37 protein-coding genes (1 of these 37 running past the window's edge) are annotated in these 57,671 nt (G+C 54.0%); 24 read left to right on the top strand and 13 right to left on the bottom strand.

What is annotated here, in order from left to right:
• On the top strand, nucleotides 1-406 hold the 3' end of the coding sequence (locus VV869_RS14990; protein ID WP_337735731.1) for a lytic polysaccharide monooxygenase. Its footprint begins 1,106 nt before the window's first position; the window shows 406 of its 1,512 coding nt (coding positions 1,107-1,512); its start codon lies beyond the left edge, outside the window; the stop codon is at nucleotides 404-406.
• A 105-nt stretch (nucleotides 407-511) separates the two neighbouring features.
• On the opposite strand, the gene VV869_RS14985 is transcribed toward VV869_RS14990, so the two are convergent.
• From VV869_RS14985 to VV869_RS14955, 7 genes are all read right to left on the bottom strand, one after another.
• A complete protein-coding gene (locus VV869_RS14985) occupies nucleotides 512-1,582 on the bottom strand; it encodes an HD-GYP domain-containing protein (RefSeq protein WP_337735730.1) in 1,071 nt (356 codons plus the stop codon).
• A 145-nt stretch (nucleotides 1,583-1,727) separates the two neighbouring features.
• On the bottom strand, nucleotides 1,728-2,222 hold the full coding sequence (locus VV869_RS14980) for a SixA phosphatase family protein (protein WP_337735729.1): 495 nt from the start codon (nucleotides 2,220-2,222) through the stop codon (nucleotides 1,728-1,730).
• 201 nt (nucleotides 2,223-2,423) lie between these two features.
• The gene (locus VV869_RS14975) at nucleotides 2,424-3,671 is read right to left on the bottom strand and encodes an ABC transporter substrate-binding protein (protein ID WP_337735728.1); all 1,248 of its coding nucleotides are present in this window, start codon (nucleotides 3,669-3,671) and stop codon (nucleotides 2,424-2,426) included.
• A gap of 25 nt (nucleotides 3,672-3,696) precedes the next feature.
• The gene (locus tag VV869_RS14970; RefSeq protein WP_337735727.1) at nucleotides 3,697-5,139 is read right to left on the bottom strand and encodes an ATP-binding protein; all 1,443 of its coding nucleotides are present in this window, start codon (nucleotides 5,137-5,139) and stop codon (nucleotides 3,697-3,699) included.
• Nucleotides 5,140-5,199: 60 nt separating this feature from the next.
• Nucleotides 5,200-5,931 (bottom strand): response regulator transcription factor, encoded by a 732-nt coding sequence (locus VV869_RS14965; protein WP_337735726.1) that lies wholly within the window; start codon nucleotides 5,929-5,931, stop codon nucleotides 5,200-5,202.
• Nucleotides 5,932-6,236: 305 nt separating this feature from the next.
• The gene (locus VV869_RS14960; protein WP_261603125.1) at nucleotides 6,237-6,443 is read right to left on the bottom strand and encodes a DUF3283 family protein; all 207 of its coding nucleotides are present in this window, start codon (nucleotides 6,441-6,443) and stop codon (nucleotides 6,237-6,239) included.
• Between the two features lie 104 nt (nucleotides 6,444-6,547).
• Nucleotides 6,548-7,066, bottom strand: a complete 519-nt coding sequence (locus VV869_RS14955) for a porin family protein (protein WP_337735725.1) — start codon at nucleotides 7,064-7,066, stop codon at nucleotides 6,548-6,550.
• A gap of 595 nt (nucleotides 7,067-7,661) precedes the next feature.
• Between VV869_RS14955 and VV869_RS14950 the strand changes: the two genes are divergently transcribed.
• The 4 genes from VV869_RS14950 to VV869_RS14935 all read left to right on the top strand — a co-directional run bounded on the left by VV869_RS14950 (nucleotide 7,662) and on the right by VV869_RS14935 (nucleotide 13,625).
• A complete protein-coding gene (locus tag VV869_RS14950) occupies nucleotides 7,662-7,832 on the top strand; it encodes a XapX domain-containing protein (RefSeq protein WP_261603127.1) in 171 nt (56 codons plus the stop codon).
• Between the two features lie 42 nt (nucleotides 7,833-7,874).
• Complete coding sequence (gene deoD / locus VV869_RS14945; protein WP_337735724.1) at nucleotides 7,875-8,585, top strand: purine-nucleoside phosphorylase; 711 nt, start codon at nucleotides 7,875-7,877, stop codon at nucleotides 8,583-8,585.
• Between the two features lie 357 nt (nucleotides 8,586-8,942).
• Nucleotides 8,943-10,433: a lactate dehydrogenase gene (locus VV869_RS14940; protein WP_337735723.1), complete on the top strand. Its 1,491-nt coding sequence runs from the start codon at nucleotides 8,943-8,945 to the stop codon at nucleotides 10,431-10,433.
• A 348-nt stretch (nucleotides 10,434-10,781) separates the two neighbouring features.
• Entirely contained in the window at nucleotides 10,782-13,625 is a 2,844-nt protein-coding gene (locus VV869_RS14935) for an ATP-binding protein (protein ID WP_337735722.1), read from the top strand.
• A 100-nt stretch (nucleotides 13,626-13,725) separates the two neighbouring features.
• Here VV869_RS14935 and norR read toward each other — a convergent pair whose 3' ends face one another.
• On the bottom strand, nucleotides 13,726-15,345 hold the full coding sequence (norR, locus tag VV869_RS14930; RefSeq protein WP_443147326.1) for a nitric oxide reductase transcriptional regulator NorR: 1,620 nt from the start codon (nucleotides 15,343-15,345) through the stop codon (nucleotides 13,726-13,728).
• A gap of 211 nt (nucleotides 15,346-15,556) precedes the next feature.
• On the opposite strand from norR, the gene VV869_RS14925 reads away from it, so the two are divergent.
• The 5 genes from VV869_RS14925 to tkt all read left to right on the top strand — a co-directional run bounded on the left by VV869_RS14925 (nucleotide 15,557) and on the right by tkt (nucleotide 21,843).
• The gene (locus VV869_RS14925; RefSeq protein WP_337735720.1) at nucleotides 15,557-17,830 is read left to right on the top strand and encodes a nitric-oxide reductase large subunit; all 2,274 of its coding nucleotides are present in this window, start codon (nucleotides 15,557-15,559) and stop codon (nucleotides 17,828-17,830) included.
• Nucleotides 17,827-17,970, top strand: a complete 144-nt coding sequence (locus tag VV869_RS14920) for a hypothetical protein (RefSeq protein ID WP_337735719.1) — start codon at nucleotides 17,827-17,829, stop codon at nucleotides 17,968-17,970. The genes VV869_RS14925 and VV869_RS14920 overlap by 4 nt, the downstream gene beginning before the upstream one ends.
• A 56-nt stretch (nucleotides 17,971-18,026) precedes the next feature.
• Complete coding sequence (locus tag VV869_RS14915; RefSeq protein ID WP_337735850.1) at nucleotides 18,027-18,401, top strand: SirB2 family protein; 375 nt, start codon at nucleotides 18,027-18,029, stop codon at nucleotides 18,399-18,401.
• Nucleotides 18,402-18,800: 399 nt separating this feature from the next.
• Entirely contained in the window at nucleotides 18,801-19,751 is a 951-nt protein-coding gene (gene tal, locus VV869_RS14910) for a transaldolase (protein WP_337735718.1), read from the top strand.
• Nucleotides 19,752-19,833: 82 nt separating this feature from the next.
• Entirely contained in the window at nucleotides 19,834-21,843 is a 2,010-nt protein-coding gene (tkt, locus tag VV869_RS14905; protein WP_337735717.1) for a transketolase, read from the top strand.
• Between the two features lie 93 nt (nucleotides 21,844-21,936).
• Here tkt and VV869_RS14900 read toward each other — a convergent pair whose 3' ends face one another.
• Complete coding sequence (locus tag VV869_RS14900) at nucleotides 21,937-22,173, bottom strand: DUF1127 domain-containing protein (protein ID WP_337735716.1); 237 nt, start codon at nucleotides 22,171-22,173, stop codon at nucleotides 21,937-21,939.
• A 97-nt stretch (nucleotides 22,174-22,270) separates the two neighbouring features.
• Here VV869_RS14900 and VV869_RS14895 point away from each other — a divergent pair, with 97 nt between their 5' ends.
• The 10 genes from VV869_RS14895 (at nucleotide 22,271) to VV869_RS14850 (ending at nucleotide 32,698) form a co-directional block, all read left to right on the top strand.
• On the top strand, nucleotides 22,271-23,218 hold the full coding sequence (locus VV869_RS14895; protein WP_337735715.1) for a LysR substrate-binding domain-containing protein: 948 nt from the start codon (nucleotides 22,271-22,273) through the stop codon (nucleotides 23,216-23,218).
• 286 nt (nucleotides 23,219-23,504) lie between these two features.
• Entirely contained in the window at nucleotides 23,505-23,906 is a 402-nt protein-coding gene (locus tag VV869_RS14890) for a DUF2170 family protein (RefSeq protein ID WP_255391962.1), read from the top strand.
• Nucleotides 23,903-24,598 (top strand): PspA/IM30 family protein, encoded by a 696-nt coding sequence (locus VV869_RS14885; protein ID WP_337735714.1) that lies wholly within the window; start codon nucleotides 23,903-23,905, stop codon nucleotides 24,596-24,598. The genes VV869_RS14890 and VV869_RS14885 overlap by 4 nt, the downstream gene beginning before the upstream one ends.
• 81 nt (nucleotides 24,599-24,679) lie before the next feature.
• A complete protein-coding gene (locus VV869_RS14880; RefSeq protein ID WP_337735713.1) occupies nucleotides 24,680-25,702 on the top strand; it encodes an ion channel in 1,023 nt (340 codons plus the stop codon).
• A 63-nt stretch (nucleotides 25,703-25,765) separates the two neighbouring features.
• Nucleotides 25,766-26,398 (top strand): YjfK family protein, encoded by a 633-nt coding sequence (locus tag VV869_RS14875; RefSeq protein WP_337735712.1) that lies wholly within the window; start codon nucleotides 25,766-25,768, stop codon nucleotides 26,396-26,398.
• A 30-nt stretch (nucleotides 26,399-26,428) separates the two neighbouring features.
• Nucleotides 26,429-26,845 (top strand): DUF350 domain-containing protein, encoded by a 417-nt coding sequence (locus VV869_RS14870; RefSeq protein WP_337735711.1) that lies wholly within the window; start codon nucleotides 26,429-26,431, stop codon nucleotides 26,843-26,845.
• A gap of 142 nt (nucleotides 26,846-26,987) precedes the next feature.
• Nucleotides 26,988-28,325, top strand: coding sequence for a site-specific integrase (locus tag VV869_RS14865; protein WP_337735710.1), 1,338 nt, complete (start codon nucleotides 26,988-26,990; stop codon nucleotides 28,323-28,325).
• Nucleotides 28,297-29,955, top strand: coding sequence for a hypothetical protein (locus VV869_RS14860; RefSeq protein ID WP_337735709.1), 1,659 nt, complete (start codon nucleotides 28,297-28,299; stop codon nucleotides 29,953-29,955). Before VV869_RS14865 ends, VV869_RS14860 begins: the two co-directional genes overlap by 29 nt.
• A complete protein-coding gene (locus tag VV869_RS14855) occupies nucleotides 29,952-32,264 on the top strand; it encodes a hypothetical protein (protein ID WP_337735708.1) in 2,313 nt (770 codons plus the stop codon). Before VV869_RS14860 ends, VV869_RS14855 begins: the two co-directional genes overlap by 4 nt.
• 2 nt (nucleotides 32,265-32,266) lie before the next feature.
• Nucleotides 32,267-32,698, top strand: coding sequence for a hypothetical protein (locus VV869_RS14850; RefSeq protein ID WP_337735707.1), 432 nt, complete (start codon nucleotides 32,267-32,269; stop codon nucleotides 32,696-32,698).
• A 338-nt stretch (nucleotides 32,699-33,036) separates the two neighbouring features.
• Here the strand turns inward: VV869_RS14850 and VV869_RS14845 are convergent, their stop codons facing one another.
• From VV869_RS14845 to VV869_RS14830, 4 genes are all read right to left on the bottom strand, one after another.
• A complete protein-coding gene (locus VV869_RS14845) occupies nucleotides 33,037-42,420 on the bottom strand; it encodes a neuraminidase-like domain-containing protein (protein ID WP_337735706.1) in 9,384 nt (3,127 codons plus the stop codon).
• A gap of 846 nt (nucleotides 42,421-43,266) precedes the next feature.
• Nucleotides 43,267-51,285, bottom strand: coding sequence for a SpvB/TcaC N-terminal domain-containing protein (locus VV869_RS14840; protein WP_337735705.1), 8,019 nt, complete (start codon nucleotides 51,283-51,285; stop codon nucleotides 43,267-43,269).
• 440 nt (nucleotides 51,286-51,725) lie between these two features.
• Complete coding sequence (locus VV869_RS14835; protein ID WP_337735704.1) at nucleotides 51,726-53,147, bottom strand: DEAD/DEAH box helicase; 1,422 nt, start codon at nucleotides 53,145-53,147, stop codon at nucleotides 51,726-51,728.
• Between the two features lie 5 nt (nucleotides 53,148-53,152).
• Entirely contained in the window at nucleotides 53,153-53,704 is a 552-nt protein-coding gene (locus tag VV869_RS14830; RefSeq protein WP_337735703.1) for a response regulator, read from the bottom strand.
• Nucleotides 53,705-53,837: 133 nt separating this feature from the next.
• Between VV869_RS14830 and VV869_RS14825 the strand changes: the two genes are divergently transcribed.
• From VV869_RS14825 to VV869_RS14810, 4 genes are all read left to right on the top strand, one after another.
• Nucleotides 53,838-54,044, top strand: coding sequence for a helix-turn-helix domain-containing protein (locus VV869_RS14825; RefSeq protein WP_337735702.1), 207 nt, complete (start codon nucleotides 53,838-53,840; stop codon nucleotides 54,042-54,044).
• 159 nt (nucleotides 54,045-54,203) lie between these two features.
• Nucleotides 54,204-55,336, top strand: a protein-coding gene (locus VV869_RS14820; protein ID WP_337735701.1) for an IS3 family transposase whose coding sequence is annotated in 2 segments (ribosomal slippage) — nucleotides 54,204-54,447 and nucleotides 54,447-55,336 — 1,134 coding nt in all. Because the reading frame shifts where the segments join, the coding sequence is not laid out codon by codon here.
• Nucleotides 55,337-55,528: 192 nt separating this feature from the next.
• Nucleotides 55,529-56,662 carry an ISAs1 family transposase gene (locus VV869_RS14815; RefSeq protein ID WP_337735700.1) on the top strand — a complete coding sequence of 378 codons (1,134 nt, stop codon included), beginning with the start codon at nucleotides 55,529-55,531 and terminating at the stop codon, nucleotides 56,660-56,662.
• Nucleotides 56,663-56,825: 163 nt separating this feature from the next.
• On the top strand, nucleotides 56,826-57,563 hold the full coding sequence (locus tag VV869_RS14810; protein WP_337735699.1) for a hypothetical protein: 738 nt from the start codon (nucleotides 56,826-56,828) through the stop codon (nucleotides 57,561-57,563).
• Nucleotides 57,564-57,671: the final 108 nt, after the last annotated feature.

Raw genomic sequence — 57,671 nt, 5'->3', positions numbered from 1 at the left:
GCTGACACCTGAGCACAGCAACGGCGAAGCAACCAGCATCACCTGGCTGCAAACCAGCGGAACCCCGGTACAAACCAATATCGGCTCGAATCATGAGCTGATCATCAAAACAGGGCAGTTGCCGGAGACGCGCCAAGAGCTCACATTCAAGCTGGTCGTCAGCAATGACCATGCTGCGGATGAAGCCGTGTATTCATTCGTGGTCGAGCCGGCTTCTACAACACCAGTCGGACCGGTTGAGCCTGTAGATCCCGTGGAACCACCGGTAGAGACGAATGCCTGGCAGGCTACAGAAACCTACACCGCCCATGATGTCGTGACCCACCACGGCAAAACATGGACGGCGCAATGGTGGACGCGCGGTGAAGAGCCGGGCACAACGGGCAAATGGGGGGTATGGCGTTAAGTCGCTACCAGCCTCATTCACCACTCGTTCGGAGTGAAAAAAGCCGCTGGCACGATTGCCAGCGGCTGATATTTCAATCTGTAAAGATCGTGAGCTCGGAACAAGTTAAGCAAGCATCGTGGCTTCTTCGCGGAACAGGGCAAATCGCCGATGGGCGTCCGGTTGGTCAAAGTATTGCTGCAACGCTTCAACGCACAGCGGGTCCAATTTGCCGTTGTCGACCATCACCTGAAGCTCGGTCAACGCCTGCTCGACCGACCAGGCTTTTTTATACGGCCGCTCGCTGGTCAGGGCATCAAAAATATCTGACACCGTCACAATACGGGCAAAAAGACTGATATCTTCCCCTTTCAGCCCATTCGGATACCCGCTGCCATCGAGCATCTCATGATGTTCGCCAATCATCCGTTGGATCATCTGATACGCTTCGTGCTGCTTAATGACGCCGTCACAGGCGGCATCCACCATGGCCAGCCCGTATTCGACATGCCGCTTGATCGCCGTATATTCCTCACTCGTCAGCCGACCGGGCTTGAGCAGCACCTGATCGGCAATCCCGATTTTGCCGATATCATGCAGCGGAGAGAACTTGATCAGGTAATAAATTTCCCGATCCGTCAGCGCATGGTAACGGGCCACGTGGCTGGCGATAATCCGGGTCAAGGTGGTCAGTCGGGCACAGTGCATGGCGGTACATTCATCGCGAATTTGCGATGCTTTCTCCGAAAACTTACTCAGCGACACAATACTGTCGAACAGCGAGCGTTCGTGAATGATGGTTTCCCGCAGCGTGGTCACCGCATCATCGAGCACTTTCACCGTCAGCGGATTAAAGAACGCCTTATTACACGAATTAAAAAAGATAAACCCGAGAAAATTGTTCTGAAAAAAGATCGGGATGGTATACGAAGAATGCAGATTACTGTCCCGTAACCAGGCATTGGCCTTCCCGCTGTAACGACGCAGGTAACTGGAATAATCATCCACAATCCGGGTTTTCTTCTGCCGGACCAGCGCACTCAGCGAAGGCGACTTGGCTAACGGGATACTGTGATGTTTAAGCGGTTGGATCCCTTCCGTCGAGTCCACATAGGTTCTGAGATAGGTTTCATCTACCAGGGCGACAGAGATTCGGTGTAACCCCTCCAGCCCTGTGCTAATTAATTCCCTGTGCAACTGCCTCACTGTGTCCCTGAGCATCGCCCCTGTCTCTCCAAGCATGACTGACCAATAATTCGATTTTTATCATAAACCACATAATTAATGTGCAATTGTAGTCAGTGCATTCGGTATTTAAAAATGTTCGTGGCAATTTTGTTAATTAGGTATGGTTTTTCCGTTTCGGATAATCGAAATAAATGGCACCGACTTGTTTCCGGCTGATTGCCTGCCAGCTATCAACCTCCAAGCCGAGCACCACCACGCCACAGGTCGGGACATTGTCGGTGTGACAACCCAGTTGATTGACCAGCGCATTCATCGCCGGGTTGTGGCTGACCACCATCAAATATTCTATTTGCGGCGGCACCGCTGTGATCACCGCCAGTATCTCGCTTGCCGAATCGGTATACAGCTTCGGGCACACCTCCAGTTTCGGACGGCTGTCGAGCCCGGCGGCGAAATACTCAGCCGTTTGAAAAGCCCGCAATGCCGAGCTGGTCAGGATCAACTGAGGCCCGGTCTGCCAGACATTGAGCCGGTGCGTCATGTTCGGCGCGTCTTTCCGGCCGCGATCGCTCAGGGGCCGGTCGTGATCATCCAGGAGCGGATCCTCCCAGGAGGACTTGGCATGACGAACCAAAAAAAGAAGCTTCATTTTCAACTCTCCTCAAGCCCCACACAGCATCTCTTGCAGAGAGCATGCTCGTCATCTGCAAGTTCTGATAAGTATAGAAAGCGGCAAGGAAAAAAACGTCAAGGAAGAGAGACGCCCCCAGTGTCGTCATGACAGGGGCAGTTGCAGGGGCCATTTACGCAGCGGTGAATGCGGCGGTTAATACAGTGGTGAATAGAACAGCTACAACGCCGATTTCACCGCCCGGGCTAATCGTTGTGCGGCTTTGGCCGGATCGGGGTCTTTGGCATTGAAAAAATCACTCACGACATCAAAAATCGCCCCTTGCACATAGCTGGTCAGCGCCATCCCCTGAGATACGCTCGGCACCAGGCCATGATTGGCGGAAGCCTGATTGAAAGCCGCCTGAGAGTCCTGCGCACACTGATCGAACGGCGCCATATCCAAGTCTTTGCGCACCGGAATCGACCCTTTGTTTAAATTAAACTCGGTCTGAAAACGCGGGTCCAGAATGGTCCGGGCCAGCGCCGTCTGCGCCTGGCGGTTTTCTTCGCGGCTCAGGCGGAAGAAAACAAAGCTGTCGATGTTGTAGGTGAACTTGCCCCGGGTGCCCGGAGCGGCCACACATAAGTAATCCCGGCCGGGGATTTTCCCCGCAGCCGCAAACTCACCCTTAGCCCAGTCGCCCATCAGCTGCATGGCGGCTTCCCCTTCGATCACCATGGCTGTGGCATCAAACCAGCTGCGTCCCCGGTAGTGCGGGTCGATGTAATCCCGCATTTTGCGAAAGTGAGTAAACACTTCAACCATTTTCGGGCTGGACAGTGCGTCCATATCCAGTTCCACCAGCGCTTTCTGAAATCCTTCCGCGCCGAGAACCGCCAGGGCCACGACTTCAAACAAGGTGATGTCCTGCCAAGGCTCGCCGCCATGGGCCAGCGGAATATAACCGGCCGCTTTGACCTGCTCTGCCACCTGGTAGAACTCATCCAGGGTGGTCGGCACCTTGGCACCCGCCTGCTTCAGCACCGCCGGATTGACCCACAGCCAGTTGACCCGGTGGATATTGACCGGAACAGCAACATAGTTCCCCTGATACTTCATCAGATTGGCAACGACATCGGGTAAAATGGCATCCCAGTGATCCGCCTTCGCCACCTCGTTCATATCAGTCAGAAAGCCCAGTTTCGCCCATTCCTGGATCTCAAGCCCTTTGATCTGCGCCGCTGTCGGCGGATTGCCGGATACCACCCGGGTTTTCAACACCGTCATCGCGCTGTCCCCGCCCCCACCGGCCACTGCGAAATTCTTCCAGTGGTGGCCCTGGGCCTCGACCATGGTTTTCAGCACCGAGACCGACTTGGCTTCCCCGCCGGACGTCCACCAGTGCAGCACCTCCACTTCACCGGCCTGTGGAGCGGCAGCGCAAAGCCACAAGCTGAGCACAGCGGCTATCTGTTTTAATTTCATCGGCTCTCCCGGGAGTTGTCCGGCCCTACTCGTCCAGCAGGCGCGGAATATAGACTTTCACTTCCAGTCCGCCCGCTTCGGCGTTGTGAATCGTTAGATCGCCACCATGGGCATGAATAATATTCCGGGCGATCCCCATCCCGAGGCCATGGCCTTCACCATCTTTCGCCAGGCGGAAATAAGGTTCGAACACCGCTTCGAGTTTTTCGTCCGGGATCCCTGGCCCCTGATCTTTGATAATCAGTACCAGCCCGTCCGGATGATCCGACGCAATGACCGTCACTTCCCGGCCGTACTTCACCCCGTTATCAATCAAGTTGCTCAGGCAGCGTTTCAGCGCCAGCGGCTTGCCCGTCATTGGGGTGATCGGCGTGTCCGGCAAATGCACCTTGACCGACGGATGGTTATGGCGCTCGGCAATACTGCGCAGCATCTCCGTGAGATCCACCCGGGTCAGGTTTTCATGCAAGTCGGTGTCTTTCACCGTCTGCAAGGCCCCCTTCACCATCATCTCCAGCTCATCGAGATCGCGGTTAAACTTGTCAATCTTGTCTTCATCATCGATCAGCTCCGCCCGGAGCCGGAGCCGGGTGATCGGGGTTTTCAGATCGTGGGAAATAGCAGAGAACAGGTGCTCCCGATCGTCAATATAGCGCCGCAATCGGCGCTGCATCCGGTTAAAGGCCCGCGTGGCCGTCACCAGTTCGCTGGCTCCTTCTTCGGCCAGCGGCGGCTGGTAAATATCCAGGCTCAGGGCATTAGCGGCATTGGCCAGACGCTTGAGTGGCTTGGTCTGACGCCGGATCATAAAAAAGGTGAAAGCCAGCAGCAACGCAGTGGTGAAAAGCAGAAACAGGATCTGCTGGCCGGTAATAATTTCATCCTCGAGGGTGACATACGGGGCCGGCAGGAGCGCGGCGATATAAAGCCACTCATTTTCAGCCAGTTCCAGCTGGACCACCAGGATCGGTGGATTAAACGGCTCCAGACTGAGGGTATAGTGCGCCCAGGAACGCGGCAAATCACTGAGCAAAATCCCGTTTTTCAGCACTTGCAGCGTTTCCGGGCGGGAGAACTCCACCCGGATCACATCCAGCCGGGGCAACTTTTCATGCAGCACGTCCTGAAATACCCGCACTGCGGTATTTTTCATTTGCGAGTCCGGGATCGGATCAATCCGGATTTCTTCTTCGTTGAACGAGACAAAGAACCGGGTGCCGCCCATGTTGCGCAGCTGATCAAGCACTATATGGCGATACTCCAGGGGCAGCGACTGGAAAAAAGTGACGGTAGAGGCGAACATGTTGGCCATGCTGGCCGAGGCGGACTCCAGCCCTTCCAGATCCCGCTGTTTGGTTTGTCCGTACCAGATCAGGGTGGCAATCAGCTGCGCCAGGAATACGGCCAGCAAGGTGAACCACAAGGTCCGGGCCAGCAAGGATTTGGGCCACCATTTTTTCCAATTCATCGCATTGTGCCTCTTGCTGAACCGATGGTTGCGGGGTTGAGCGGGGTTATTCCTGGTAAATCACTCTTCGTATATCACTTCGGCGTTGAACACGTAGCCGTTCCCGCGGATGGTTTTGATCAGTCGCTGCTGGGTCCCTTTATCGCCCAGGCGTTGACGCAGCCGGCTGAGCTGCACATCAATCCCGCGCTCCGCCGGGTGGGCTTCCCGTCCGCGGGTCGCGACCGAGATGGTATCCCGGTCCAATACCTCGTTCGGGCGGGTCAGAAACAGCATCAACAGTGAAAAGTCACTGCCCGATAGCTCGTACTCTGTCCCCTTCTCCAAATCAAACAGGCGGTGGGAACCGGTTTCCAACCGCCAGTTGGCAAAGCGGATCGCTTTCGGCGTGGCCGTCGGCGCCGGCTGGATGTCGCTACTCGGTTTTGCCCGGCGCAGCAGGGCTTTGATCCGTGCCATCAGCTGGCGCGGACTGAAAGGTTTGGCAATGTAATCATCGGCACCAATTTCCAGACCGATAATCTGATCCATCTCATCGGAGACGGCCGTTAGCATGATGATCGGCACATCCGAAGTTTTGCGGATATGCTGGCATAAGGTAAAGCCGTCATCGCCCGGCATCATGACGTCCAGTAAGATCAGGTCGGGATACCCCAACGCCAGGCGGCGTTTCATCTCTTCGCCTTCGGCCGCCGTGGTGACGGCAAAACCCGCTTTGGTCAGATACTCTTCCAACAGCTCGCGGATCTCCTGATCGTCATCAACAACCAGCACCTTCTTGCTTGCACTCATGTAACTTTCCTTATGCCCGATACGTATCGCCAGTCACCGCATCACCGGCGTTCAACGTTGCGGCTTGCTCTCGACGCGTAGTGTCTGCTCAATTTATGTCTAATCACCAAGCCCCGCCGTCGGTGGCCCGTCATGCTTAAGATACCAGAGCAGACACCTAAAGGCGCTCATTATACCTCAGAATCATTCACTTGGCGGCAAACATTGATAGTCTGGTCAATTTCGGTGCAGCTCAACGGCCCCCGAACCAACAGACAAAAAAAAGCTGCCAACGGAAGTGGCAGCTTTTTTGTCGGGCAGGGCCGTTAAGCCACGCCCATCTGAGTTTTATACTTAGCCACCGCGCGTTCAAAAAAATCGCGGTCATCATCATCGGCAATGTTGTTGCTCAGCTCAACAAACACATCCGGCCCTCGCTGGGCGTTCTTCACTTGCCAGACGGCATAGGCGGCCTGCTTATCCAGCTCAACCCGATTTTTTTCTACTTGAGATAACAGCGTTAAGTTATGCATCACCCGAAGCCAGACCAAAAAAACACGGCGAGGATACTAGCCGATTTTCAACCGGAGACCAAGCCGATCACCGACACCCAGGCATCATCTCCGCCGCGCGGCTGTTACAGGCCGATCCCGACGCCGAACAAGATGGCGTTGTTCTCCACATCACCCATATCGCGATATTCATACCCCAAGCTCAAGTCGATGAACGGCAGCAAGGTAAACATGAATCCGGCACCGCCAGTGAATCCCCAGCCGTCATCGTTGCCTTTCATGCCATCCCGCTCAATATCGACATCGTAGTAGTTCGCCCCGGCCTTGGCATACAGGCTGCCAATCAGTAGCGGGAGATCACCGCGGAACGTGATCGGCACGGCGGTATAGTCAATATCATTATCCGAGGCCGACAAATCAGACTCCACTTCACCGCTCCCCCGAACCACACCGGCATTGACGCTGAAAAAGTCGTTGAGCTGATAGCTGGCATTCACGCCGTACTCGTAACCATATTCACTTCTGCCGTCATAATCTAACTGTGCCGCGCCCGCTGTCGCCCCAACCGACAACCCCAAAATATCTGCGCTGGCCGGAAGTGCCGTCAACGCCAGCGCTGCTGCTAGCAACTGTCTCTTCATCATTACATCCCTTTTGTAAAACATGCCCGATGGCCGTGGTCATTCTTATCTTTAGTCAATTCTTACCGTAATACCAGTTTCGCGCGTCAATAACGTGTTGATGTTCACCACAAAAACGGACTTTCACCCTGCAAGCGCACCTTCGACCGAACCGGGTCGATTTGTGGTTTGAATTCTGGTTTGAGTTCTGGTTCAGTTTCCGAGGCTCATCGGACTCCCTGACAAACCACCCAGAATGTAATCCATTACAATTCGGCACTCTGTTCCCGAAACAAAACCAAATGACACATGATGCATAAAAACATACAAATCTTATCAATAATTGTCTGATAAATATCTAAAACACCAGATTCCTGCATTTATCGCGCCTCAACGCACTGTTCAAAAAGCAAACGGTTTCCATCTCCTTTTCAACAGATTTAGTTATCAACGGGTAGATTTCAGCAGAACAGCAGGTAAAATGTGATCAATGTCGCGAGACGTACCGGACATCTTCCCTACACTGCTCCCATGACGAGGCGATGACATAAGGGGCCAATAAAGAGCCACCGCATTCGCCGGAGAGAATTCAAAGATGCAACACTTAGAGGGTAAACACATGAACGAAATTCTGCTTGCCACCTTTGCAGGCTTAATTGTTGGCTTGTTTTTTTCAGCCGTAAAACTGCCGCTGCCAGCGCCACCAGTGCTGCCGGGCATTATGGGCATCGTCGGTGTTTACCTGGGTGGTATAGCCTACCAGGCCATTGTTGAGCGCTTTTTCTCTTAACGCTTTCACTTTTCTTTTTTCATACATTCCTAGGAGTAAGCTATGGCTACCCCACATATCAATGCTGAACTTGGTGACTTTGCAGAAACGGTCCTGATGCCAGGCGACCCGCTGCGCGCAAAATTCATTGCAGAAAACTTCCTGGAAGATGTAAAGCTGGTTTGCGACGTTCGCAACATGTTTGGTTACACCGGCACGTATAAAGGCAAGCCTGTGTCTGTGATGGGCCACGGGATGGGTATTCCGTCATGCTCCATTTATGTTCACGAGCTGATCAAAGATTTCGGCGTCAAGAACATCATTCGTATCGGTAGCTGCGGCGCGGTGCATGATGATGTGAAGCTGATGGACGTGATCATCGGGATGGGCGCCTCCACGGATTCCAAAGTCAACCGCATTCGTTTTAACAACCATGACTTCGCTGCGATTGCAGACTTCCACCTGCTGGAAACTGCGGTCAACCAAGCGCGCCTGCAAGAAGTGCCGGTTCGCGTCGGCAACGTTTTCTCTGCTGACCTGTTCTACAGCCCGGAAGCGGATCTGTTCGACAAGATGGAAAAACTGGGCATGCTGGGTGTCGACATGGAGGCTGCCGGTATCTACGGTGTGGCAGCTGAGCTGGGTGCCAAGGCCCTGACCATTCTGACCGTGTCTGACCACATCAAACGTGGTGAGAAACTGAGCGCAGAAGATCGTCAGAAGTCGTTCGCTCAAATGATGAACGTGGCGCTGGAAACCGCCATTAACATCTAACCTTCCGAAGCGGTTGTCGCGCCCCCGATGCGGCGGCCGCTTTTTTCCTTATCGCTATACGCTGAATCCATTGAGCGTATAGCAATGAGAAAAACAGGGATATTAGTGTCGACAAGGATGCTGTCACTCCGCCGGGTCGCGGCTCAATATTTTGTAAAATGTGGCGTCTTACACAATTTGAACTGGCGACGGGTCTCGTGCCATCGCCAGCGAACCGACAGAATGAAGGCTGAGTTATCGTCTCTAATGCTGCACTGAATAAAAGAAGCCTCTTTTATTCAGTGCCCTCCCTCCCCTTTCAATGTGGCTGCCGGGTACTCAAGGGGAGCCCAGGCACAAGGATAAGGTTAAGCTGGTATGATCAAACCCCTGCACACGGATTGCAATGATGCCTTACTGCCGCCCGCTTGCGGCCACCTACAGCTTAATCATTGCAAGACCGTCGGTTGTCCCAACTTCGGTTCCGAAGACACCCGCCATTATGTTCTGCAACGCAATAATCCGAACCGGCCAACTCTGGTCTGCCGTGAATGCGGCGCTTTTCCGCCCATCCTGAACAACCATGATGTCGCTGCCGAAGTCTCCCGCCTCAAGCTGATGCAAAGCAGTGGCCTGCCGGCATGCAGCAATCCGGATTGCGAAAACCTCGGCCTGCCGGTCCTGACCCATCGCCACCTGTACCATGCCTTTGGCTACAGCGGCGATCGGCAGCGCTATCGTTGTAAATGCTGCCAGAGTACCTTTGTGGATCGCTGGTCGGGATTTAACGGCAAGAACCAGGTGCAGCAAAAGCTGCTGGCATTGTTGTTTACCGGCTATTCCGTGCGGGATATCTGCCGCCGCCTCAGCATGAACCCGAAATCGTTTTACGATCAGCTGTCCCATATCGCCAGCCGCTGTCGCCGCCAGCTGTCGATGTTCGACGCCCGGTTATTTAAACACGCCCATCAGTTGTCGCTGGCTTCCAACTTGCTGCCGCTGCAACCGAAAAGCGACAACGGGGTCAGCTGGATTGCCAGCTGCGAGGCCAATTCCGGCTATGTGGTCGGCCAGCATATCAATTACCAACAGACGGATGTCGAGACCCCGTCAGACACCCATAACCCCTATCAGAATGATACCCGGTTCATGGCCGCGCCAGCAGCCCGCCTGGTTGAAGCCAGCCCACCCGCACCTCAGGGAACGCTGGCGCGCGTCGATGCCAAATACCGCGAGATCCTGTCCCGGCCCAATATGGAAGATCCGCTCTCCAGCATGCCGCGGATCAACTATCCGGCAAAAGGCTGTCTGATCCGCCCGCAATACACCGTCTATGCCCACTATCTGCATCTGGCCCAGATGCTGGAACACAATGAATCACTGGCGATTTATATGCCGCAGGAAACCTTGCTGCGATCTGCCTGTATCTCGGTGTTCATGGAGCGGATCAAAGCCAGGACTGTCCATCCGGTGTACGTCGAAGCGGACCGCGACTGGGAGCACGGCCAGAAGGCCGGACGCATTGATATTGTCCTGGTTGGCTGGTGGCGCGATCGCTGGGCCTTTACCCGCCAGGATGAGGTCAGCAAAGGGATCTGCCACTTAGGCGGCGAGAAGGACAATGAAGCCAAATGGCTCGAACTGGCCAGCTGGGATGCCATTGGTGACTATCAGGACCGGTTTCATGATCAGTTCTCGCAACTTGTCGACGAACCCCGGCGCAAATTACGTCCGGCAGGCCTGCTTCCACTGCTGGACATCTACCGGGCCTGGCATAACCTCTGCCGCCAGGATCGCACCGGGATGACCCCGGCCCAGCGGGTCGGGCTCACTTCAGCGCCGCTCACCCTGGAGCAATTGCTGAATTAAATCATCAGCGCATCGCGGCAAGCACGGCAGCCCGATGCGCGCAGTTGCAACAGAGCGCAGCCGGAACGTTCCGGCTGCATGTCTGCCGCCGATCTCCCCACAAATATCCCAACGGAAAAGATCCGACTCCCGGATGTGAAACCGGCAAATTCAATCCAGTGATCTTCCTGCAGCCCACCGTTTCATCGCGATTAACATTTTCTTTGCAATTGAGATCAACTTTCCTTCTCGAATCAGGATGAATCGAATTGATAATCCCCTAAGATGTATCTACAACAATAAAAAGGAATTGATTGAGGGGAATGGAGTTTGAGTAGGTTACTCCCTAACAGAATTAAGCCAATTCTGATGGCCAGTATGCTGACCGTCGGCATTTTACCCGCCTTATTCTATGGCTGGGCCAGTAACGACAAAATGTCCTCCGTGGCGCTGTCGAATATTTCGCAGGGGTTAAGCTACCGCAACGAGTTAGCCGCCCATAATATCGAAAACTTAATTGCCAAACGCCTGCTCTGGCTACGCACGCTGGCCAATTCCCCCATTTCAGAATTCAAGAATTATCAAACCACGGACGGCCAATCTCTGCTCAAACATTACTTTACGGATCATACTGCCGTCGATCCGGCCTTTTCCGCGATCTTTCTGTTAGAAAACGGTCCTCAAGGCTATCAGATCACCGAATCGTGCCATAGCGCCAAGCTCCCGACCGTCCTCGATGATCTGAGCCGTACCAACGGCCCGTCAATCACGCAGATCCTGGCGCAGCTCTCCGCCTCCGAGCAGCAGGTCTATCTCTCGCAGCCGTTTAACCTGAGTCAAAAACCTTACCTGTACCTGATCACGCCGGTCAAACTGAGTTCTGAGACCCAGCCGACCTTACTGGCCGTTCGCTATGAGCTGTCGGATATTAACGATCACCTGAAACACCTGGACAACCAGAGTAAGGACAAAGACTACGTCTTTTTAATCAACGGCAGTGGCAATATCATTCTGTCCGGCCATCATCAGGGCTTTAACTTGCAAGGATTTGATGACTTTCGGAAACGATACATGCAGCAAAAAACGAGGCCAGATCAAAGCCAGGTGCTGTATTATGACGACTACTACAACGACGACCAAATCGCCGTGATCACTCGCTTAGGCACCCAGGCAAACGCCCCCCAACTTAACTGGTCGTTGGTCTCGATCACCCCGAAAGATGTCGCGTTGCAGGATGTCATTTATCTCAACCGATATTTTCTCATTGCCCTGTTGCTGAATACCGGAATCGTGATTGTGCTGTCGTTCGCGTTGACGCGCCGCATCACCCATCCTCTGGCCAAACTGTCCCGGATGGCTGCACGGTTCAAACTGGGCGATTACAGCACCAATCCACCGATCCAAGGGCCCCGTGAGTTTCAAGTGCTGCATGATGCGTTAAACCAAGGCGCAGAGCGAATTTCCAATGACAACAAACAACTGAACCAGGCGCTGCGAAAATCCGAGGCCGCTGACCGCGCCAAATCTGCCTTTCTGGCTAACTTATCCCACGAAATTCGCACGCCGATGAACGGCATGCTGGGCCTGTCTCAGTTACTGCTGAAGACCGATTTATCGGCGGAGCAGGAAAAACATATCCGCACCCTGCTGGAATCCGGCAAACACCTGATGTCCCTGCTCAATGACATTCTCGATTTTTCTAAGATTGAGCAAGGCCAGCTCAAGCTGGACAGAACCAACTTTTGTTTCACCGATCTGGTCGGCACCGTCGAGAGTATCTTTTATCCGCTGGCGATGGAGAAAGGGATCCTGTTCGATGTCCAATGCCACTTTGATACCAACAACTGGTATTTTGCCGATAAATCCCGATTGCGGCAGATTCTCTTCAACCTGGTCAATAACGCAATCAAATTCACCGAACAAGGTCAGGTCGAAGTGATTCTCGACATGGAAGACGGCCGGGAAGCCGGCGAGTGCTGTCTGACGATCCACGTCAAAGATACCGGCATCGGCATTGCCCCGGACCGGATCAAAAAAATCTTCGATCCATTCGTTCAGGCGGAAGCCTCGACCAGCCGCCGCTTCGGCGGCACCGGATTAGGGCTGAGCATCGTCAAGCAACTGGCCCAACAAATGAACGGAGAAGTCAGGATTGACAGCACGCCGGGTGTCGGCTCAACCTTCACCGTCACCCTGATGATCCACGAAGGCCAGTACATCGAAACCGAGAAAGAGCTGATCCATATTACCCCCAGTACGTTCCAGGGCCTGAAAGTCCTCATTGTGGAAGACAATCACCTCAATGTGCTGATCATCGACGCGTTCCTCAAACAACGGGGATTCATGACCGAAGTCGCGGAAAACGGTGCCAAAGCGCTGGAGATCCTGGAACGGGAGTTCTTTGATGTGATCCTGATGGATAACCATATGCCGGTGATGGATGGCATTGAAGCGACCGAGAAAATCAGGGCCATGGATTCGCCGGTCAGTCAGACGCCGATTTTTGCCTGTACCGCGGATGTCTTCGAGGAAACACAAAGAAATATGATTGCAGCCGGGGTCGATTGCGTGATCACTAAACCGCTGGACGAACAAAAACTGCTGGATGCCCTGCAAAACTTCAAGCACAAGATCACCTATATGGCGATGCTACGCAAAACCCATGCACAGGAAACTGCCGTAAACGATCCACAGTTAACGACCTCAGCCAACCCTGAGGTCATGTGGCAGCCCGGTACCGAGAGCCCTGCCGGACAATGCACCCCGAGCGAGCCACTCCCGCCGGCGATTCCGGCAACTGAGCCGGTCGACCAGATAAATCCAGCCGGCCATCGTGAAGCCGCTCAATTAGCCGCCAATTTTGCAGATCAATTTGAGCACATCAACATTGATGAATTGCTGGATATGATGGATCAGGATCTGGACGTGATCATGCAGTTTTTGCAGATCTTTGCCGAAGAACACAGCCAGGATCCGGAAAAGCTCCAGGTGGCGTTAGATGAAGATGATCGCGACCGCGCGATCCTGATCAGCCACTCGCTCAAAGGCGCATCAGGCAGTATCGGGGCGCAGTCTGTCCAACAGGTCGCCAACCTGATTGAGAAGAAACTCAAAGCTGGGGAGCAGCCCAGCCGCGACGATTTGGCCCAGCTCAGTCACCGGCTACATTTGCTGGTTAACGAAATTCACCAACAGCTGGAGATCACCCCTTAATCGTGCGCCGCCTCACCGCGTGAGAAAGCGGCCCCGCAAAACTAATAAACATGAACCATAAACCATGAACCATGAACTATAAACCAAAGCGCGCCGGGCATTATTTCAGGCCCAGCCGCTTTGCCAACCGGTGAAGATTCCCGCTGTCCACCCCGAGCTGACGTGCCGTTGCAGCCCAGTTATCTTGATTGTGCGCCAGGGCCTGACGAATAAAATGGGTCTGAAAGGCATCCGTCGCCTCTCGTAGCCCGGTGCCGAATCCATCCGGGTGCGTCATGGCACCAGCTGAGGCCTGGCGGTTTGCGCGATCGGGCCAACGAACGGCACCGCCCGCATACCGATGCCCGTCAACCTCAACCGCTCCATGATCACCTGCCCCATGCTCACTTGCCGCGGCAGCAAAATTAAAATGCTGCGGTAAAATCTGCGGCGCATCAGTACCATACGCCGCCCGGGCCAGAATCGCCGCCCGGTGGATCGCATGCTCCAGCTCACGGACATTCCCCGGCCAGTGATATTGGCTCAGACGTGCCAATCCCGCCGGGCTGAGTCGCAAGCTTCTCACGCCCAGTTTCACCCGGCACTTCTCAAGGAAAAATCCGGCCAGCAGCGCAATATCATCGCCCCGCTCGCGCAGCGGGACCACATGCAGCGGGAACACACTGAGACGATGGTACAAATCGGCCCGGAAGCGGCCTTCCACCACTTCCTGCTTCAAGTCTTTATTCGTCGCAGCAATGATGCGAACATTCACTTTCAGGCTGCGATCATCGCCGATCCGCTGTAAATCACCATACTGGATCACCCGCAGCAACTTGGCCTGCAAGGCCAGCGGCAACTCGCCGATTTCATCGAGGAACAAGGTTCCCTCATTGGCCATTTCGAATTTGCCGCTCCGGTTGCTGATGGCGCCGGTAAACGCCCCTTTCACATGGCCGAACAGTTCACTTTCCGCCACCGACTCCGGCAACGCGGCGCAGTTGAGATACACCAACGGCTTCGCAGCGCGATCGGACTGGCGATGGATCCCCTTGGCGACCAGCTCTTTGCCCACCCCGGTTTCCCCAAGGATCAACACGTTGAGATCAGAGCTGGCCACGACATCCATCTCGTTTTTCAGGGCCACCATCGGGGCCGACTGGCCAATCATCTCCTGATGATCGGTATCGCCCAGATTGCCCAGCGACTGCGGCGTCGGACTGCCCGCCGCCTCTTTCTCCAGTTGTTCCATCATCAGCGCATTGCTCAGCGACACCGCCGCCAGCGCGCTCAGTGTCCGCAGGTCCTGATCGCTGAATTCCAGAAACGCCCGGGTATCAAAACTGTCAATGGTCAGCGCCCCAATCAGATGATCATCCGCCATCAACGGCAGGCCGATACAGGCGTGAACCTTCAAATCCTCATCCTGGTTCGGGATCAGGCCGTCAAACGGATCGGGCAAATCACTGTCGGCCGGAAACCGCACCACATCGCCCGCCCGGGCAATGGCTTCCAGGCGTGGGTGCGCGGCCAGATCAAACCGACGTCCGAGCACATCGGGCAGCAGGCCATCGATCGCCAGCGGGGTAAACTGCTGACCACGGAACGCCAGCAGGGCCGACGCATCACAGTTTAATGTCTGGCGAATGGTTCTGAGCAGGCGGTGAAACCGATCCTGGGTCGAAATACTGGTGGTCAGGTCTAAAGCGATGTGGGTGAAATCCCGGGGCGGCAGCACCATACGTTGAACTCCATTCATTGTTGAGCCGGTTCCCAGCTTAAAAGCCTGTGACGAAAGTGTCAATTAGACAATCGGGTGTGAAATTGACAAATATCAAAGAATGTCATTCCGACATCAGAGGAATGACAAAACCTTTTAAAATCAATAAAATAAAAACTGGCACGTTCTTTGTTATATGAGTTCACGATCCATTCAAAAAGAGAACTCAGAGATGACGAAACAAAAACTATCGATTATCTCGCTACTGATCGTCTGCATAGCCTCCTTCACGGTTCTGCTCAGCATCGGCAGCGATATTTACCGGGAAGCGCCCCCAATTCCAACCCAGGTCGTCAGCACCCAAGGAGAGGTGATCTACACCAAAGAAGACATCCAGCGCGGCCAGCTGGTCTGGCGCTCCATGGGCGGCCATCAGCTCGGCTCCATCTGGGGACACGGCTCCTACGTTGCCCCGGACTGGACCGCCGACTGGCTGCATCGTGAAGCCAACAACTGGCTGGAACTCACCGCCCAGGACAAGTTCAATAAGCCTTTCACCCAGCTCACCGGCAGCCAGCAAGCGGCCCTGGAGCAAGAGCTGCGTGAAGATATTCGTCCGAATAGCTACAACCCGGACACCGGCATCATTACCCTTTCTGAACGTCGTTCCGATGCCATTGCCCTGCTTCAGCAGCACTACATCGGCCTGTTTGGCGACGACCCGGCCTGGCAGTCGCTGCGTGAAGATTACGCCATGAAAGAAGGCACCGTCTCGACTGCCGAGCGTCGCCAGCAACTGACCGCGTTCTTCTTCTGGAGTGCCTGGGCTGCCGGGACTGAGCGTGTCGATCAGGATTACACCTACACCAACAACTGGCCATACGATCCTGTTGTGGGCAATACTCCGACCTCCAACAACATTGTCTGGTCTATTCTGAGTGTGGTCGTACTGATCGCCGGTGTCGGTGCCCTGGCTTGGTATCACGCCGCCCTGAAGCATGAACCGCTGCCGACCCCACCGAGTCAGGATCCGCTGTTTGACAGCACGCCTACGCCATCACAAAAAGCCGTCGGTAAGTACTTCCTGACTGCTGTAGGGCTGTTCCTGCTGCAGGTTTTCCTCGGCGGTGTCACCGCTCACTATGGTGTGGAAGGTCAGGATTTCTACGGCATTCCCCTGTCTGAAATTCTGCCTTACTCCGTGACTCGTACCTGGCACACCCAGCTGGCCGTATTCTGGATTGCCACCGCCTGGCTCGGTACCGGTTTATATATCGCACCAGCGCTGTCCGGCCATGAGCCGAAATTCCAGCGCCATGGCGTGAATGTCCTGTGGGTAGCCCTGGTTGTGGTTGTTCTCGGCTCTATGGCCGGTGAATGGCTGGCGGTTCAGCAGTACTTTGACCTGGACACCAGCTACCTGCTCGGCCACCAAGGCCAGGAGTACATCGATCTGGGCCGTATCTGGCAGGTGCTGCTGCTGGCAGGCCTGCTCATCTGGCTGACGCTGGTCACCCGTGCTATCCGCCCGGCATTGTCGCAGCAAGGTGAGATGCGCGCCGTCATTTGGGTGCTGTACGCTTCCTGTGTTGCAATCGGCCTGTTCTATGGTGCCGGTCTGTTCCAGGGCAAACATACCAACCTGGCGATTGCCGAATACTGGCGCTGGTGGGTGGTTCACCTGTGGGTTGAAGGCTTCTTCGAAACCTTTGCCACCTCCGTCATTGCCCTGATGTTTGTCCGCCTCGGCCTGGTCCGTGCGGCAACAGCCAACAGCGCCGTACTCTTTGCCACGGTTGTCTTCCTGACCGGCGGCCTGATTGGTACCCTGCACCACCTGTACTTCACCGGTACCCCGACACCAGTCATTGCCTGGGGTGCCATCTTCTCGGCACTGGAAGTGGTTCCACTGGCACTCATCGGTTTTGAAGCAGTAGAAAGCTACCGGATGCGTAACGCCACGGAGTGGATGCGCCGCTACAAATGGGCCATTATGTTCTTCGTCGCCACTGCGTTCTGGAACCTGTTCGGTGCCGGGGTCCTGGGCTTCCTCATCAACCCACCGGTCGCGCTCTACTTTATCCAGGGCCTGAACACCACAGCAACCCACGGTCACGGTGCGTTCATGGGCGTTTACGGTATGCTGGGCATTGGCCTGATGCTGTTCTGCCTGCGCGGTCTGGCTGGTGAATCGAAAGGCTGGGATGACAAATGGCTCAAGTGGGCATTCTGGTCACTCAATATCGGCTTGGCCGCGATGCTGCTGATGTCCCTGCTGCCGGTCGGCCTGGTTCAGTTCTTCGCCGTCATCGACAACGGTTACTGGTATGCACGTTCACCGGAAGTCATGCACAGTCCGCTGGTTGAAACATTGGTGTGGCTGCGGATGCCGGGTGATATGCTGTTTGGCGCCGGCGGGATCTTCCTGGGCCTGTTCTTGGCGAAACTGGTCATGAACGCCATTAAATCAGGCAAAACCAAAGAAGCGGAGGCCCTGTCATCATGAGCACATCTGTTCAGGCAACCATCCAAATGACCCTGGCCTCCTGCGGGATCATCCTGGGTATCGCGGTGATGGGCAGCCTGCCGCAACTGCTCATTCAACTGACTTATGAACTGGGGTGGAACGTCGCTGCCTCTATGTAACCTCCGCCCGGGTCGACACGCCGTCGGCCCGGGCTGTTTACCGGGAACCCGTATTTATGTATCTGACCCTGAAAACCTTCCACGTTCTCACCGTCCTGCTCAGTATCAGTCTCTTCCTGTTTCGCTTCACCTTAATCTGCCGCCAGTCACCGCTAGCTGCCAACCCGGTGTTGAAAATCGCCCCGCACGTCAACGACACCTTGTTGCTGACCAGCGGGATGGCCCTGATCGGCCTGACCGGCTTTACCCCCTTTACCTCGGCCGCGCCCTGGCTCTCGGTAAAGTTGTTCGCCGTCGTCGCTTACATCATGTGTGGGGCCTTTGCCCTCAAAGCCCGACATACCGGATTGCGCTGGCTAAGCTTCGCCGGAGCGCTCGGCTGGCTGGCCTTGATCGTCAAACTGGCCGTCAGCAAACATCTCGGCGGATAAACCCGGGTAACCCGCACGCCTCATTGCTCAAAATCCCACCCACCTTTCAACAGAGATCATCCCAAAAACCAGAGCAAATGATCAAGACAGAGATCATTTGCTCACCCATCTCACATACGTCCATCACAAGCCGAAAGATTCTCACTTGTACATCTGGTATAAATATGGTCAACAAGCCAGTTAAAGTGGGATCCAAGCACGATTTAGTTGTCATATAGATTGACAACTTTCAGTAAAAAGCTAATTATCATCACATCAATTGTTCTCTGGCGATCCATATGTTCACATCGAGCGTGACGCGGATTAAACATTTGGCTCGCCGACAGGTAAAACCACCTTTTCTGGCTACACTTTTAGCTAGCATCAGACAAGCCCCTAACACGTTGAAGGTCGAGAGATATGAGCACGAAACTGGAACAACTGCGCGCGCTAACCACTGTTGTTGCTGACACCGGCGACATCGAAGCTATCAGTAAGTATCAACCGGAAGATGCGACGACCAACCCATCTTTGATCCTGAAGGCCGCTCAGATTGAAGAATATGCTCCGCTGATCGATCAGGCGATTGAGTACGCAAAAGCACAAAGCGATGACAAAACACAGCAAATCGCAGACACCTGCGACATGCTGGCCGTGAACATCGGTAAAGAAATCCTGAAAGTGGTTCCGGGCCGTATCTCAACAGAAGTTGACGCGCGCCTGTCTTACGACACCGAAGGCAGCATCGCCAAAGCCCGTCACCTGGTGAAAATGTACAACGATGCCGGGATCACCAATGACCGTATCCTGATCAAACTGGCTTCAACCTGGGAAGGTATCCGCGCTGCCGAAGTGCTGGAGAAAGAAGGCATCAACTGTAACCTGACGCTGCTGTTCTCATTTGCTCAGGCGCGTGCCTGTGCCGAAGCCGGTGTTTACCTGATCTCGCCATTCGTCGGCCGCATTATGGACTGGTACAAAGCCAAAGAAGGCCGTGACTTCGAAGCGTCTGAAGATCCAGGTGTTCTGTCTGTCACCAGCATCTACAACTACTACAAAGCACACGGCTACAACACTGTAGTCATGGGTGCGAGCTTCCGTAACACCGGTGAAATCCTGGAACTGGCCGGTTGTGACCGTCTGACCATCAGCCCACAGCTGCTGCAAGAGCTGAGCGAAGCTGAAGGCGAAGTTGTTCAGAAACTGTTTGCTGACGTTGAAAAGAAAGAGCGTCCGGCAGCGATGAACCACGCAGAATTCCTGTGGGAGCACAACCTGGACGCGATGGCCGTTGAAAAACTGGCTGAAGGCATCCGCAACTTCGCCGTTGACCAGGGCAAGCTGGAAGCGATGATCGCTGAGCGTCTGTAAGCAACATCATGAATTCAGAAAGCGGCCATCCAGCCGCTTTCTTCCTTTTCCGAATCCAACAAAATCAACAGTGGAAACCAACATGGAACAACAAGCTGTTTCTCGCAAAGATCTTGCAAATGCAATCCGTGCCCTGAGCATGGACGGTGTACAACAAGCCAACTCCGGTCACCCGGGTGCCCCAATGGGCATGGCTGATATCGCCGAAGTCCTGTGGCGCAGCCACATGAACCACAACCCGCAAAACCCGAACTGGGCCGACCGTGACCGCTTCGTGCTGTCTAACGGCCACGGCTCAATGCTGATCTACTCGCTGCTGCACCTGACCGGCTACGCGCTGCCGATCGAAGAGCTGAAGAACTTCCGTCAGTTGCACTCGAAAACCCCGGGCCACCCGGAGTACGGCTACGCGCCGGGTATCGAAACCACCACAGGTCCGCTGGGTCAGGGCATCACCAATGCCGTGGGCATGGCGATTGCTGAAAAAGCCATGGCTGCGCAGTTCAACCAGGACGGCCACGACATCGTCGATCACTTCACTTACGTGTTCATGGGCGACGGCTGTCTGATGGAAGGGATCTCGCACGAAGCCTGCTCTCTGGCCGGTACCCTGGGTCTGGGCAAACTGATCGCGTTCTGGGATGACAACGGCATCTCGATTGACGGTGAAGTGGAAGGCTGGTTCACGGACGACACTGCCAAGCGTTTTGAAGCTTACGGCTGGCACGTGATCCCGGCGGTTGACGGTCACGATCCAGAAGCGATCAACGCAGCCATCGAAGCGGCGAAAGCAGAAAGCGGCAAACCAACTCTGATCTGCACCAAAACCATCATCGGCTTCGGCTCACCAAACAAAGCCGGCTCGCACGACTGTCACGGCGCACCACTGGGCCACGACGAAATCGCTGCGGCACGTGAATTCCTGGGCTGGAACCACGGTCCGTTTGAAATCCCGGCTGATATTGCCACGGCGTGGGATGCCAAAGATGCCGGCGCTGCCAAAGAAGCAGCCTGGGACGAGAAGTTTGCAGCCTATGCGGCGGCATACCCTGAGCTGGCGGCTGAGTTCAAGCGTCGCATGAACGGCGAACTGCCTGCAAACTGGGAAGAAGCAACCAACGCGATCATCGCTGATCTGCAAGCCAACCCGGCTAACATCGCCTCGCGTAAAGCGTCCCAAAACGCGCTGGAAGCGTTCGGCAAACTGTTGCCTGAGTTCATGGGCGGCTCGGCTGACCTGGCGCCATCGAACCTGACCATGTGGTCTGGCTCGAAATCCCTGACTGCTGATGACGCGTCTGGTAACTACATCCACTACGGTGTGCGTGAGTTCGGCATGACTGCGATCATCAACGGTATCGCCCTGCACGGTGGTTTCGTGCCATACGGCGCAACCTTCCTGATGTTCATGGAATACGCCCGTAACGCCATGCGCATGGCTGCGCTGATGAAAGTGCAGAACATCCAAGTCTACACCCACGACTCCATCGGTCTGGGCGAAGACGGCCCGACCCACCAGCCGGTTGAGCAAATCGCCTCGCTTCGTTTGACTCCGAACATGAGCACCTGGCGTCCTTGTGATCAGGTTGAATCTGCTGTGGCGTGGAAACTGGCGATTGAACGCAAAGACGCGCCGACCGCGCTGATCTTCTCGCGCCAGAACCTGGCCCAACAAGCACGCAGCGAAGCGCAGGTGACTGACATCGCCAAGGGTGGTTACATCCTGAAAGACAGCGACGGCAAGCCTGAGTTGATCCTGATCGCCACCGGCTCTGAAGTTGAGCTGGCAATGAGCGCAGCCGAAGCCCTGACGGCTGAAGGCAAGCAGGTTCGCGTGGTTTCCATGCCATCGACCGATGCCTTCGATAAGCAAGATGCGGCTTACCGTGAGTCTGTGCTGCCATCTGACGTCACAGCGCGGATTGCGATTGAAGCCGGCATCGCCGACTTCTGGTACAAGTACGTCGGCTTTGACGGTCGCATCATCGGCATGACCACTTTCGGTGAATCTGCACCGGCCGATCAGCTGTTCGAGATGTTCGGTTTCACCACTGAAAACGTGGTGAGCACTGCCAAAGAACTGCTGGCATAAGCCCTCAGCTCACACACAAAAACCGGTCATGATGGCCGGTTTTTTTATGCCTGCATCGCTGGCGGGCATGCCATCCGGCATACACCAGCGGCTTTATTTCTGCTTCGCCTTGTCCGCACAGCTGTGTCGTTGCCCTGTCACCGAAGCGGGGGGCATTTCCATCAGACGATCCAGCCCGATATCTTCCCGAAGATGCGCCGGGAGATCGCTCAGGTAATACGCCCGGCGCCGTTGCTGTCGCCAGTTTCGATATAAAGAAAACCCACGCTTAACTGAAGCTACCACTTGCTGCACTGTTGGGAAGACTGGTTCAAACGTTGTCATACGCATATTTAAGCCCTACTATCGTGTAATCTATGGGCTTATCTTGGTTCACCACTGCAGTTTGCTCAAACGATCAATCCTGGCACTCAGTTAAGGAAAGCTTATGTCAAACGCTACGGAAGCACACAAACGCATGCCGCCGCTGCAAGGACTGTATTATTTTCATCAGGCAGCACAGCTCGGCAGCTTCAAGGCCGCAGCCGATCACCTGTTTGTCACCGCAGCGGCGATCAGCCAGCAAATCCGGCTTCTGGAAGAGTGGCTGGAAACCCCTTTGTTCTACCGCCAGCATCGTAAAATCGTCCTGACTCCCGAGGGTCAGATGCTGTTTGAGCACACCCAGCAGGGTTTCACGGCCATTCAGAACGGGCTGTGGTTGCTCAATCATGATCCGGAGCCGCAGCGGTTGTCCTTATCCACCCTGCCCTCGTTCTCCCAGCACTGGCTGGTGCCCCGGATGAATACCTTTCGCGACGAGCACCCGGATTTGTCCGTGTTGGTCGAATCGAAAACCCAACTGCAAACCTTTGCCCAATCTTCCATCGATCTCTGCATTCGTTACGGGGAAGGCCGCTACAGCGACCTGACCACTCAGTGGCTGATGGATGACTTGCTCTATCCGGTGTGTCATCCGCTTTATCAGGAACAGCATCAGATCCACTCCATCGAAGATCTGCAACGGGTTCATCTGATTGGGGATATTTGGCCGGACATGAACTGGCAGCGCTGGCTGTCATTGGTCGGTGCCAAAGGCGGCACGACGGCGCTGGCCTACGACGGGGCCAACTATGTCCTGGAAGGGGCGCTGTCGGTGCAGGGGGTCGCGCTGGCCCGTCATACCCTGGCCCAACGCTACCTGGAAGAAGGCAAGCTGGTTCGTATTGATCGCGTCGCCGTCAAACCTACGTTCCGCTATTACCTGTGCGCACCGCAAGGGTACTTCCGACGCAAAAAAGTGATTGCCTTCTGCGACTGGATCCGCCGCCAGGCCGAAGCCTTTCAGCAAACCTTACCGGCGGATCTGACAATCATTGAGGCAACGTCGCGATAACTCGCTAGTGGCTGCATTCAGGCAAATTTCAATTCAGGGCCGAGATCCGCCGAAGACTCCGCCCCCGGTGCTCTTGCCAGAGCATCACGCAAAAAAATACTCTGGGCCCCAGCAAGAAGGGAACTCCGCCGCCCAATTACAGTCAGTACCATCATAGACGCGACACCACCTCACAAAACAGCAACAAATCCTTGTCACGCTATAGAAATTTCGCAAGCAGGTTTCATAATATGAACCCTGTTTTTCATCTAAGACAGACATTGAGACACTAAGGTAGGAAACCAATATGACATGGCAACTCTCTGAGCTTCTCCCCGTCCTTTCCGGACATGAAGGCTGGCAGGTTCGTCAACACGAACAAGCCATTGTGATCCAAAATGAAGATAACATTGAAGCCTACCTGGCGGTGGCGGGCGAGCAAATCCTGGTTGAGGTGCTGCTTTTCCCTCAACAGCAGGTTCGGGACGTCGCCGCGCTCAACGAGCACGTTTTACGCACCCACAAAATGTTCCCGCTCTCAACTATCGGGATCAATGAAATTGACGGCGACAGCTACTACGTCGCTTTCGGCTCGCTGTCTTCCCAGTCCAAGCAGGAAAGTATCCTGATTGAAGTCGCGACGCTGTTCCGCAATGTCGAAGCCTTTATTGACCTGTACCAGGAATATCTGATGGAGCGTGCCTCATGAGTGTATGGAAAAAACTGTTTACCGCCATCAAGGGTGGTGCCAACGAAGCGGCAGAAAATATCGCCGACAACCAGGCCCTGCGGATCCTGGATCAGGAGATTCGTGAAGCCAAACAAGAACTGCGCCGCTCGGATGAAGCCTTGGTCGGAATCGTCGCCAAGCGCAAGCTGGCACAACAGAAAGTCGAAGCGCTGGGTAACGGCATCGGCGAGTATGAAGGCCATGCCCGCGCTGCCATGGAAAAAGGTCAACAGGATCTGGCACTGGAATGTGCTCAGAAGGTTGCCGACCTGAGAAACGAGCAACAAACCGAGCAAAGCTATTTAGATCAGTTTGTCGCCTCCGAGCAGAGCATGCGAACCAACATCGCCCAGGCGAAAGACAAACTGCGCCAGTTGGAGCAGCAAGTCGACGTCGTCAAGGCTAACGATGCGGTCCAGAAGGCTCAATCTGCGGTGTCGGCCACCAACGTGGGTGCCAATGCCAAGATGCATACCGCGGTTGAATCCCTGGAGCGCATCAAACAGCGCCAGGCTGAAAAATCAGCGCAACTCGAAGCCGCAGCCGAAATGGCCGAAGCCCAGTCCGGCAGCAGCCTGGATAAAAAGCTGGCTGAAGCCGGGATCGGATCAGCACCAAAAGCCTCAGCCCAGGATGAGCTGTCCCGAATTCTCGGAAAGACCAACGGGTAAACAACCGTGAACGTTCGTTGCATGCCCGCGCCTGTCAGCACACCACCAGCCCATCGTATTTGTTAACCGGGAGATTCCGCCGTGTCTTTATGGATCTTATTTCGCCAGTGGGCGGTGAAAAACCTCTCGGCTCTCAACAGCAAGAACCTGCTGATGGTCCTGCTGGGATATATCCTGTTGAGCTGGCTGCTGCTCAAACTTGCGGGCGAGCATGCAATGACCGACTCGTTCACCAACTACATCTATTACCTGTTCGTGACGGCCTCGACCGTCGGTTACGGCGATATGTCGCCGACCACCTCGGCCGGGAAATGGATCGTGTCCTTGCTGGTGATCCCCGGTGGCCTCGGCGTTTTTGCCGTCGGGGTTGGCCGGGTCGCCAGCTTGTTTCTTCAATACTGGAAAAGCGGTTTGCAGGGAAAACGGAGCGTTAACGTGAAAAACCATATTTTAGTGCTGGGCTGGAATGAGCAACGCACCCTGCATCTGATCAAAATGTTGCAACATGAAGAGAGCGGCCGACGCCCGATTGTCCTGTGCGTGCGGCCCGAGATAGAAAATCCGCTGCCAGGCGAAATCGAGTTTGTCCGGGTGGCCAGCTTTACCGATCAGGAAGGCATGGCCAGAGCCTCGGTGGAAGAAGCCAGCTGCATCCTGATCGACAACCCGGAAGATGACATCACGCTCTCAGCGGCACTGTTCTGCGCCAGTAAAAACCCGCAAGCCCATTTGCTGGCCTACTTCAAAGATGAAGGCCTCGGCCTGCTGCTCAAGCAGCATTGCCCGAATGCCGAATGCATTCCGTCGGTTGCCGTAGAGATGCTGGCCAAAGCCGCGGTCGATCCGGGCTCAAGCGAGCTGCACCACGAACTACTCAGCACCACCCAGGGGATGACGCAGTACTCCGTCCATTACCCGCAAAATGCCGAAGCCACCACCATTGACGCCCTGTTCATTGCCTTTAAGCAGCGCTACGACGCCACGCTGATCGGGATTGACTGCGGCCAGGGTGTGGAACTCAACCCGGCGCTGAACAAAGCGGTTCAGCCCGGCTGTAAACTGTTTTATATCTCAGATGAGCGCATTACTGATTTTCAATGGTAGCCCTTTCGACTTTCCATATTTTCACCCGGAAAACCAGCGGTGCCATCGCGCTGAGGAGACTGTATGTTTAATTGGTTTAAAAAGAAAAAGCCCGAACCGCAACAAACGAATGCCCCGGAAATTCTCGGCCTTCGATTGGGCGGCGCCTTCGAACTGGATGACTTAAAACTGCGCCTGATCGAGCCCGATCTGATTATCGAAGGTGCGGCGCGCACGCAGCTGATTAAAGCCGTCGGGGAAGTGTTTCTCGATGAACAGACCCGCCTGCTGCGCTACTACACCGACGATGACGGTTTTGTTCAGGTCCTCACCCATGGTACCGGCGAGGGTGATGTCAGCGAGGTCAAACTCTATTACTTCTACGACAGCAAACCGATCGATACCGACACGGCCTGGGAGCATTTGCTCAATGACCAGTTGGTCCAGCCACACTGGGAACTGGAAGGCCACACCTTTGATAAGGTCTGGGAAAACACCCGCCCCGTGGTCATGACCGAAAAAACCTGGCAAGAAAACGGCACGGTTACCGAGACCGATCAGTTCGTCATGGTGTATGACCGCAACATCGGCAACGATATCTTCGAGTCCCTGTTTGTGGCCGGCGAAGAAAAAATTATTCATCACCGGGCGGAAAGAGCGCTGGTACTCAGCACCGGGATTAACCTGACCCCGACCGATTTTAAACTGATTGGCTAAACCGCCAAGACAACTCAACTAGGAAGTCACATGGAAGCACTCATGCAATCTCTGGCCGGCCTCGGCGCCTTTTTACTGTATTTTAGCTTGTCGCTGGCCTTTCTCATGCTATTCAAAGTGGTCTACGTCCGCTTCACCCCGCATGATGAATGGAAACTGGTCAAAGAAGGCCAGAACATTGCCGCCGCCATCGGCCTGTCCGGTTCGATCATCGGTTACTGCCTGGCAATTGCCGGGGCAGCCAGTAACTCCGTCAACCTGCTGGACTTCGCGCTCTGGGGTGTTGTCGCCTTGCTCGCCCAGTTGATTGCTTTCTATCTGCTGCGGTTTGGCTTCATGCCGCGTATCGTCGAGCGTATCGAAGCCGGTGAAATCCCGGCCGGGATTATCATGGCCGCCACATCGATTTCCGTCGGGCTGCTCAACGCTGCCTGTATGACCTACTAGATGTACATACCCACGCAAATGTAAGCTTCAATTAGCTTACATTTGCGCAAGCATATAACGTAATTGGTAAAATACACTGGAAAAATTTGGCGAAGAGGAACACATATACTACATTCTAAAATGTAACTTATGTGGAGGGGCTATGGGTTACTCTTTGCGAACCGTCAGGCTGGAGGATGGGTCGGATATGCACAGCATAACCGACAAGTTCTGGTGTCCCTATCCGTACCCAGATCTCTATGTCCATGTAAAACTCTGGCGCAGCAATATAGCCTCAAACACGGTGAAGCGCCGCGCTTATGAACTGATCTTTTTTCTGCATTGGTTGGAGAGCAAGGAGATCGATCTGACTGCCCGAACAGCCTGTGGCGACTGGCTAACTGCAGAAGAGATTGAAGATTTCTCTAATGATGCGGGTCTTAATGCCAAGGATGCCGGCCTAACAGTCCAGCTGATGGCAAAAAAAGCACTGCAGCCCCGTAAGGTTACCAAGTTTCCAACCTTAAGTGACAAGTTTATTAGCAATGCGATACATTCCTCAAAGGTCCAAAAGAAAGTGGTCGACGCAGCGACCAAAAATGGGCGATTGAGGACAGCCGCGCATTACGCCTGCTTTCTGATCGATAGCTTTCACGCCTCCGCCACTGAGCCAGGCCCCAGCGATGCCAAAAACCGAATAAACGTTTGGTTTGAAGAGCATAAGAGCAAGATCTCAAGGCATAAGGATAGCCTGAGGGCTTTGAAACCCGCCATTAGCGATCAAGTATTCGACCTGCTGCTCGATATCATCCAGGAGAATCACAAAGACAACCCCTTCGGACCAGATCCAGCCGTTCGCGCCCGCAATCGTCTCTTTGTCGAGCTGATAGCCGAGACCGGATTGCGCAAAGGTGCGGCCAATAAGATTAAGCTAGAGGATCTCAGACCCCAGGAACGCGGCATTGTGATCGCTAGGCGACCTAATGATCCGGACGACCCAAGGCGAGACCGAGAGCAGCAGAAGACTGAGAATCACATGGTTGTCATGAGCGACTCGCTGTACGCACTCCTCGATAACTACATTCAACAGTATCGAAACAACACACCGGGCGCCAATAGTAACGACTTCCTTTTCGTGACGCACAACGACACGAAAAGCACTCTGGGGCAACCCACAAGCAAAAACAATGTCACTCGGGTGTTCAGTCAACTCCGTAATAAGTTACGCGAACTGAACGGAGATAAGAGCCTCAAGTTCCACGCTCACGAATTGCGCCATAAATGGAACGAAAAATTCACTCTGTCAGCTGACAGGAAATTAGCGCCGGCCGAGAAAGTCGAACAGATGCGCAAGCAAAGCCTGGGCAACAGGCAAACAGCTGATCATTACAACCGTTACCAGATAAGCGAACAAGCGAAACGAGCAGTGGGCGATCTTCAGAGAGAAATGGAAAAGGCCAGGGAGGACAGGAATGAACTCGAACAAGACGTCCCGTTCTGAGGTTACCCAACGTTCAAGAGAACATATGGTCTCTCTGATGGCAATCGGCAAGGGCTCGATGGGCTCTCGGGCAGGGTACAGCTTTAATATTTACAGCGACGATTGGGTGTGTGGGTTAAGAAAAGACCAAGATTGGATAAACGTTGAGTTCCTTCACCAGGTCGATGACCTAGAGCACCAAATGCATCTGCGCCAAGCGCTCGGTAAATGCGCCACAACCTACGCTAATGTAGCGAGCTATCATAAAGTACTGAGCACACTTGTAGGACCTCAACATAGCGCGGTGACAGAACAGGCGATTAGCAAGTACCTTGCTAAATACCGCGATTGTTCATACTCCCCCTTCACAAGACTTAAAGCATTCTTGAAAAAGCTAAGAGCCGTCGATCCGGTTCGATACAGTAAACTGTTCGATTTCGCCCAGAATAACCGCCCCAAACTTGTGCAAAATAATCTTGTCCTAAACCCCTACAAAGGCGCACTTTCTGAGTACGAACTGAAAAGCATCTCAACCGCTTTGGATAAGCGCGCTAGACAGCTCTTCACTGACAGCAATGACTTTATTGACTGGAGAAATTTCGTAGTTCAGCGCCTAATCCAGATGCTGTTTCGCCGCCCGGAGAACCTTTATCAGATCAAATGGTCGGATGTGCGATTGCCTGGCTCCAATGCCTGGCAGCAAGGATTGGCCAGTGAGCGTCCGCAAATTCAGTGCTTCTATGCCAAAACGGCGGGAAGAAGATTTCGCAGCCACCCCGAGCACGTGCTTCTGGAACTTAGGGAAGCGAGCGCTCGGGAGCTGCGTCGGTATGCAGAAGTTTACATGGACCATCTCCGCGACCACCTCGAGCAACGGGGTATCTCAGCGTCTGCAGATCAATGGAAAGCCCTGTTCCCCCATCTACCCTTATTTCCAAGCCCACTGTTATTTACAGCAGAGTTCTCCAATTTTGCCCAAGTTCTGGAAGGAGCCCGTGGCGAAGGTTTTCATGATAATGACGTAATCCTGTACGCTACATCCAAGAACGGTTTAAGCAAACTGAAGATTGACAGCGATCGGATCAATCCCGATAAATTTAGCTGGGGATCTAATCGCCAAAGACATACGGCAGCAACCCATCTAGCTGCACGGGGAGAATCCACTGCGGTACTGGCTCAATCTATTGGCCATACGACTACAGTCCCAGTCAGGCGCTATGTCGACATCGACCTAACCACAATACGCCATATCAACCAAACCATGGGGGAGCATATAGATCCTCTGGTACGGGCATACAAAGGCGAACTCATTGACGAACTCGACGTTGACGCCGAGGTAATCGACGACGTCGGAGCGGGAGGTTTCACCGAGCTAGGTAGCTGTAAGCGATGCTCGGAGTGTTCCTCAGAAAAACCTTATGCCTGTTACCCCTGCCATACCTTTCACCCATTGAGAGGTGCAGATCATCGTAGCGTCTTCGAAAGGGCGTGCCGAGATTACTGGTTAAGACGCAGGCGGGGCGTTGCGGAATACAGCTTACAAGCGCTCATGCTTTGCATCAAATACATGGCTGTCACCATCGCGGCTTGTCAAGGCGGGAACCCCATGGACCTGCTGGAAGACATAATGACAGAAGAGGCAGAAGCATGAACATCGCCTTGCCTAATCTATACAAGCAGAACACTCAACAATTCATACAAAGCATGAAATCACTTCCGTTCCCTTTTCCCGGTAAAAAATGGGATGACATGTGCTGGGTCAAACGTTGGGTCAACTTCTCGCGCAAAGAGCATCGCTACAACGACAGAATGCAGGAGGCCAAACTGCTACCACAGCCATACCGTGACCTTGTAGGAGCGAGCCTGGTGTTTCTGAAAAGCCAGTGGGGCTTGAGCTATTCATCGCTAAATGAATGGTCAGATGGATTTAAACTACTTTATGCTGCACTGGAAGCAGAGGGGTTACAGGCAGTGTGGCAGTTCGACCAACGGACGTATGATGCGGCCCTCAATATTCTTGAAGTATCAAATGAATCCCACACCACAAAAGCCAGCAGAAACACTGCATTAAATTTTGTCGTCCGGTTCCTTTCCAAAAGTCGGCTAAGAACTCTAAACAATGGCGAACACCGATACGGCCCGGTACTGGCGCTCAACCAAAGTATACAAATAGAGACCCGTTTCGATAAGGATTATTCCTACTTACAGGTGACCCCTGAAGGTGACCAGTCACGCCGGGACAAAATGCCCGACAACTATTCACTTTATGCGGCGGCAGATATTTACAACAAGGTCATGCCTGGCTTCGACGCAGACATTGACCCTTTTGAAAATGTGCGAGATCGATTCGTTAGCGCCTATCTGTCTCTGACACTGTGCGCACCTCAGCGGGTTGCGGAAACCGTACTGCTGGATCGTTGGTCTCTAACAAAGAAGACTGTTAGCGAGAACAGAGGCGGGGTTCGCTATCAGGTCGACACTTCAACCATAATCTGGCGCGGTTCTAAGAACTACCCCGATCACGAAAAAGTGGTCCTTGATAAAATGATGCCTATAGCCGACCGTAGCTTTTACTACCTGGAAAAATCCTGTGAACCCGGCCGGATTTTGGTACGTTTCTACGAGCACCCTGAAACACCATTACAGGATTTGCTCAAAGACACCCAATTCAGCAATACATCCGCGATAAAGCACCACAAACTCAAGCTGAAAAAGCCACCGACGCTCTGGCAATTAGGGGGCATCCTGGGAGTTTACGATGACCTACCTAAAGATCACCGGCTCCACAACATTCCCGGCTTTCCGTATCGCTGCAAGCTAGATCACCCGCTTAACAAACAAGATATCTACGCTCTTTTCGGCATTAAGACAAACCTCGGCGCGCCGGAGATCGTCATGAAAGCGCAACCGACGTTGCAAGGCGTTCAAGCGGCCTGGATCGCTTACATAAAATCGTCAGTCGAGAATTTCCCCTACCGAATTCACAATAATGGCAAAAAAGTCCACCTAGCCGACGCGCTGATGGTGTTCACCGGTAAACAATTAGCCATCAATCAGTCGGGATTTAACTGGGGTAAAAGCCCCTTGGCCATTGAGTCAATCGGCCTACAGATGACATTTTACTCTGCACTCAGTGGTAAAAGTAAAACTGACAGCATCTTCAAAAAGCACGGTTACCCAAACGCCTCGCTGGTGACCCATGGTCCTAGACACTATTTGAATACAAAAGCCCTTCAAGGCGGAATGCAGGAGACCACCCTAGAGAAATGGTCAGGACGAGCTAGCCATCGCCACACTCGTGCCTACGATCATCGAACAATGGAGGAAAAACATATGGAGCTGTTAGCCTTTTGCGAATCAGAGGTCAAGGATATACAGGTTAGGATCGTTGACGAAAAAACCTTTGAGGAAGCAACCGGGGTGGCAGCCCATCGAATGCTGACCGGCTATTGTGTGCAACCACTCTATCTGGAACCCTGTGAGCGCGCTAACCAGTGTATCGGATGTAAACAGATCTGCCATGTAAAAGGTGACAAACAGGATCTGTCCATCCTTCGAGCCGATGAGGCGATCCAGTCTAAGCGCCTTGAAATCGCCACCCGCGAAGACTCCCCAAGAAGCAAAAGATGGCGTAAAATCCATGGTGAAAAACTTACCAAGTTGAAGGCTTTGATTACCGTTTTCACGGATGACTCGATAGAGAGAGGAGCCATTATTCGCTTCAAGGGCGAGGATGAAACGCTGCTAATCACCAATGCGGCCAACACTCTAACCGAAGAGTATCTGCCTCGGCTGGAAGACCGTAGAGCAGGCGAACCCGAAACATCGAGAAGCCTGCCGGCGCCTGTCGATGCAGAGCAAGATGATCTGGCGGAAATGAACGCGCTATTTGCAGACCTCGAAAACGCATGTATGCCGGATGACGCCCCGTTAGAGAACCTGTACGATAGTGAGGATTGAGAATGCCAGCCCCTGCCCAACTGAGTCAAAAACAGATCGAGCAAGTCTGCAAGATGATCATCGGATGGACCGATAAACTCACCTGGCAGGCCCTGCGAAAGCAGCTGGAAGCCAAGCACGGGATCACTCTGACCCGCCAGGCACTCGCATCGTACTACGCCATCGGTCAAGCGTATCAAACACGAAAAAACGAACTGAAGTACGGCCCGAACAACATCCCAGCACGCCCAGCAGTAACGAGGGAAGAAATCACTCTGGCCGAAGCGCTGGCAGAAATCGAGCGCCTGAAGCGAGAGAACGCAAGACTTGAGCGCATCAAGGACAAACAGTTGATGGTATTAAGGAACGCAATGGCGAACCTTAAGAAAAAATTCGGGGACCGTATCGATCTGCAGGAACTGTTCCGCCCCATGACACAGAGGAAGTCCCAATAATAGCTGAAAAGCATTTAACGTCAGAAGAGTTGGATCAGGCCGGACTCGATTGCATCGAAATATAGTGAGACAATCGTCAAAAACTCACGACCCTGTTTCACTTCTTCGCTATCAAAGGGAAACCGCGGCCAGCCACGAACGTAATTGACCGGGGCATCAGTGTACCCAACCTGTCGCTGCTGGCGAGACTAGGCAAGAACATCCAGGGCAGGCAGATCTTTCGCACACGATATACCCGAGAAATGCTAGAGGAGGCGCAGAGCGCGCAGCGGCGCTCTAAATAACCGAGCTCCTCTAGAAACGGTACCCTGTAGCCCTGACTGGGCGGTCCACATCTGTCATGTGAAGTCAACTTTGGTGACGATGCTCAATTCCTCGAGCCTAGGAAGATCGCCTATTGCGATCCCAAGAGTGAACTTGGTACCGAGAGCCAGCCCCGAGAAGTCATTCACATTCAACGCCATTGTATCCAAGAAGTTGAGCACAAGATTGGCACCGTCAATGGAAACTGTATACGTGGCCGAATCACCCGTGATCTTCGCTAAGAATATCGCAGGACCGAGGCTTGGCGTCAACCCCTGCACGAAATAGGGCAAGCGTTCAGCGCCGATCTCGATGTTGGCAATTCCAGTGGACTTTAATTGATTCCAGGCGTTGTTGTCATCGCGGCGGATGTTGAACATGATATGAATTCCGGTCTTGGTGAGCCCCTGAGCAATATCCTTGAGCTTTTCTGACAATGAGCTCGCAGCAAGCGCCCGCAAGCTGCTACCGCCTTCGCGCGCCGTGTAGCGAACATGCAGTATAACATCCGAGATTGTTGAATAATCAAACGGCCTGATATCGCTCGGCAACTCTAGCCGCCAGTTTCCTGTCGCCCCTGTTCCCTCAAAAGGTAGGTAGCGTTCATCACGGAAGTCTAGCTCGAAAAGCCCAGTGTCGTTCTGACTGGACGAAGTCGCCACCGACTGTGAGGCTCCTACGTTGTAGACAAAACGCGTGTCATTTCCGGATGCCTCTTGGTATTCCTCCTGAGGGGTCGAGGCACCTGCGGCCTTAGCGGTAGTAGCACGGTAACGGTTCGACACCTGCGTCAATCGTGCACTGACTGAAGTATAGGGGCCAACTACGCAGGGAATCGACACTGCCACAGAATGTATCCGGCGGAAATATTGCCCTGGATGGTCAAGGTCGAAGAGCGCCTCGGGCACGTCGAAAGTACAGGTTCCTGTAGAAATTAGTTGGGCGAGTGCCAGCGGATCCAACTGCCGCAGTGAGATGTGCTTTGTCAGTTCGTACTCCCGTCGGTTCAGGTCAAAATACCGCGCCTCCATCCGCTTGATGTCGTGGATCAATTTATTGGCTGACTGCAGCCCCTTCTTGCGGCTGTCCCAGTAACCAAAGGTGAGGAATTTTTCATTAGACCCAAGCTCATGGCAATAACATTTCTCGGCCTTTCTGGCGGTATCAAAGGCAAGCTTGTAAGCGCGGTAGTAGATCTTAGTGATCTCATTTGACATCCATTGGTATAACTGGGTGTTGGTATATTGCTCAGACATCGTCTTCGAAATGTCCTCTGCATTGCCGATCTGTACATCGTGTACATCGAGATCGCGAGTTACAATATCGCGGCGAAGCTTGGCCGCAACAATCTGTTGGTCGATCTGGCTCAATTCACGATTGCTAAGGCGCAGCTGCAGTTGCATATCATCCCAGCGCCGATCAAAACCGGCAAGGGTTGCCGCGCGCGTGGCCTGATAGCTCAACATACCGCTGACCATGGCAAGCACCGCAGCCTCAGCGTCAGCTACTCTTGCCAAAGTGCTGCCTCCGAACGTCGCGTGCACCGCGGGTGAACCGCCTGCGCCGTGACCGCCGATCGAGGCGTCGGGGATGATACCGAGTACAGCACCCTTCGCTCGCTCTCTCTGTGCTAAGTTCTGAAAGTCCTGTGCTTCTCTCAGCTTGTCTAGATTGAGTATTTCGTTGGCATTGAGCATTTCGAAGGCCGAATAGAAGGCCTGACGTTCTGACGTCATTTCTCGCGTGCGTTCCAGCACGGTGATCTGTTCCGAGGTAGCGTCGATCTCCATCACCTTCAGGTCACGCTGGGTTTTTAGGAGTTTCACCTCAAGATCATGGCGCAGCAACGCCAGCGCTTCGGAATCCTTGCTTTCGAGTGCAGACAACAGCGCCTGCCCCAGAGAGCGAACCTCCTGCGCGAGTTCGGTGGCCTTCGCTGCCATAGTGCGGAACCGGTAAGGCGGCAACGGTGCCGCTAGGCCAGCCAGAAGCGAACCGACATCGATGCCGGCTGCTGCGGCTCGTACCAGCATTCCCGGGTCGATCGGCGGAGCGAAGAGAGCTTGTACCCGCTCTACTCCATCGATGTTCTGGCTGTTACGGATCTTGAACAATCGGTCGTCCACCGTATCCCAGTATTCCAACGCCTTTTCGTTCAGTGGGATACAGAAATACAAGCTTGCCAGCGTAACCGGGGGCGTCGGTAGCTCGGCACCGTCTTCTAGAGTCGAGAATTCCGGCAGCATATTTTCAAGATCAACGAGCGCGTTGCCGAAGGCGTCAAGATCAGCCACCAACTGGTTGTATGTCATCGCCGTTACTTCAACCGACGATGGAACATTGCTTGGTTTCCGACCAAGCAACTTATCGGCGAGCTGATAAAGCTGGATCGCCTGGGTGATCGATTCCATCGTGTCCTGGCGGAACAAGTAGTCGCCCCAGTCGATCAACGTTCCAATGTAATTCATCACTACCGTTCGCTGGTAGGCGACGGTCCTAAACCGAGCCACGACATGCGGTCGGAACGGCTTTTGGCGCCACTGGTTTACGGCGAACTCAAGCTCGTGCCTTTCGGGTGAGGCTGGGTCGGCGATATTGGTCAGGATGGTGTCGATCCTCTGCGCCAAATAGTCCGCGTCCGCGGTCTGGAAGAACGGCTTGGTCACCCAGTATTTCTGTGGAGCATCACCATCGAGCGTCCCACTCGGATTGAAAATGCGGTGATACCATGTCATTGCTTCTTCGAACCGCTGTTCCGAGGCCAACCGCCGTGCAATCATAAGCGGCGCGTGGAAGAACAACTCCCAATTATAGAGGCTATAGGCTCCGTCCGAGGTGAAATCAATATCCTCGACAGGATAGGGCTGCACGACCAACTCCGAGGGCTGGAAAGCGGCCGCGAAATCGAACGATGTCATTTCCAACTGCTGGCTCCGCTCCATCATCGCACCCACACCATTCTTATAGAGCGCCTTACGCAGCGGGCAGACCAGCGGGTGGTAAAGGTTGGAGAATTTATCACCATACTCCAGAGACTGGTAGAGTTGCACTTCTTCAGCGAGGTGGATGAAATCGGGGTCAGCCAAGCAATCTTCCCAGACTTCGGCCGGATCGGGCGACGGCGTCGCAGTTAGGATCCCCAAGTATTTCTTCAAGAGAGCCAGAAGATCGGGCAAGAGCTGTAATAAGTCTGACGCGGTACGCTGTGACGGATCCTCGGGATCGAATGAATAGAGCCCCGGCACCACGATATATGCGGAACTGCTGTTCTCGAAGAAATAAGGAAGCCAGGTGCCAAGAGGAACCTTCACCCGCTGCGGGTCAGAGCTGAAAGACCGCTGGAACCAAATCTGCAACAGCGTGTAGACGAGGTCGAGCGAGGTGAACTGGTGCGGATGTGTGACTCGGAAGGTGCCAGGCGTCTTATCAAGCCGCACCACGAAGTGCCCGGGTGTCAGGATATTGCGGATTGCCAGCGTATCTTCCTTGTCATAGCCTTGTTCGAAATACCGCTGCTTGCGAAGTCGGGTGTCTTTGTAGTCAGGGTAAAAATCCGGCACCCAGGTCGAGGCACTCGACACGATCTCAGGATAGCCCTTGCAACCGGCGAGATCGAAAACTCCCTTGAGGTTGTGATAAATCTCGTCACCGTCCTCGTACGTCAGGAATACGTGGATCTGATCGGACAGCTCGCTAAAGATCAGATTAAGCCTCTTTGTATCCAGCTCGTTCTGATTTTTCGTGTAGGTCTCGGGCATTAGCACTGCATCCTGCGAGATCTTTTTCGGCTTCCACAGATCGCCGCCGAATTCGCTGAGCGCTATCTGGATTCGCATCCGCGACGCCGGGTGCTGCATCGGACCGGTGCTGGGCGAGCCAGAGACCGCCGGCGTCGTCACCTCGTCATTGGCATCGGTTTCTTCGCTGATCACCGGCCAGGCGAGATTTAGCCGACCGTTCCGCACGAAGGCCAGCAGGTTGTCCGAAGTAATATCGAGATCAACGAGCCGCCACGGCGACCAATAGCGTTCCTTCTCGAAGGTCCGGTAATAGTACTGCGCCGGGTCGCCGCCCTTGGTGCGGCCAAAGACATGCATCATCATGATGTCGGTCTGATAGAAGACCGCCACCACCTCGAGGAAGCTGATCTCGTCGAGCCGCTCCATGTACGCGATGAACGCATCCTCGGTAGTGAGTTCGGTCACCTCGTTCTGTAGAAGCTCTTCCTCGAGCGCGACGAAGATCTCGGACTTGTCGTCAAGCAGTTCCGGTTCGATCCAGTTCTCGGGATAAACCCAGACCTTGCGGTTCGCTTCCCAGACCCTGTAGTTGCGCATCCAGGTCCACTGCTGCCATCCGGAATCGCTGCTGTCAGCGGCAGCCGACGGCTCAAGCCCCATCCGGCTCCGCTCGACGAAGGTCTGGATCGTGCCGTGCGCCTGGACGATCCGCGACGACGGCATTTTTGCCTCCATTTCCACGTCGATCAAGAAGTGATCGTATAGATCGGTCGGCGTGGTGAATTCAGCGCGCTCAGCCAGGAGATGGGCGACAAGCGCGTCGCGCTTCTGGCCGCGGATGATGTCCATAATTTCGCCAAGCGTAATCAGCCAGATCTCATCGTCGTAGCGAGCCTTCAGCGCCGTCCGCAAGATAGCTGTTTCGGCCGTGCCCACGGTGGGCTGGCATAACGCCACGACCTCGGCGGTGGTCAGCGTGAGAGTGTGTAGATCGGCCATCGCGGTACCTAAGGTTTCCCAAGTCGCGGGATTATGCCAGGCGTTCAGGTTCGACACCGAGAAGCCGAAATGACTGTCCAGAGCGTCGAGATCGTCGCGCTGTCGCCCGGTCAGCAGCGCCAGCCGATCGAGCCAAGCGGCGCGGGACGTGACCGCGGCGGGCAAGAGCAGCACAAGCGTGTCGCGCAGGGTGATATCTGCGGTGGAGTCGGCCGGATCGGCCGATGCCGGGTAGACCGCGAACAAAGCGAGTGCGCGTGTGAGCTTCTCCCAGTCGGCCTGCGATACAGCAGTTTGACCGGCCTCGTAGGGCAGCGAGTCGAGCCGCACCCAGCCAAGATCGGGCCCATTGGCTAGCAACCAATCGAGATCGTCACCGTCAACCGGCAGGGAGGCGGCGAGCGGCAGAAGCTTGTGCAGCAGTCGTAGCGCCCGGGTCTGCTCGGCAAAGGCCGCCACGGTCACCACCGGTGGCACTGCGGGGTCGCCCACCGTATCGATCAGTACGTCGTCGGTCAGGAGTTCGGACAGAAGAGGCGTCAGCGGCCCGGGCTGTATAAGTCGAGCGTGGGTCATAATGGTTGCCACTAAATCGGCATCCTGACGGAATGCGGCCGCTAGGATTTCCTCAAGTGCTTCGTCTTTGGCTCGGCCGTGCAAATATTCCGCGATATCGCCCAGCAACCGCTCGGCCATGGCCAGCCGCGCAGCTTCAAGCGCAGCTGGCGTGGCGGCTTCCACGGCGACCTGCGCGGCGATCAGCGCCGTGGGATCAAAGAACCCTCCCAAAAGCGACATCAGGGTCGCAGCGGCGACCGGATCGGGCGGCGTGACCCACTCGGCATCGTACATCCGTAAAACAGAGTTGGCCGCCTCTTCGCCTAGATCGGGCAGCCGCAGTAGCGCCTCCTTAATCAGCACCCGGTGTTCATCGGCAGTCATGCCCGAATCGAACGCCGACCGCGTCTCGGCGAACGCGGCTTGGCTAGCAGTCTGCAAATCGGTCAGGATGGTGACAATCCGGTCGTCGGCAATCGCCTTCAGCGTCAAATTGGGTCCCGCGTGTTCTAGCATGTACTTCATGTCGGCAATCTTGACCACCCCCTTACGGGCCGCTTCGACCCGGTCGAGGAAATCGAGCATCGCGGCGGGTCCCGCGAAGGGATCGAGCCCGGTTCGCTCGATCATCACCAGAAGGTCGCTCGGCGATATCTTCAGCCGCGCCACCAGCCGCGAGGCCCCGTACATTCGGCTGAGATTGACGAAGTCGAGCGTGTCGTCGGTCAGCACCGCGCGCAAGATTTCGAAACCGTCGGCGGTTAGCTTAAGGATCGCCGACAAGGGTTCCGCAAGCTCCGAAAGCGTCCCGGCGCCACAGGCAACGACCTCAGGCCGCAAGCCTTCGACCACCGTCCCAAGCACGGACTTGTCAAGGAAGGTCCGATGGAAGAATGGCAGGGGTACGGGCCCGGACATCTCCGCATGAGGGATACTGCCGTAGAAGGCTACGATCTCTTCGGGCTTGATGCCCGTCCTCCGCGCGATTTCGACGATCTGCGAGACTGCTACCAAGGCAGCGTCGTTCAGCACGCCCGCCCCAATCGCCGGATCGGTGAGCGCGGCATCAAGGACCGTGTCGGTCCAGGCGGTCGCCCGTTGCAGCCTCAGGAACCGATGAACCCGGTCAAGGAGCGACGCGTCAAGCCCGACCACCTCTTTCTGTTTAAGGTCGCAACCGAGGTCGAGATGCTTGATGAAGTGCTGGTCCGTTGGGTCGATAAACCCAAGCTGAAGAAGGCGATCGAGTGCTGCGTAGTTGATCCCTGTCTTGTCGAGGAAGGTCGCGACCACAGTCATCTCGGCCGCGACACTGACGGCCGGAATCGCCCAGATTGCCGCCTGCCCCGCCGCCGTCGCCATCGGCGTGTTGATCAGCATCCGCTTGGCGTCCGTCAGTCCCAGCGATTGCGCGGCGATCGCCGCGGCGGCAGGGCTGGCGGCAGTCGCGAAATGCTTCATCAGTTCGGCTCTATCGACATCAAACCGGTCGAAATAGGCGCTAGCCTCCACGTGATCGAGGTCGAAGGGCAAGCTAAAGGCGTAGCGGGCGCCTTTGAGCGTGACATAGGCAGCGGCATTCACATATTCGGGCGCCGCCACAAGTTCTGCGGCGCTTGATTTCGTCTGCCGCGTCCGGAACACGCGCCATGAATTGCCACCAGTGTTGACGAGTCGCGCCGTCACCAACGGATCGCGCAAGGTCAACGCCCCGTCGATGTCGGCAGTCTGCACGATGGCCGCGTCCGACACCCTCCAGCCCGCATTGCGTAAGTTGGTCAATAGCGCCGCCGGAGCAGGCGCTGGTGCCCTGACCACCCCATTGTGGACGACCCCGAGATCGGGCGAAATCTCCTCTTCGAGGATTTCGCAAACAAGATCGATGTATGGCAGGGGCGTTTCGGCATTCGCGCAGTCAAGGTCGAGATGGGCGATGTCGAGACGGCGTGCAAACAACTGCTCGCGAGCCAGATTGACCCGGACTGGCGGCACCTGCGTCAGGTCCACCATCCCACGCTGGCCAAGGAATTCGAGGAGCTCAACAAGATAGGCCGCTGGCGAATAGACCGACCGACAATGTTCGCATTGGCAACTGTCGGTGGCCTTGAACAGGGAGGAAATGTTGGGAAAGCTCGATGCCGCGTCGGCAGTGAGCGCCTCAATCGAGGTTGAAGGCGAGGCCGCTGGTGACATGGCGACGAGATCGCGCGCCTCGCCCGCAATCATCAGCGCCGCCGTATGCGTGGATTGCGCGCGGGCAAAGGTCGCCTTCGCCTCGGTTTCGGTCAACCCTGCCTTCGGCGCCACCTCGTCAAGGAACCTGCCTCGCCCAATGTTGACGATATCAGACGCGCTGCGCAAACGGGCCGCGATAAGGCCTTCCGCCCGTTCCAGATCGGGCGCAACCTTCAGCACCCGTTGCAGGCACTTCATCTCGCTAAGCAGAACCCGGTCGGCCGGTTTGTCCAGTTTCACTTCAGCGAAGATACGGTCGAGATTGCTAGTCTTCAGGTCCAGGTCTCCGAACTTCTTCAAAACCCGCTCTGCACGGGCCGGATCGCTAACCGGTGGCTTTGCTTCGGCAAGCCGAGCCCGGAACGCCGCGGTGGGATGGCGGGCGCGAAGCGAACGCATGACCCGTTTTACGTACTTGTCAGCTTTCTTGTTGCCAAGGTTGGGGGCCGCCTTCTTCACCGCCTCGCGAAGCGCCGATTCCGGCAATTCCGCAAGTGCCGCCTCGTAGTTTTCAGCACGCAGGCCGGCGGCCTCGGCGATCCGGGCATGACTGATACCGCTGCTGGCCAGCGCTCCGCCGAACCGTGATCCCCGGCCGCTTCTTCCGCCGCCATTGTCTTCGCTGTCGGCTGCCGGGTCATCAAGGTCGAAAAGATCTCCGGACAAGAACTGTTTCAGCGTTCCGTGAAGATCGCGCTGTGGCGTATTCAGCAGGCTCTCGATCCGGGCGATGTTCTTGGGCGTCAGAAGTTTCGCGGTGAGCTCGGCGTATTTCTTTCGCTGAGTTTCTGCGCTTTCATCCTTGGCTTCGGACGCCAGCTTTTTGAGCAGCCTTAATACCTCGGGCACCTTGCGAACCGCTGCCGCGGACAGAATCGCCCTTCCGACGGCGGACCTGATGTCAGCCTTGATCCTTTCGACCGGCGTCCGGGCGGCATCAAGCAGCAGGCTGCGGGTGTCGTGGCCGATGCCGATCACGGCCCGCACCGGCTCAAAATACGCGGGTGAGCCATGCAGGAGGGTGTTCATCCGTAAGATCCCGTAGAACACCGCAGGTTCGCCGCCCAGCATCGCCCCCATCCGGTGCGCGACGGCGAAATGCTCGATCTGCTCGGACCGCCAGCCACTTTCCCTTGATAGGAACGTGACGTCGCGGTTCTTACGGTCTTCTGCCAGATCGGTAGGTGAAAGGTCGCCAAGAAGCGGCGCGAGATCGCGATCGAGTGCCTCGAACTCGCTGACTTCGGCGGGCGGCGGCGCGCTCAGTCGGATGTCGTGCCGCAGGTCGGAGGCAGCGTTAAAAAGGACAGACTCGGCATCGGGTTCGAGCAAAAGCTGCTTACCGGTCGTATCGAAGACACGCACCACGAGATCGGCTGCGGCCTTTTCGGCGCGTGCAAAACGCGAGGCGAAATAGCTGATGACATAGCGACCATCTTTGCTCGACATGGTTTCGCCCAGGAACTGCTCCGCTCGCAGATCGCGGTCATGCGCACGCACCACGACACGAGCGATCGGACGCCCGTCCGGGCCAGTGATCCTGCCGTGGACACTACGGGCACCGCTCTGGTCGCGCCCGTCCTCGCCAATCCAGGGGGCCAGCCTCAGGTCCTCAGTCGAGTCACCCGGTTTCCAAACGACGGCGGGATCGAGCCGCAGCATCGACCCCTGATGGGTGGCCCGCACATCAAGCGCTAGACGCTTCGTCTTAACAATTTCCGCCGCTGCATCGCTGAAAACGAGCGTGAAGCTACCGCCCCGGTCGACCGGCCCGGAAGCCAGCGGTCGAGGAATCTCACCAGACGCGTCCCAGGCTTCGACGACGGCTCCAGAAAAACTCTTGGTAGTGTGCGCGGTGACAAGTGAGCCAGATAACAGTAATGTCATGATTTATCTCCATTATTTTACATATTCGGCTGCCAGTTACCAGTCAGGGTCAAGATGCATCGCACACCTCTTCTTCGGTGTCGTAATACCCGTCGGTGGTGCAGACCTGTTCGGACGGATCCTCGTAGTAACTAAGGTACTTCCGACGCCAAGAGCTCATGCACAGTGGCATGACGATGGCGTTTCTTCTGGAAGGCCTTGAAAACCTTTTCCGTACTCGCGCAGTAGAGCTGTCCCCTCACCTCATCGGACCTCTACTTCGACAACGAGGATCCTCAACTTCTTGAAGGTAGTGTGGAGTGCCTGAACGTCATGCCTGCCGAATTGTTTAGCTTCGGGGAACTTGAAGGGTTTGAAGTTGCGTATGGGCATAGTTTTCACCAGCTTGTTTCATGTTTTGAATATTGAGTTGCGGCTACCCCAAAGTGCTCTGTTAAACTGCAACATGAAGGAAGCTCTCCAGCGAACATCATCTTGGCTCCGTACAAGGTGAACCGTACTGGTGATTTCGAATCAGCTCCGAGACAAGGTCAGGGAGCGTAACAACAAGAACGATCGCAAATGAGGCTATAGCCAACACCACTGACAGCCTACGGAGGCGCACCAACACTTGTTGTTCTTCTCGCGCACTCATTACTATTGAGATACTGACGAGGCTTAGCGTGACCGCTGCGGACGCAAAAGAGCCTACTAAAAGAGGACCATCACAATCCCAAGCCCCAGCCCCCCCCATAGCTCGGTATTCATTTACTGGAAATATCACAGAACTGAGCGAGGCGACAAAGGCGAGAAAAGCGACTAATATTGCGATCATTAATTTCACTACTGGTCTGCTGATGGCACTTCTTAATAAAAACATCCCCTTCCTCCGCGCATCGCACACCATTCGAGTTGTCGAAGAGCTTGATTTACTCCATGCCTAACCGGAGCCACTACGTTTTTTTCAATCGGGTTCCATTCAGGACGGGACACACTGACCCGGTCCGACAATAGGTGACGAACTTGACTCCATCGCCGGACGATCGTATTTCCATAGCTTAGGTCCTGCCGAACAGAAGATAGAGAGCGTTCGGGTCCTTGATTGTAACGTGCTCCTATCACACGGATCTGATCGTTTGTCAGTTGCGATGCGGTTGTGCCCGAGAAATCTACATTTAGCAGATCACTCAAATGTGCTGCTGCTAAAAAGATGGCCTGAGCGGGGTCATTTAAAGTCGCAATAATTGCGCTACGTTGACTGTCAGAAAGGCGTGTTGGATCGTATCCGAGTGTTGCCGCCGCTCGTCGCACCTGAATAGCCAAGGGCCCGAGTGAGGTCCGATCTTGGTCTGAGGTTCCAGGCATCCATCCTCTTATCCAATACACTGTAGACTTTACTGGGTCTTTACCACCTACTTCGATGTATGCAGTTCCTCCTACAAGTTCTGCAGGAAGATCAAACATCTCGGCGGCTTCCCGTATAGGTTCTCTTAAGGCATGAACGAAGTAGGACTTATACTCGTGCAAGTATGATTCGTCTGTCTGCCATGCAACCACATCAGTGTAGCCAAACGACTCCACAGTATCGCCAGGGTGCTGTTGGGCCGCTGCAATAATTTGTGCGTGACGTTGAGAAAGATGTGGTGCGTCAGCTGCTGGTACGTTTTGAGTATTTGCAGAATGTACCGGATCCCCAAGTTCACCTAAATACTCAGGATTCCAGGGCTCCTGAACACTCGATATATACTCTTCACGTGTCGCAAACGACTGAGGGTCAGGCGGGTCATTTCCGGTCGGATCTGTGTACACCACCGGTGAATTCCGCGAATACCAATATAAGTTTGGACCATCAATGAGCTCACTTGGATCTGCTGACGCCCAACGCCCCAACCATGGCGCATAATAGCGAGCTGAATGATAGCTAAGCCCGGACTCCTCGTCCCGCTCCATCCCCGTGAACCGGTACCGCTTCGGCGTCTGTATCTGGCTCCGAACCGCTTGGTAGGCCGTGCTTCCATAGGGCGTGTACTCTTCATACGACACCACCCGCACTTGGTCGTCGACTTCCAGGCATGCCGAGCCGAGATGATTGCCGAGTTGGTAGCGGATAAGCTCGCGGGGGATTCCCGGCTCGTTCCCCTGGGTACGGGTCTCCACCTGTGCGATGCGCAGCTTGTCGTCCATTATGTGTAGTGTTTCGCGCACCAGGCTGTCGGCTGGTTTGCGATAGACTTCAAATCCGCCGAGGTAAATACGCTCATCCTTGGCCTGGCCGTTCGCCATCTCGGTGACCTTACGGATCCGCTGCCCGCCGGCGTCGTACACATACCAAGTGCGCTCGCCGTGTCGCTGCACACCGTCCGCATCGGCCTGATTGACGGCTTGACGCTGGGTCATACGCAACTGATTGATCTCATTCCACTGCATGACCTGCAGATGTTCCATTTTCAGCATGTTACCGTGCGCGTCGTAGCCATCGCCCGCGTTGCTGTAGGTGGCGTCCAGTGAATCGCCGTTGCTCACCGCTGTTCCGGTCAACCGGTTGCAAACCTTCCCAGGCTCAAGCTGACTGGGCTCGATGTACCTGTAGTTTCTAGCCCATTCTGGATGAAGCGGATGCACAGGGTTGGTCCCCCGGTGCTGCATGACCTCGATATTCCCGACCTGATCGTAGAAGTAACGCTCGATGTACCGCCCGAGCGCTTGACCATCATTGGGACTCGGGATACCGACACGACCTACTCGGGGGGCGTCGTTGTAGGAATGCGGGATCGGCGCGCCACCCACCTGACCTAGGTGCTCCCTGCCCGTGGCCTCGATCAGTCTAAAGAGGGCGTCGTAGGTATATTGAGCGCTTGGCTCAACACGGGCGTTGGCGAAGAAGACTGTCTTTTGGGCTGTATCACGAATGTGCGTGATATTGCCGGCTACGTCGAAGGTGTAGTGGAGGTTCTGAAGAAGGCGACCAAGGTCCGTTTCCTCAGTGTGCAGGTGGACGAGACGAAAGGTCTCCGGGTCATAGCTGTAACGAGTCGCAACGCCATTTTTGTAGTCGATTCTCTCTCGCTGGGCCTTGGCATTGTAGCCGATGTTGGCCACGCCCACCGGCGAAGGCGCGACCGCAGCGGCGTCGATGAGTGCGCCAGGAACATTCCCATGGTCGAGCCATACGTCCATTCGCTCAAGCAGATTCGCATCGTTGTAGCCGGGCTGGATCACGTTGATGTTGGCGCCAACTTGGTCACTGTGGGGCACAACCAGCTGAGTCGGCCGGTTCAGAGCATCGAAGCGCGTCTCGCTAACGTACTTCTCGGTCTCCATGATGACTGCCGCGTTCCAGTCGACGCGGTTCTTGTAGGCCGGCTGCGGTTGTCCGTTGACCTGAACAGAGTCTACCAATTGCCGAGCGCTACTCAGGAGGTTGCCTTTGAAGTCATAACGATCGCTGGTGACGACGCCAGCTTGGTCGGAGAGCTCGACAACCTTGCCACGCAGGTTGTTCGCTTCGGGGTTGGCAGGGGACTCGCCATAGACGCTGCGCCCAAGCAGCACCTCCGGGCCCGCACCTCCGAGGAGATAGGACTCGGTTGGGCGCTGGAGAACATCATACGCACTGCGAAAACGGTGACGGCGGCTGTCCCAGGCGTACAGCGGCTTGCCGGCAACGTCGCCCAGCGTCCAACGCTTGCCCGCCTCCATACTGGATTGGTGGATTCGGTTGCCGAGCATGTCGTGCTCGTAGCGGACGACGATGCGGTCCTTCGCATCGATAACCTCGCACTGATTACCTTCGATGTCGAATACGACGCGCGTCGTGTAGAAATCGGGGGGAGGTTCCGCGGCATTGCCGTACTTGAACCGGTTGTGTACCACTGTCACGATGGTCCGCCCCAGCGAGTCAGCGTGCGCCACCGTAGACGTCCGCGCGTAGGTCTCTGATTGGCGCGCCGCAGCTTGCTCGTTTGCGCGCATGTTGGCATCAGGATAACGCGTGGCCAATGCAGCCGCGTGAGCTGCATCGGTCCGCAGTGCATGCCATGTGGGGGTGTACTCTTGGGCAGGCAGGCGGGCGAAGAAGTCACCCACGTCTGCGTCAGTCTCAGGGGCTGCGACGAGCACCGTATCGCTGACGTCCCAGGATGCCTCACGCCACGGACCGAACACGACCTTCTCCCATGTGTGGTTGGGATGAAGGGTCGCGACCACGCGCCCGACCGAATCGTAGAAGAGCACGGAGCTCTTCCCTATGCGGACGTCAAACTCGAAGCGATGCCTGTCGGTGAAGTACGGCTCGTACTGGCGGACGGGTTTGCCCTTGTTGTTGAACAGGGTCCAACCGCTGACGACCCAGCGTGGGCTCACGCTGTTCGGCGTCATCTGCGGCTGGTTGTTCGCATCGAGAACGACGTCGCCGTTCGCATCTCGAACAGGCACGGGACCGGGATCCGCCTGGACCTTCTTCTGCACTTCACGCCCGAAGCCGTCCGAATAGGAGAAGCTGGTCTGGATGCGGAGACCACCCGGTGGGAGTGGATCGCTGACATGGGTTTCGCGCGCAAGCGTGGTAGCGAACGCAGGCGGCTTCTTTGCAATGTCCGGCTCACGGAAGTAAGCGGTCAGGTCGGTAATGACCCGTGACGTGGCCTCGGCCAGCAGCTGCGTGGCAACGGGCCCTCTCGGCGCTGCGAGAAATGCATCCAGCTGCGCCTGTGTCAGGTCAGGCTGGAACGCCGCAGTCAATTGGTCTCCAACTGTCGGATTGTCCTCCGGCTTACCCATCACCGCGGTGCCCGCGACCATGCCGAGGGCGTCGAACGCAATCGCCGTGCGGTTGCGGTTCGGGTCCATCACCAGGGCTGACTGCAATACTCGGTAGTCCTGTCCGGTAGCGACGAGGGGCTGGGTGGGATCTTGGTGTCTCTCACCCACGGTGACGCGATTTTGGAGTGCGTCCCGCGTTTCCCGGACCATTAGGTCATAGTCGTCATACTCGACAAAGCTGTCGGTACTCGCTGCCGCCGTGTGGAATGGATCGCGGGCGCGATGCGGTAGGAAGAAATGCGCCCGCGCGTGATTGAATTCCTGCGAGGCCGTGTCACCGGAGCTCGGCGAGAAGAATACCCGCCCAGATGGAATCCACCAGTTTACATCCAGCACGCCGGCTTCGTTCCCCGTGTGGACATACCGGCCTCCCGGCGTCGCACCCGTGCCATCAAGCATGGCATCGGACACTCGATTCACAGCTCCGCCTTCGTTGAAAACCAGCCGGACGAGACCCTGTGTCAACGCGAGCTTGTAGGTCTCGAAGGGCAGCGCCAAGGACTCAAGTTGCCCAAGCGGGAGCGCGTCCACCAAATCGTCTCGACGAAACAACGTCCGGACATGATCAATCAGGCGGCGCTGCCTACCGCTCGTTGGGCGGTCTTCGTATTCCAACTCGTCATCGAAGATAGCGTCATAGGTGGCCGGATCCGCTGGTGTCGGGGTAATAAGGTCCTTATCGCGAAAGCGACTGGCAGCACCGCTCGGAACGTAGCCCGTCAGCTCATAGGTACGGGCCTCGTACGCGAGTGGCGTTCGATAGGCGGAGGCGCTATCGACGGAGTTCGTGGCCAGGTTCTCAGTGTAGGTCAGGTGCGTCTTGGCCTGCTCGTCCTTCGCGGCTTGAGGCAGCGAAGGATCGACGAACCGCCTTCCGTAGCCGATGCTCGCCGTCTTCAATACATTGCCGAAGTCGTCGACTTCGAGCGTCATAGAATGGGCGACTCGAGGGTCGAGAAGCCATTCAACGTTGGGATTCGCCGATGCCGTCGCTTCGTCGACGAGCTGCCCTCCTAACACGGGCACGCGCGTACGCTCGTAATTGTAGACGAGTTCTTCCCGGGGGTGCTTAAGGAAGACTGCGTGGCGATTATCACCGCGCCCCTGGAGGCGCTTCACACCGTAGTTGCGTTCGGTTACGACGTAGGGAAGCGACTGCTTCTCGCTATCGTCGAGCGCGTAGACCTCTTGACGCAAGAGAGACCCGCGCAGTGCTCGACAGGCCTCGCGCTCCTCATCTGCCGTGAAACCTGCGGGCAAGATGGTGTCATCAAGGAGCAGGGACCGCGCCTGAGCGCCAGTGAGGCCTGGCTCTCGGAAATATTCACCTGTGTCGTGGACGTCGAGCAGACCAGCGAAGAAGTTGGAGATATGGTCGCGACCGAGGTACACACCCGTGTGAAACCACGTCTTTGTTAACACCGGTGGCACATGGGACGAGGCCTCGATGTTCGCTCCTGTCGGGAAGATGTTGCTCGCGCTGAATGCGTCAAACTCCTCGGTGTCGTACTGTTCGACGAGGCCAAAGCCGCGAAACTCCCGTTCATGTCCGTCGAAGTAGCCGTGGTGGTAGGCGTAGCGCGTGACGAAACGACTCTTACTGATTCGGTCGTAAGTTTCGACACGCTCCACCACGTGAACCGAAAACGGAATCCGCGTGATCCAAGGCTTACCGTTTCGCTTGTCTTCCAGATAGAACTTTGTAGATGGTGCATAAGTGACATGGGACTCGGCGCCGAGGTTGTTGATCGACTTGATGAGCAGGTGGGGCTTGTTTCCACCCATTAGGTCGATGTAGTGGATTGGATTTTTCGCATCGACCGGCAGGGGCGAAGACCAGACGAGGCAAGCGGTGCCGTTGCCGAGCAGGTCCGTCGTGGTTACCGAAGATAGATCGTCGACGGGCGGGAACGCGCTGAGCTTCCGAGCTTCGCTCCACCCATTGCCGGCCTGATTGAAGTAGATACGAACTCCGTCCCTGCCGAGATAAAGGATGTCATTGGTGCCTGAGCCATCGATGTCAGCCAATCGGATCTGCGACTGGTTGAATTGTTCGGGGTGATCAAACCACGGCGCATTGTCCATGCCCACTTTAGCCCCGAAACGGCCATATCCCAGATTAGGCCAATAGCATGCTTCTCCATTTTTGATACGGACTAAGTCCGTCAGTCCATCACCACTCATATCGGCGAGGTAGATGGACTGTGTCCCATCAGCAAAGATCAGTCGCGGCCCCTTTTCCTCGTCCCAGGGCTTGCTCACCTGCTGAGCCGCATCGAAGCCTTTTTCCTTAAGCGAAGGATACCAGGTGAAGACCTCGTGCTCCGTAATAAGCACATCGGCGTGACCATCTCCGCTCAAGTCAACGAACCGCGTGTTGGAGTCGTCCCAACGGATGTTGGGGAGTAGTCGGAAGGTCCTGAACGACTCCCAACCGAAGTCACCCGTTTTCAAATCGTGAGTACGCTCATAGAAGCCAGGCATCGCTTCGGCGAAGTTGACCACGGCAAGCTGCCCGTCGCCGGAAAGGTCGAGCAACTGCTCACCGCTTGTGTCACTGGCAAAGATTGATGGCAGGGTGCGCAGCGTTTGCATCGCACCGAACTTCCCGTCACCGAGATTTGGCTTATAGTGCCAGGCGCCACCTTGTTTCGTCAGGATGCCGGAAAGGCCTTCTCCGTTGAGATCCACCCATTGATAGGCACTGCCGTCGACGCCCATGGGGAGGTTCTCCCTGATCTCATCATCAAGCCGGTGCACCCCATCCTGAATCTGTGCCTTGGTGTATTCGAATTCGAGCGGTGGGAGTGATTTCTGCAGATAGGTGACGTATCGAAGCCCGTCTCTGAGTTCAATTGGCCTCGTTTCTTCACGAACGTATCCGGACTGGATGACGCGGCGGATGAACGACGCGTAGCGCGTGCTGCCTTGGTGCTCGAGTTCGGCATCGATAGAGGGCTGTGCGTCATGCTCGTAATCGACGAGATCATCGTACTCGAACTCGGTGGATCTCACGAGACACGGTTCCGGACCGAGCTCCGCGAAGCGGTGGAACATCAGGGCTCGTCGACACCGGCGGTATGTGCGGACCTCAAAACCAGAACGGTACACGGAAAACGGGTCCGGACGCATGAGCCATTTGCCGTTCGAATCGATGCACGCTTGAGCGAAGTGATGTTGTTCTGCTTCAGGCCTTGCGGCGTCAAGCGGCAGCTGCGCATAGTGTTCTTCGTCATAGTCAAATACCACCTCGAACAGCCATTCCACTATAGAGAGATCCGGCTCGACGAGCCGAGAGGTGCGGTTGCCATACTTGATGCGCTTGAGGTAACGATTCGCCGTCCGCACCCGGTTTCGTTCATTCGCGCGCATCACATTGACATGGATATCGTTTTCAGCCGCGTACTCATAGATGATGGCATTACCTTTATCATCGTAGCTTTCGCAGATCAGCCACTCGAAGACGCGATGCGGATGGAGCAACGCGGCTTCAGCCGGGTCGAAAATACGGGATTTGTTGTTGCGTCCGTAGATAGTGGTGACGTTTTCTCTGCTTATTGACCGCCAGTGCACATCCCCAGTTGCCGCCTCTGTCCAACGTTCGATCCGCGCAAAAAGACCTTCGACTCGAGGTCGATAACGGTGGATGGTGAAGCCTGGTTGGGTCGTCGTATCTTGGTGCCGCGTTCCGTCCGGCAATAGTACCGGAACGAGGTCCTCCGCACCGGACAGGAGAAAGACATCTGACTCTTCGGCATCGTGGTAGTGCGGCAAACCTTTGTCGGTCTTACGGCTGATCCTGGGTATCGATAAGGACCAGCCAAACCCAAAGGGACCATTCCCGCTGCCGGAGTCGTAGGAGAGCGAGAGCTCCGGTCCAAAACCGGTCCTTCCCGGGCTCAGCGCCAGGGGAACCGTCATGGATCCGCTCCCCGTTACCGGATTCGCGGCGAATTTCTCTCCAATACCGCGGATGGCTCCGCCGCCTTTGGGAAGGTCGATAGATGGCATCAATGGGCTCTGCTCGTCGGTGGCTTTGCCCTCCTGCACAACTTCGCTGTTCATATCCAACTCTCCCCCCTGAAATGCTGATCACTACAGGTTTATAAACCGGCCTTTGATTCAACAGTCTCTTTCGTTTGATTGAGTAACACCGCGTTGCAGCCAAGTATAGTAGAAATGCTTACTCCACTGTCTAAAATTGCCCCACAACCTCTGGGTTCGAAGTATAACTACTGGCCCCTCAGTTAGGAAACGGTTGATTTTTCTTGTTCGCTTCACAACTCCCATCCCGTAAAAAAACATAATTTTCGAACTCTTTCTTCCCAATTTTCTTACGGGAAGGTTGAGCAGTAACTTCGGGGTGCGACTGGTTTTCGCCTTACTAATAAAAGTAAAAGCCTTAGCTGTGGTGGTTTGGTAAATCAGGCAACCTCATCAGAGAGGTGTCATATTAGCCATAAGTAACAATCCCTTTGCAATACTTGAAATCCCAGAAATTCGTCTTAAAAAGGTGAATCAAACGTAGTAATTACTTTTTCTCTGAAACAGCCAAGGAATTCAAAGGAGCAAAGGGAGGCTCTATTCGTTAATACCAGATTACTTGATAATTGCTTTGCTTGATCAGAGCGTGATTCGCTTGAGGTTAGAGCAAATCCAATATCTAAGGTGGTAGTCACTGTAGTTTGTAATGCATGTTTGTCCTTGTTTATCTTGAGTGCAACTTGTTCAGAAGTTACTTCGTCAATAGTTTCTTTAATAATTACGGGACTTTCAGGCAATTCTTGCTCGATACGGTGTGCAAAGTCAGTTAGTTGTGGTTCTGCAAAAGTGTAGAGCCACGCTTCTTGAGTAATTGCGTTGTTTACTCTCAAAATCCGCCCGAGAATTTGCCTGAAGTAGAGTTCTGTTTTTACTTTGCTCAGATGGCAGCATATCTGAAGCCTTGGGATGTCTGTTCCTTCACTTACCATTCCAATACTGACTATCCATTCTGTGTGACTACATCGAAATTGTTCAATGGTTTCTGACGGGGATGGTTGCTTATAAGTTACCAGTTCTGCCGTTTGATGAAACTCATCACGTAATATCCGAATAATATGTGAGGCGTGTTCAATAGATGAAGCGACAACCAATCCACCGGCATTAGGATTTGATTGCCGAATCTCAGACAATTTTTTACAGCCGAGACTTAATACATAACGAATGGCCTTATCATTAGTAATTATAGATTGATAAGAAACATATGAATGATTGAGTAGATCTTTGAAGCTTGTGAATGTTTTAGTTTGGTTATCTTCGTTTGTAACTGATAATTTTTCATTGTCTATCAGTACTATTTTTGGATTGCGGCAGACACCATCACGTACCGCCTCTTTCAAACCATATACATAATCGCAGTGGATTTGTCTGTCAGGGTCAAGATAGCGAGAAAGTACTATCGGAGCATTATCAGAGCGCCACGGTGTGCCAGTTAATGCTAAGGTGTATTGGGCATGAGACTGAATGTTAAGGATAATTTCTTCACCCCAAGCATTGGCATTTTCAGGTGTTGTTCCGGCGCAATGATGGATCTCATCAAAGATGACTAATACCCGGTTATGCTTCAGTATTTGCCAAAAATCACTTTTAAAAAAAAGCATGTTTTGATAGGTGTATGAGCAACCAGCAGCACCTATGACACCATCAAATCGGCAATTAAAGCGTTGGGAAAACGTGATTTGTATACTTTGAGATACGTTTACGGAAGGGGAAAAACATAGGACGAAATCAATGAGATGCTGCTCATGTAACCTTCCAGCAATTTCTGCAGCCATTACTGTTTTTCCTGCACCTGGTGTTGCAAGACACAGGAAATGTTTATTGCTGGCTTTGAAGTGAGCGATAGCACGTTCTACGCACTCTGACTGCCATTGTCTTAGCTTCATAAAATTTACAACTTTTTCTGGTGAGCCAGAACGATTTTTATGGCTTTTATTTGGCCTAGTAGTTTTGAACTATTTTCACGAGCTTGTAGATATTGCGATTCCAAATGCTCTTTCATTTCTGGAAAGGATTCGTACAATCGCATGTATTCTTCCGACTCACCGATACTTGTCAGTAAGTCCACTTCACACTGCTTTAATCGCTCTTTGAGTTGATGAATTACTGGATCCTTACACTCACTGATATGGTCGTGGTTGCTAATTTGTCTAGCCGGTGAGTCACCCTTTGGATGAGGCTTTAGATCCGATTGATAGAATAGTGCTGTTTTCTTATATCTAGAGTCTCTTGCGTTATTTGCGCCATTCTTTTCTAGTAAACCGCGTTTTTGTAGGCGCAGGATCTGTCGATAGATAATCTTTCGAGCCTCGTTCTTATCTAAGTCATTGTCAAAACTAGACAAATAAGCATCTCGCATTTCGACAACAGTAAAGTTATCAAATTGCTCATCCATCAAGATGAAGTAGAGATGCTGATTAATTTTAATGGGGTTGTTCAACATGACATTGTCCGTTAGAAGCCTTATGCACCTTTTTGAATCGCCTGGAAAATGCTCTTCAATGATTTTGCGGATTATAATCCGTGGATTTATATACCGCAACTTTGGATAGTTTTCGTCTTTTGAGAGACGAAAAATGAAAGACTTAGCTAAACGATTTGGTGAGAAACTACGGGTAAAAAGAAAAAAGATGGGTATATCGCAAGACAAACTTGCTTTGTTAGCAGACATCGATCGTAGCTACGTAGGCCGGATTGAGCGTGGTGAGGTGAATATTACGCTTGAGAAAGTTTACCAGCTTGCCGAAGTCTTGGCCTGTGATGTTAGAGAATTGCTTCCCTGACTAACCAGATTCTGAACAAACCACTTCAGTAACTATCAGCTCAAGCGAGACAGAAAACGTCGCTCTCACCTGCTTTGCGTTGCATCAACTTGACCTGCTCCCCTTAATCTAGTCCAGTCTACACTTAGTAATGTTCATCCAACCAAGGAGATGATGAACATGAAAAAGCGATTCAATGAACAACAAATCATTGCCATTTTAAAGGAAGCGGAAGCAGGTATCCCCGCCAGAGAACTTTGCCGCAAGCATGGGATCTCAGATGCAACGTTCTATACATGGCGCAAAAAATACGCAGGATTGGATGTCTCTGAAGCCCGTCGGCTTAAAGCACTGGAAGACGAAAATGCTCGACTCAAAAAGTTGCTGGCTGAAACGTTACTGGATGCAGAAGCCCTGAAAATTGCTCTCAGCCAAAATTACTGACCGTCGAGGACAAGCGCAAGGCTGTTAAAGTTATTCAGGAAGGCACACAGCTTTCAGAACGCAGAGCCTGTTTACTCGTCGGTATTCAACGCGCATCAATACGATATCAACCTCTGACTAACAGTGAAGATGATAAGCTTCAGACTCGGATAAAAGAGCTGGCATTGGAACGGCGTCGATTTGGTTATCGTCGTATTCATCGTCTTTTGAGACGAGAAGGATTTGATGTTAACCATAAGCGAGTTTATCGCTTGTACTGTGAGTTGGGCTTAATGGTCAGCAAGCGGAGACGCAGAAAATCACAGTGGGTCGAGCGCGAGCCTCTCTTGCTTCCTTCCGTACCGAATCACACGTGGTCTATGGACTTTGTGATGGATGCTCTGAGTAACGGTCGACGGATTAAATGCCTGACGATTGTGGATGATTACACAAAAGAGTGCCTGGATATTCCTGTCGCAACGGGGATCTCGGGTGATGAAGTCGTGATCACGCTAGAGTCTATCGCTGCGTTTCGAGGTTATCCTTCTGCGATACGAACGGATCAAGGGCCAGAATTTACAGGAAAAGCCCTCGACCAATGGGCTTATCAGCATGGTGTGATTTTAAAATTAATCCAAGCAGGAAAACCGACACAGAATGCTTATATCGAAAGTTTTAACGGAAAATTCCGCGATGAATGCTTAAACGAACATTGGTTTAGCGATCTAAATCATGCCCGTGAACTCATCAGTGGCTGGCGAATGGATTACAATGAAAACCGCCCCCACTCAGCATTGGGTTACTTGACCCCATCTGAGTTTGCAGCAACCACAAGAACAGTAACCAATAATGGTGATTTAATCAGCATTACTAGTGAAGTATTGGATTAGTTACTGGGGGCAGGTCAAACTCGCTTCAAGGCATATATGGCTTAGATAATTACTCTAGTACGTAAAATCTGTTTGTTCGGGGCTGGCTCATTTCTGCCCGGGTGAGATCACGAACGTTTTGTGACCAAATTCTGTGAGTTTGACCGGCCGATCGAATTATGATCTCATACTCCCTTTTTCGGGAGTTCTAAAGTGAGTATCGAGGCTTTTTCTCAGTATTTTGGCGATCTGCACGACCCTCGTCAGTCTGCGAAAATCTGTTATCCCTTATTCGATGTTCTGTTTCTTACTGTTTGTGCGACGATTGCTGGAGCTGAGGGCTGGGAAGACATTGAAGATTTCGGTGAAGCACATTTTCAATGGTTTCAGCAAAAAGGACTTTTTACATCTGGACTTCCTGTTCACGACACCATTGCTCGTGTTATCTCACGCCTAGATCCAAGTCAGTTTCAGGAGTGTTTTATCAACTGGATGCAAGCCGTTACTGAGCGCTCAGACGGTGAGTTAATCGCTATCGATGGTAAGGTGTTGCGTAGCTCATATAACCGCGAAAGCAGGCAATCTACGATTCATATGGTTAGTGCCTTCGCCACAGCCAACAGCGTAGTTATGGGCCAACTCAAAACCAATGCGAAGTCGAACGAGATCACGGCAATACCGGAACTGCTTAACTTGCTGGACATCAAAGGCTGCCTGATTTCGATTGACGCAATAGCCTGCCAGACCAACATCGCCTCAACCATCATTGATAAAGGTGGTGATTATTTACTTGCAGTTAAAGGTAACCAGGAAACATTTGCTAAAGCTGTACGTCAGGCGTTGTCTGCGAAGACTTCGATTCAGAGCGCCCCTGAAAATGTCACGGTGGAGCAAAGCCACGGACGAATCGAAGCCCGAGAATATCATGTACTACCTGCTGGTGAGTTGGTACAACAGTTTCCTGATTGGAAAGGGCTAAAGAGCATCGGCGTTACCATTGGTTATTGCATTGATAAATCAGGTAAAGAGTCACTCGAACATCGCTATTACATCAGCTCTGCTGAATTGGAGAAAGAGCGTTTTGCCACCGCAGTGCGTGGCCACTGGGGAATTGAAAATAGCCTGCACTGGGTACTTGATGCATCAATGAACGAGGATGCTTGCCAGATTTATCGCGGAGATGCAGCTGCGTTCATGGCCTGTTTTCGGCACATTGCACTGAACATGTTGCGAGCCGAAACCTCGAAAAAGGCTAGCATCCGACGTAAACAGAACATTGCAGCGATGAATACCGCTTATCTGGACAAGGTGTTACTGGCTGGTTTTAAGGCGGTGAGCAAAAAATGAGCATTCATGCTCTCACCCTGCAGCCTATATAGATTAAATCCCCTTCAGAAAAACAACACACTATCGTATGATATGTGACAATTAGCATGTCGGTTTACGGAGTCGGCAATATTTACCAGCCTTCCCTATCGACACGACTTTATTCTGAGATACGGACTTCAAAATGGCTGATGAATTCAACTTGCTCAGTATCTATGAGCAAAACCTAAATTTCCTTATCGGTGCTGGTGCATCACATGGCTTCCTACCTACGTTAGCTCTAGAGATCAAAGATCTAGACGATATGAAATGTACTTTCGAGACACTTGCAAAGAAATATGAAAGCGACAAACAGATGACAACCCTGTTATTCATGCTTTACTACCGAGAATGTATTAAACCTGGGCTACCAATAACATCTCCTAGAGCAGTGCCTGTTCCACCTAGACCACCACATAAAGAAGGTGTTATCGAAGAATACAAGCGCTTCATGATCACCTTGATTCAGGTCTTAAATAGGCAGAAGCCGTCAGCTAAAAGAGCTAACATCTTCACTACTAACTACGACAACTGTTTTGAAACTGCTAGCGAAGAGCTACTGGCGGAACGATCTGCACAATTTATCGTTAATGATGGCAGCACTGGGTTTCAAAGACGCACATTCCACACCAGAAACTTCAATCATCGAGTTGTTAATAAGGGTGTTTTTGAACGTCACGATCAATACCTTCCACAAATTAACCTTATGCATGCTCATGGGTCAGTACACTGGGAAAAAGGCGAGAAAGATGGTGATATTAAGCTTAATTACGGTACGAGTAGTTACAACATCACTTTTGATCAGAACGAAACGGCAATCCTAGATATTTTCAAAGGTATTCTTTACGACGAAGATAAAACACTCGATGTAGTGGTCAAGTAAAATTGGCCACAGTTTTAGAGTCATTCCAGAATAACCGTTCTGACTCATTTGGCGTCAAACCACCGTTATATTGATGTGGCCTGACCTTGCTGTAATATTCCGTGATGT

Source organism: Photobacterium sp. MCCC 1A19761, from assembly GCF_037389125.1.
Classification (GTDB): Bacteria; Pseudomonadota; Gammaproteobacteria; order Enterobacterales; family Vibrionaceae; genus Photobacterium.
The sequence above is the reverse complement of the archived record's forward strand: the minus strand, read 5'-3'. Positions and strand labels throughout refer to the sequence as shown.

Bases quoted from the DNA above. Each gene is read 5' to 3' on its own strand.
- VV869_RS14980 (WP_337735729.1), bottom strand. From the start codon at position 2,222: ATGAAGCTTCTTTTTTTGGTTCGTCATGCCAAGTCCTCCTGGGAGGAT.
- VV869_RS14975 (WP_337735728.1), bottom strand. From the start codon at position 3,671: ATGAAATTAAAACAGATAGCCGCTGTGCTCAGCTTGTGGCTTTGCGCT.
- VV869_RS14970 (WP_337735727.1), bottom strand. From the start codon at position 5,139: ATGAATTGGAAAAAATGGTGGCCCAAATCCTTGCTGGCCCGGACCTTG.
- VV869_RS14965 (WP_337735726.1), bottom strand. From the start codon at position 5,931: ATGAGTGCAAGCAAGAAGGTGCTGGTTGTTGATGACGATCAGGAGATC.
- VV869_RS14960 (WP_261603125.1), bottom strand. From the start codon at position 6,443: ATGCATAACTTAACGCTGTTATCTCAAGTAGAAAAAAATCGGGTTGAG.
- VV869_RS14955 (WP_337735725.1), bottom strand. From the start codon at position 7,066: ATGATGAAGAGACAGTTGCTAGCAGCAGCGCTGGCGTTGACGGCACTT.
- VV869_RS14950 (WP_261603127.1), top strand. From the start codon at position 7,662: ATGAACGAAATTCTGCTTGCCACCTTTGCAGGCTTAATTGTTGGCTTG.
- deoD (WP_337735724.1), top strand. From the start codon at position 7,875: ATGGCTACCCCACATATCAATGCTGAACTTGGTGACTTTGCAGAAACG.
- VV869_RS14940 (WP_337735723.1), top strand. From the start codon at position 8,943: ATGATCAAACCCCTGCACACGGATTGCAATGATGCCTTACTGCCGCCC.
- VV869_RS14935 (WP_337735722.1), top strand. From the start codon at position 10,782: ATGGCCAGTATGCTGACCGTCGGCATTTTACCCGCCTTATTCTATGGC.
- norR (WP_443147326.1), bottom strand. From the start codon at position 15,345: ATGGTGCTGCCGCCCCGGGATTTCACCCACATCGCTTTAGACCTGACC.
- VV869_RS14925 (WP_337735720.1), top strand. From the start codon at position 15,557: ATGACGAAACAAAAACTATCGATTATCTCGCTACTGATCGTCTGCATA.
- VV869_RS14920 (WP_337735719.1), top strand. From the start codon at position 17,827: ATGAGCACATCTGTTCAGGCAACCATCCAAATGACCCTGGCCTCCTGC.
- VV869_RS14915 (WP_337735850.1), top strand. From the start codon at position 18,027: ATGTATCTGACCCTGAAAACCTTCCACGTTCTCACCGTCCTGCTCAGT.
- tal (WP_337735718.1), top strand. From the start codon at position 18,801: ATGAGCACGAAACTGGAACAACTGCGCGCGCTAACCACTGTTGTTGCT.
- tkt (WP_337735717.1), top strand. From the start codon at position 19,834: ATGGAACAACAAGCTGTTTCTCGCAAAGATCTTGCAAATGCAATCCGT.
- VV869_RS14900 (WP_337735716.1), bottom strand. From the start codon at position 22,173: ATGCGTATGACAACGTTTGAACCAGTCTTCCCAACAGTGCAGCAAGTG.
- VV869_RS14895 (WP_337735715.1), top strand. From the start codon at position 22,271: ATGTCAAACGCTACGGAAGCACACAAACGCATGCCGCCGCTGCAAGGA.
- VV869_RS14890 (WP_255391962.1), top strand. From the start codon at position 23,505: ATGACATGGCAACTCTCTGAGCTTCTCCCCGTCCTTTCCGGACATGAA.
- VV869_RS14885 (WP_337735714.1), top strand. From the start codon at position 23,903: ATGAGTGTATGGAAAAAACTGTTTACCGCCATCAAGGGTGGTGCCAAC.
- VV869_RS14875 (WP_337735712.1), top strand. From the start codon at position 25,766: ATGTTTAATTGGTTTAAAAAGAAAAAGCCCGAACCGCAACAAACGAAT.
- VV869_RS14870 (WP_337735711.1), top strand. From the start codon at position 26,429: ATGGAAGCACTCATGCAATCTCTGGCCGGCCTCGGCGCCTTTTTACTG.
- VV869_RS14865 (WP_337735710.1), top strand. From the start codon at position 26,988: ATGGGTTACTCTTTGCGAACCGTCAGGCTGGAGGATGGGTCGGATATG.
- VV869_RS14860 (WP_337735709.1), top strand. From the start codon at position 28,297: ATGAACTCGAACAAGACGTCCCGTTCTGAGGTTACCCAACGTTCAAGA.
- VV869_RS14855 (WP_337735708.1), top strand. From the start codon at position 29,952: ATGAACATCGCCTTGCCTAATCTATACAAGCAGAACACTCAACAATTC.
- VV869_RS14850 (WP_337735707.1), top strand. From the start codon at position 32,267: ATGCCAGCCCCTGCCCAACTGAGTCAAAAACAGATCGAGCAAGTCTGC.
- VV869_RS14845 (WP_337735706.1), bottom strand. From the start codon at position 42,420: ATGACATTACTGTTATCTGGCTCACTTGTCACCGCGCACACTACCAAG.
- VV869_RS14840 (WP_337735705.1), bottom strand. From the start codon at position 51,285: ATGAACAGCGAAGTTGTGCAGGAGGGCAAAGCCACCGACGAGCAGAGC.
- VV869_RS14835 (WP_337735704.1), bottom strand. From the start codon at position 53,147: ATGAAGCTAAGACAATGGCAGTCAGAGTGCGTAGAACGTGCTATCGCT.
- VV869_RS14830 (WP_337735703.1), bottom strand. From the start codon at position 53,704: ATGTTGAACAACCCCATTAAAATTAATCAGCATCTCTACTTCATCTTG.
- VV869_RS14825 (WP_337735702.1), top strand. From the start codon at position 53,838: ATGAAAGACTTAGCTAAACGATTTGGTGAGAAACTACGGGTAAAAAGA.
- VV869_RS14810 (WP_337735699.1), top strand. From the start codon at position 56,826: ATGGCTGATGAATTCAACTTGCTCAGTATCTATGAGCAAAACCTAAAT.